This window comes from Pseudomonas sp. AC239 (assembly GCF_979258545.1).
Genome location: NZ_OZ409864.1, coordinates 3240465 through 3293124 on the forward strand (window position 1 = coordinate 3240465; position 52660 = coordinate 3293124).

Here is a 52660-nt window from a genome sequence, read left to right on the forward strand (position 1 = left end):
TCATTAAAGGTAAAGCCGGTTCGGCCCGTTATACTTGCGACACCTCATGCCGCAGTGCGGCATTCAGAATTTTCAGCCACCACAAAAGGGAGCGGCGGGTGAGTCTCACAGTCATTGCGCAGCGTATGGGTAACACGAGCTTTCAGCGCCTGGTGACTGGCCTTGTCTTGAGCACCTTGCTGGTCGGTTGCTCCAGCACCAAATCGAGCAACGTGCGGGTTGTCGATCGCAACAATGCGGTGGCACAACGTCCTACCGTAACCACCGGGCAGTATGTAGTCCGTCCTGGCGATACCTTGTTTTCGATCGCCTTTCGTTACGGCTGGGACTACAAAACCCTCGCCGCGCGGAACAACATTCCTACGCCGTATACGATCCATCCGGGTCAGACAATTCGCTTCGACGGGCGCAGCGGTTCAACGCCGACAGCGGTGGTGAGCAACGCCAGTTCTTCACCTTCTTCGTCGAGTAAAACCACGGTAATCCGGCGCCAGGCGAATGGCACCACAACCACTACAACCACCGGTTCCAAAGGGGTTGTACCGTCCGTCGCGAGCAAACCTGCGCCCGCGCCACTGCCTCCGGCAGGCCCGGCCCCGACCGGCTGGGGATGGCCATCTAATGGCGTTCTGATTGGAAAATTCTCTTCAAACGGTAGTTTGAATAAAGGAATTGATATCGCCGGAGATTTGGGACAGCCTGTTTTAGCTGCGTCTGATGGGACGGTCGTATACGCCGGGAGTGGCTTAAGGGGCTACGGCGAATTGGTCATCATCAAACACAGCGAAACCTACGTCAGTGCTTACGGACATAACCGCAGGCTGTTGGTTCGGGAGGGGCAGCAGGTCAAGGTCGGACAGACAATTGCCGAAATGGGGTCAACGGGTACAGACCGGGTGAAACTGCATTTTGAGATTCGCCGCCAAGGTAAACCTGTGGATCCGCTGCAGTTCCTGCCAAGACGTTGATTTGAAGGCCAGCCTGTTCCGTCGCGTAGAGGGGACAGGCTCCAGCGTTGCCAAGGATAAAGGCGTCGCTTGAGCTTGGGGTCGAACTCACCAAAGGACTATAACAATGGCTCTCAGTAAAGAAGTGCCGGAGTTTGACATCGACGATGAGGTTCTCCTTATGGAGACCGGCATCGATTCGGATTCGATGTTGAATGATGAAGGGGCTGCTCCACCTTCCGTTCGTTCCAAATCCAGACACTCCGCCACACTCAAACAACATAAATACATCGACTACACTCGGGCACTTGATGCCACGCAGCTGTATCTCAACGAAATCGGCTTTTCCCCTCTGCTGTCCCCGGAAGAAGAAGTTCATTTTGCGCGCTTGTCGCAAAGTGGCGATCCGGCCGGGCGCAAGCGCATGATCGAAAGTAACCTGCGGCTGGTGGTCAAGATCGCCCGGCGTTACGTCAATCGGGGGCTGTCGCTGCTGGATCTGATTGAAGAGGGCAACCTCGGCCTGATCCGCGCGGTGGAAAAGTTCGATCCCGAGCGCGGCTTCCGCTTCTCAACCTACGCCACCTGGTGGATCCGTCAGACCATCGAACGCGCGATCATGAATCAGACCCGGACCATCCGGCTGCCGATTCATGTGGTCAAGGAGCTCAACGTGTATCTGCGGGCCGCACGCGAGCTGACGCAAAAACTCGATCACGAACCTTCACCCGAAGAAATCGCCAACCTGCTGGAAAAACCGGTGGGCGAGGTCAAGCGCATGCTCGGCCTGAACGAACGGGTTTCTTCGGTCGACGTCTCGCTGGGTCCGGATTCGGATAAAACCCTGCTGGACACCCTCACTGATGATCGTCCAACGGATCCGTGCGAACTGCTGCAGGATGACGACCTGTCGCAGAGCATCGATCAATGGCTGTCGGAACTGACCGACAAGCAGCGCGAGGTGGTGATCCGCCGCTTTGGCCTGCGCGGCCACGAAAGCAGCACGCTTGAGGACGTAGGCCTGGAGATCGGTCTGACCCGCGAGCGGGTACGGCAGATCCAGGTGGAGGGCCTAAAGCGCCTTCGCGAGATCCTGGAGAAGAATGGCCTGTCGAGCGAGTCGCTGTTTCAGTAAGCGCCTGATCGACCGCCCGCAAAAATCCCCGGCTGATTTGATCAGTCGGGGCTTTTTGTTTATGCCTGTCTCGTGCATCGGGGCGGGCAGGCGAGGTGCCAGACGAGCGGTCAGCATTTTCTGAGTTTGTAGTCTCGCGCTGTAAGCCTTTGCTTACTGTGTCGTAAGTGTTCGCTATTTTTACACTTCGGCGGAAGGCGATTGCACTCGTTGCCTAACGGTAACTTTCTGATTTTGCAGAAAATTTTTCAATTGTTATGCCTTTATGTCAGCGTAGTCATGCACCTGAGCCTGATTGCTCCGCTGCGGAAACTCTCTAATATCAGGGCTGTGTCGACGGACAGACACGCCCTTCACGGAAGAGGGGAACGGACATCGCAGGACGCGATTCATCAGGACGATGAAAAAGGAATACAGGGAATAGGGAAAAAATGTGGGCGGGTCATACCGCCCCTTTTTTCGTCTGCAGAAAAGTACAACCTGCAAAAAGCAAAAAGGCCCGCAAGGGGCCTTTTCAGTCGACGCGAGGCAGATCAGCGTTCGAGTTCAGCAATTTTACCGGTCTTGCCATCCCACTCTTCAGCGCCCGGCAACGGATCTTTCTTCTCTGTAATATTCGGCCAGACATCCGCCAATTCGGCATTGAGCTCGATGAAGTTTTCCATGCCACTTGGGATCTCGTCTTCCGAGAAGATCGCCACAGCCGGGCATTCTGGTTCACACAACGCGCAGTCGATGCACTCGTCCGGGTGAATCACCAGGAAGTTCGGGCCTTCGTAAAAGCAGTCCACCGGACAGACTTCTACGCAGTCGGTGTACTTGCACTTGATGCAGTTGTCGGTGACGACGAAGGTCATTTCTAATTTTCTCCTCAGGCGGCGGCAGCGTTGCCCCTTCACGGTTGGGGTCGCCAGGTTCGGGAGCGATACCTGCTGACCAGGCTATGAGCCAGCAGCATCCCGAACCGCGCGAGATTCTAACAGCTTGAAGCGATTTGCGTTATATCCGCTTCTTCAGTGCTTATATCCGGTTCTTCAGTGCATAGAGCATTTCCAGCGCACGGCGTGGCGTCATATCGTCCAGATCCACTTTCGCCAATTCGTCGAGTACCGGATGCGGCAGCGAGGCGAACATATCGCTTTGCTGCGGTGTCGACGGTTTGCCCTTGGCCGCCGGTTTCGGCGCCTCGTGGGGCAGGGCAGTGTCTTCCAGGCGACTCAGATGCTCACGCGCGCGCAGGATCACTTCGCTCGGCACACCCGCCAGTTGCGCCACTGCCAGGCCGTAGCTCTGGCTGGCCGGCCCAGGCAGAACGTGGTGCAGAAACACGATGCGTTCGTTGTGCTCGGTAGCGTTCAGGTGCACGTTGGCTACCAGAGGTTCGGCTTCCGGCAGCACGGTCAGTTCAAAATAGTGCGTGGCGAACAAGGTGTAGGCGCGCAGGTGAGCCAAGCGCTCGGCCGCCGCCCACGCCAGCGACAGACCGTCAAAGGTGCTGGTGCCGCGCCCGACTTCGTCCATCAGCACCAGACTGCGCTCGGTAGCGTTATGCAGGATATTGGCGGTTTCGCTCATCTCGACCATGAAGGTCGAACGACCGCCGGCCAGATCATCGCTTGAACCGATACGGGTGAAGATGCGGTCAACCAGCGACAACTCACAACTGGCGGCCGGCACGAAGCTACCGATATGCGCCAGCAGCACGATCAAAGCGGTTTGCCGCATGTAGGTGGATTTACCGCCCATGTTTGGCCCGGTGATCACCAACATGCGCGTGTTATCGTCCAAGCTCAAATCGTTGGCCACGAACGGCGTGGTCAGCACTTGCTCGACCACCGGGTGACGCCCCTGAGTGATGCGCATGCACGGCTCGCTGACGAAACGCGGGCAGTTCAGGTCAAGATTCAGCGCGCGCTCGGCAAGGTTGCTCAGCACGTCCAGCTCGGCCAGTGCGCTGGCAGTGTCCTGCAGCGGTGGCAGTTGGCTGATCAAGTCTTCGAGCAGCGCTTCGTAAAGCATCTTTTCCCGAGCCAGCGCGCGACTCTTGGCCGACAGTGCTTTGTCTTCGAACTCTTTCAGCTCGGGCGTGATAAACCGCTCGGCGCCCTTCAGCGTCTGCCGGCGGATGTAGTCCGCTGGCGCCGATTCAGCCTGCTTGCTCGGCAATTCGATGAAATAGCCATGGATGCGGTTGTAGCCGACTTTCAGATTGGCCAGACCGGTACGTGCTTTTTCGCGGGCTTCGAGATCGATAAGGAACTGGCCGGCGTTTTCGCTCAGTGATTGCAGTTCGTCGAGTTGGCTGTCGTAACCGGTTTTCAAAACGCCGCCGTCACGGATCACCGCCGGCGGGTTATCGATAATGGCTTTTGCCAGCAGCGCCGCCAGTTCCGGGTAGGTGCTGGTGGTGGCCGCCAGATGCTGCAGGTGCGGCGCTTCCAGATCGGTCATCGCCACTTGCAGTTCTGGCAGCGCGCCGAGGGCGTCACGCAGACGCGCAAGGTCACGCGGTCGCGCATTGCGCAGACCGATCCGCGCCAGGATCCGTTCGATGTCGCCGATTTCCTTGAGCTGCGGTTGCAGCTTTTCGAAGCGATAACCGTCGAGCAGGCAACGGATTGAGGTCTGGCGGGCCAGCAGCACGGTGAGATCGCGCAGCGGCCGGTTCAGCCAACGAGTCAGCAATCGGCTGCCCATGGCGGTCTGGCAGCGATCGACCACCGATTGCAGGGTGTTGTCGCGGCCACCGGCCAGGTTGGTGTCCAACTCGAGATTGCGCCGGCTGGCGCCGTCGAGCACCACGGTGTCATCGAGACGTTCGTGACGCAGGCTGCGCAAGTGAGGCAGGGCGGTGCGCTGGGTTTCCTTGGCGTAGGCCAACAGGCAACCGGCAGCGCCAATGGCCAGGGTCAGGTTTTCGCAGCCGAAGCCTTTCAGGTCTTGGGTGGAAAACTGCTGGCAGAGACTTTTCAACGCAGAGTCACGCTCGAAGTCCCACGGCGCACGACGACGCACGCCACGGCGTTTTTCCGCCGGCAGGTCTTTCGGCCAGTCATCCGGGATCAGTAGCTCAACCGGATTCACGCGCTCCAGCTCGGCCAGCAGGTTTTCCCAGCCTTTGATTTCGAGCACAGTGAAGTTGCCGCTGGTGATGTCCAGCACCGCCAGACCAAAAAGACGCTCGTCGCCCAGCACTGCAGCAATAAGGTTATCGCGACGCTCATCGAGCAGCGCTTCATCGCTGACCGTCCCCGGCGTGATGATCCGCACCACTTGGCGTTCAACCGGGCCTTTGCTGGTGGCCGGGTCGCCGACCTGCTCGCAAATCACCACCGACTCGCCGAGCTTGACCAGTTTCGCCAGGTAACCTTCCGCCGCGTGGTAAGGAATCCCACACATCGGAATCGCCTGACCCGCCGACTGCCCGCGCGCGGTGAGGGTGATGTCCAGCAACTTGGCGGCTTTCTTCGCATCTTCGTAGAAGATTTCGTAGAAATCGCCCATGCGATAGAACATCAGCTGATCTGGGTGCTGATTCTTCAGGCGCCAGTATTGCTGCATCATCGGGGTGTGGCTTGAAAGGTCGGTCATACGCGGGGTTCAGCTCTACCTGTCTATTTGACAATTCACATTCGTCTAATACTACAAGGATTTGCGGACTAATTCTCGGTTGCACCCACTGTACTCTGTGCGCAAAAAGCCAGCTTGGCTTCAGTCTGTGTGAGAAAACCAGGCGCGTTTTGGCCGCGAGCTATCCGAAATAGGAGGCGGACGGAGGCCTGATATCACTCACTCGATTGACCTAGTTGTTTAGTTCTGCTATTAGCAACCAAAATGTGGCCAAGATGGTCGCTGCTACTGCGATGGAGAGTAGGCGTTGAAGAAGGCAGCATTGGATAAGGATCGATCGCGTCACCGTGCAGGAGTAGCGCGGTGGATGAATGAGCAGGATCGTAAGTTTCGTGTGTATGGTGCTGTAAGCATTTCAACCTCAGGACGTGCGCATAATAGCGGCCGACGAGCTAAGATTACCGCTCCGCCGATAATATCCATCTATGATTTTAGTGCCCAGCGTTCGGACGCATTTAAGCGTACCATGCAGTTTCTTACAGATATTAAGAAGTATTACAGAAGCAAAAACTGCTTCGTCGATTTTAGTGATACTGTAACTGTCACTGCTGCTGCGATTGTTGTGGTTTATGCGGCGATAGAGCAGGCCGGTATTGGTCGAAAGGGTAAGGCAGAGATAATTTGGTCTAAGTCGGATAGAGTAAACCGGCAGTTGCGGCTTAGTAACTTGTCCAGATTGATTCGAGGGCACAAGATATCTTATGCACTCGATAGCGTTAGTCATATGCCAATAGTTTCAAGTGTTGGCGGTGAAATGAGCGATAATGTCGTAGATTTCATACAAAACAGAATCTACACAGACATGAGTGCCAAAATCGAGCATAGATATGGTGATGCTGTTTCAGAGACAATCAATAATGTTGGGTCTCATGCTTATCCGTTAAGTAATGATGATGAGAAAAAGTGGTGGTTGATATGCCATACCATGGGGAAAAAACTCTATTTGGCGATTTATGATACCGGGGTCGGTATTCCGAAAACCGTTATAGAAAGACGATGGTTTATGGAAGCTTTCAAATTCACATATCCTCAAGCATTCAAGGAAATGCTGGCTGAAAACCCCGGAAAAGAAGCTCATCTTCTTACTAGAATCATACCTGCGCGGATCAGCGATCATGAACTGATCGGAATGTCCATGAAAGGGGATGTTTCAGGGACGAAAAAAGAAAAACGTGGCCAAGGTAGCAAGAGTATTTTAGCATTGGTTGAGGAAACGTCTGGAGGCCTCCTCTGGGTGTTTAGTAATAACGGTGTTTATAGGTTCGACCAGGCTCTAAAAAAACCGGAAATCTATTCTTTGCCTATGTCGTTTCCTGGAACGTTAGTTCAGTGGAATATTGAGTTGCCATAATTATGTTTACAATCAACGTAGTCAAAGATTTCAGCAAAAAACCTTATGGCCGTTATCCAAACGAGGGTGATTGTGGGCAGACATTTCGACGTGAAAAGCTTGTCCCTGCGTTAAGGGATCATCATAAAGTGCATGTTGTACTGGATGGGTATAATAGATATGGTCGGTCTTTTCTAGATGAGGCTTTTGGAGGTCTCATTCGTGAGGAGAATTTCAAATGGTCAGAACTCAAGGAGCGGTTAACTTATAGTCATTCGCAAGTCAAAAGTATCGAGTTGTTGATTGAGGAAAGACTTGAAGCTGCCAGGAAGGCATGTGAATGAATTTCGATAATGTACCAGCGCAGATGATTGCTCTAGTCTTTGGCTGGTCTTTTACAGTCTTTTTGCAGCATCGCTCCAATCATAGAGCAGAATCGCTAAAGCGAAAAGATAAAGTCATAGACAAGCTCGAAGCTCTAGCTGGTTGGGTGGAGTCGGAAATAAAGAAGGATAATTTCTCATCTGCGAATACAGAAATCACTTACTCTGGAATGATTTCGCAAATTGAAGTTAGAATCGCGCAGCTCAATTATCATGTTGGGAAGAATATTTTTGATGGCTCAAAGCTCGCGATATTGAGGGATATCGAAATTCACTCTAAGGCGTCTTTTAATGCTGATACGCCCTATAAGATAAGGGAGGCGGTTTCTGATATTGTTGAGAATATTGAAGTTTGCTGTGATGCTGAGTATTTTTCAAGAAAAGGCGTACGTGCAAGATTTAAGAGGGGCACACTTTTACTTAATGAGTATGTGCGAACTTTCAAAGGTGGGTTGTTAGTTTTAACTATCATTCTGCTCTGTCTCGCCATCTACCAGTTCTGGCATAAATATTTGTCCCACCCGGTGGGAACGTGTGTTTATGGCGAGCAATGTCATTTAGCTCCTGGGCTTATCGCTCCTCCCAATAATTCACCTATCAAATTTCTTGAGAAGCAGAAAAAATCTCTATCGAGTGAGTCTCCATTGTAATACCTGATCATTATGTGACAGATTTCTTCGGCATCGTAGGAGGTAGGCCGATGTTAAGTTTGCGCAGGCGGAGGTAGCGCTGCGTCATCTTGGCGTCCGTATGTCCACCGAGTTTCTGTGCGTCGTTGCCCTGGTCGTCGGTATCAGAAAGCGACTTGGCGCGCAGGTCGTGCAGACTCGCATCTTCGACGCCGGCCTTCTTGCAACTGATCGCGAAAGCATCTTTCACCGAGCTGTAGTGCACCGGCTTACCCCCGCGCGGAGAGCAGAACAGCGTGAGCCCACGAATCTTCCGAGGCAACGCTTTCACCCGGGCGATCAGATCCTCCAGATCGGGAGTCATTTGCACCAGTAGCCTGGCGTTCGTCTTCTCTTGCTTGAAGGCGATACCCTCCGGGCTGATATCAGCCAGGCGAATGGCCAAGACGTCACCAATGCGCTGACCGGTCAGGTAGCACATTTCGTAGATGACTCGCATGTTGTCGCTGGAGTTGGCGCAGATCGCTTGGAACTCACCGTGGGTGATGTAGCGATCGCGCTTGTGTTCCAGGTGGCGTCGGACGCCTATGCATGGATTAGAGTCGACGATCTGCTGCTCCAGCGCGTAGGTGAAGACGGCGCGCAACACCGAGATAACTCTGTTCGACATGTTTGGCGTATCCGCCATGTGCATCTTGAGCGCGACGACGTGCCGCTGCAGGACTTCCCGAGGTTCGAAGTCAGCGAAGGTTTCCTTAAGGCGGTCACATGCGGCCTCGTACTGCTTGAGGGTGTTGGGCTTGAGGGGCGGCTTCGTTCTTGTGCGCATATGCTCGAGAGCATCGTCGATCAGCTTGGGCATCCCACCTTGGCTGCCCTTGTCCAATAGCTTTGCGTACTCGGCCAGCGATGCTTGAAAGTCGGTGCCCAGACGCAACCACTTCCCCTTGCGTACCAGGTAATAAGCACCATGCTTTTGGTACATGCACGCCGGCAGGTGCCGGTCCTTCTTGCGCGGACGCATTGATTTTCACCTCAACCCAGCCGAAGCTCCGGCCCCTTCCTTGATTGAATACCACCCAGCCGCCCAATGACAACTTGGCGCAGCACTTTCGGGTGACCGTCACCTCCTACCGCGAATCCGTATCGTTCGGCGGTCAGCCACTTTATTTGTGCCCCTGGCTTTTTGTAGCCGGTCAGGTCGGCAACTTCCTCTGCTGTCAGAAACATACCTACCTCCTTTAATTGTGACGCTGCGTCACGTCTGAACTTCGTGTCGCGACACGTTTTCGTTATTTGTGGATTGTGTCGCGACTTCATCCCAGTCCCAGCTCAACTTCGGATCTGTTGGCGGGATAGTCTCGAGCGTTTTCAGATTCAGTAGCGTGAAGTGCCCATCCATCCAGCCGCCGGTGTCGATGTGGTAGACATTGCCGAGGATCGCGGGACGTCGAACTGGCGTGTGCCCAACAACGACCGCGCGCACGCTCTTGATGCCCTCGCGTTTTTCGCTGGTGATTCGCTGGCGTGACCATTGGCACATCGCTTCTACCTGTTGCCACCCTGCGCTTTTCACGCGATCGCGAAGTGTGGTCCAGTCGTCGAATGGAATATCGGCGTGCACAATACCGATCAGTCCGTCTGGTGTTTCCACCTCGATCAACAGCGGTAAGTCGGCCAGCAGTTCCGCATAGCAGGACAGCTCTACGCTGGATCGTGCATACAGCCACGCGCCACCGTTGATCAGGTGCATGTCCTTCATTCGACCTTCGGGATCTGTGCGGTAGGCATCCACCACCATCTGCTCATGGTTGCCGCGCACGGCGTGGAACCATGGTTTTGCCAGCCAGGTGTCGACCTCTGCAGACTCTGGCCCGCGGTCGACCAGATCGCCAACGCTGAAAAGTCGGTCGGCGGTAGGGTCGAAGTCCACAGCATCCAGCGCTTTCTGCAACCGTGTGAAGTGTCCGTGTACGTCGCCAACGGCGAAGTCTCGGCCGGTGGTGTTGATTCCAAAACTCTGCAATCCGCTCATGCGCGGCCTCCTGCAATGGCTGCCAGCTCTGCCACTAGCGCATCGGTGCGCCCGTAAAACTTGCCGGCGTCCTCGTTCACGAAGCGCTCGATCACGCTGGCCACCGCCGAAGTGTTGGAAAGCCCGCGCAGATCCGTGTCCGCTGTTGGCGCGTCTGTCGAGGGGGCGTGTACGAAGGCGCCGGCCTTGATCTGCAACGTGCGCACCGGCCGCACAGCCTTTTCTTTGCTCGTCCAGTTTGTATCCGGTGTGCACCAGGGCAGCATGTGGAGACACCATGCGCTGCCTGCGGATGACTTTTGCGTGCTCGACCAGTATTCGCGCAATGCGAATGCCTGAGCTGGCCCGCCCGCACCATCGGCAGGCCAGTGCTTGCCCCACGGCTCGAGCTGCAGCAGGTTGGCTCGCATCACCTGCAGCTCCTCGATAGCCGGGATGTGCCAGCCCCGGTGACCACGGATCGACATGGTCAGCACCTTCTGTGCGATTGTGCTCCCGGCCTCGGCCATGGCTCGGGTGTTGGCCAAGCCGTCGTGGTAGGACTTGCTGCCTCGAACATTCAATCGCGGGCCTGACCGATCCCACCACTGGGCGGGCTGCTCGAACTCCCGGCCAGCATCAATGAGAGCGTGCTCAGCGCCACCAAAGAACAGGCGTCCAGCGAAGAAGCCGCCGGCGAATGGCTGGCCGATTGCGGGCAGTGCCGCTGGGGAAATTGCCAGATGCTTGGTCATTTACCCTCTCCCGATTCACCTACCGCGCGCAGCTTGAGCGAGATCCCGCAGGCGCCAGCCAACTTGGCCAGCTCGCTGACTGTGGTGCTGGGCTCTTGAAGGGCCTGGCCGAAACGAACGAGGCGGGCGCCCAGGCTTGCAAACTCGTTGCCCCCGGTGACGCTCTCACGGTCGCGTTCCAGGAAACTGTTCGGACTGTTCATAGATTGAACCTCTCATCCTGTGGGAGCGGAGTGGCCACCGAAAGCCCTTTCTCAGTCACTGAACTGGCCTGAGACGCCCGGCCTGTCTCTCGCTCGGCAGTTCCGTTCTGTGGGAGCGAACTATCCGGCAGGCAGCTGATGCCGGTGTTGTTCAAAATCCAGCAGGTAACGCCGCGTGCGCTGTCGTGCTGGACGCTGATGACTTGCTCGCTGGCGCTAGCTTGGCCGGCAATCAGCAGCAGGGCGGCGATGATCATTGCTCGCATGGGGTGCTCTCCATCAGATTGCCGGCCGAGTACCCGAATACTTCTGCTTCGGTGCCCAGGGCTTTTTTACGGAAAGGCAAGTGTTCGAGCAGGGCTTTCGCTTCGCTCAGACTCGGCAGCTTGAACACGACCGTGAGGAAGGCCGGCTCGGCGTTGACCATCCGGACGCGATCATCGATGTGCATCAGCTGTTGATCCTTCGGGATGCCTGCCTGAATGCGTTGGTGAATTTCCTCACGGTGCACGGCGACCGACTCCGGCGCGGATATACCGATGCGCGCCTGCTGGCCTGTGATGCCCAAAACAGTGACGCTGACGTCATTGCCAATACGGATCGTCTCGCCAGATCGGCGGGTAAGAATCAACATGGTCCTGCTCCTTTGGGTTGGGAGAAGCTTTCTCAAGGCCGAGCGAATCCCGGCCGCGGTGTTGGCTTTCGCGAAAATCAGGTTGGGTTAAGCGGTGAGGGCAACCTCGATGCGGCGCACGGCCACGCGGGTCTCAATGCGGCGCTCGCCAATGCCTCGACGAACACGAAGCGCCGGGTCTTCAGCCATCGAGGCGTGTACAGCCAGGATCATGACCAGAACAGCTGCCGGTGAGATCAGCCCGCGCTTGAAAGCCTCGGCCACCAGAGCAGCACGCCGGGTTACGCCCAGCTTCGTGGTCAGCGCCAGCAAGCGTTTATCGATGGTGTCCGGAGCAACCCCAAGATCACGCGCCACTTCCTTCGAGGTGTGGCCGGCTGCAACGGCCAGTAGGCATTCCAGTTCGCGAGGTGCGGCACCACGTCCGAGAAATCCTGTGAAACCGTGAGCGGTGATGGTTTGGGTGATCATTAGGTAAGCTCCATGCAATGCTGCGATGGAGCAAATATGAGATATCCCCTATTTTAAGTCAAGGGGTATGCTCATATTATCTATGATTGGTTAGTCCGAGGGGGAAAAAAACCGGCCGAAGCCGGTCAGATTTATGACCAATTACCTAGAGGATCACGGAGTACCAGAACGCTTTGCCCAAGATAACGAGCTTGTTTTCGATGAGTTCCTCAAAGGTATATTCCTCATCTGGGTGCTCCGCCTGGTTGTAACTGCGTAGGCGAATTCCGCCCTGTCGAAGCCGATACAAGACCTTCACCCTCAAATGGCCGTCGTGATCTATGGCGTAAATCTTCCCATCAACCACATCTGTGCTAGCCATGTTGATCGCTACCGTGCTCCCGTCGGGCATAACCGGTTCCATGCTATTTCCAAGCACAGCGACACAGACAGCATCTTCGGTATGTATGCCTTGCCGCTGGAGGATCTGCCGGTCAAAGCGAAGCTTGTGATCCGTCACCATTACTATTTTGAAATGGTGTTTGTTTGTTTCTTCTGGAACCTCGCGCAAGAAGGGAAGGTAGATTTCGGATTCATGCAAGGGCGTTTCATGATCCCAGATGTTGAACGGACCTACAGCCTTGGCATTACTAGGGGTAGGGCGATCAATGATCGCAAAGTCGGCGGTCATTTCGCCGAGGCCGGCTTCGAGCCAGATAGCGCTCACACCACAAGCACGTGCAATGCTGGCCGTATGTGACGAGCCTTGCGACTTTCCTCTTTCAAGATTGGAGATCGAGGTCTGATCGATCCCAACGAGACGAGCGAGCTCTGACTGAGTGAGCCCGGCGTGCTTTCTTGCTGCTCTGATTCTTTGGCTGTAATTCATTTCCATATCTTCAAGGGATTTCCCCTACGGTTGCAAATGAGTATTCCCATGCTATACGCTAGGGGAAAGCTCATAAAAGGTATCCGTAATGGGAACAATCATAGAGGAGTTGGTGGGTTACTTCGGCACCCAGCAGAAGACCGCTACTGCCCTGAATATTGACCAAACCACAGTCTCAGGCTGGGTGAGGGGCAAACATTCGATTTCTCCGAAAATTGCAGCCCGTATTGAATCTGTCACCAAGGGGGTTTTTCGCCGTTGTTCGTTGTGCCCTGACTTTCCTTGGGAATCAGAGGTTGAGGCTGAGAATCCGCCGACCTTGAGCGCAAATGTACAGCTCATCTCGCCCGGGGTTCAGTCCACCCTTCCTGCTGGTAATTCATCCAGTAGTCCAGAGAAAGTATCGCCATGACTTCTCAAACCATCGAGCGTCGCATTCACTGGAAATTGAACGGCGAGCCCAAAGTTTTTGCATGCGCAAACAGCGATCCGCGCAATGCGCGGCCCCTCATTTTTCGTGAAATTTCATTAATTGCGACGAGTTCAATTGAAAAGGCGACAAATCCCCCTTTGCGCAGATTTTTAATCGTTAAAGCGGTCCCCTGCCTTCGCACTGTTTAGGCATGAGTTGCAATTTTTGGAGATGTGATATGCGCGCTCGAACAACTATTCCGCCCGCCCGACCCGGGTAGGTGACAGCCCTCTCAGGGGAGGGGGGTAGCATTAATTTTGCGTCGTGGATGATAGGGAAACCTAAACGCCAGGCACAAAAAAGCCCGACCTAAGTCGAGCCTTCAAGTCGGCACCCGCGCCAACGGGTGTCTCGGTATCACTTTGCTTCAGGAAAACCAAAATGAAATCAGAAAATAGCACCAACCCACCGCCGCCGCAAGATTTGCGTACAGCTCATGTCGGGTTTTGCGATACCCCGATCGACAACCGCGGCATTCAACTGCTGAACGTTTCACCTGGTGCGAACGCCGAGGACGCCTTGCAAACCGCAAAGGTCTTGTCGTCTGGCCTTGGTCAGATCTGCCGCCACATGCATGACTCCCTGAACATGGGCGAACTTGCTTACTGCGACGGCATGGCAGCGCTCGGGTTCCTCGCCGAGACGGTCAGCGCGTTGGTCTGGTCTGTCCAGAAGGGCGCGGCAACCGCAGGGGAGGCTCTTCAATGAAAGCTCAAATCCTTACGCTTGAGCATGAGCACTGCGTGAACGGAAATCATGCGGTTTTAGCAGCCGTTGGTGGGGTTCCGGTAGTTGACTCTCTCGACGCAGCGAGCAGCTATTTGGAGTCGGTTTGCGCCGGCTTGCGGTCGCTCATGAATGTCTCGGAGTGCACGCACGAAGCGACTCTCGTTTATCTGGCAGCTGACGCGGCGCTGGCGCTCGTCTATGCATCTCACGCCGGAATCGAGGCCGCGCAGGGCCAAGGCGGTGCAGCATGAACGAGCAAAAGCAGATTGCTCAGGACGCGATTTTCCAGATCGCTTGCGCTATGGAGCAAATTGACTGGCTGCGCGGGGTTCTTTACGTGCTTCGAGATCAGCTTGATCGCCGCAATGACCACCAATATTCCAAGGTGGCGGACTTGGCGCTGTACAACGCGGATGACTGGCACAACCAGCTCGACTGCGAGGTCAAGACGCTGGAAGAACGCACTGAAAAAGCGTTCGCGAAAAGCGCGCTCGCTCCACTCATTGATCACTTGGTTCCGTCCCGAGTGTCACTGGAGTCATTCGCCAAGGGCCGCCAGCGAGATGTAGCGCGTCTGCTTGGCGTCTCTCCGACGACCATCAGTAAGGCGTTAGGCCTCAAGCGAAAAGTCTTTGTCACCACGAACGCGGATGGCAGTGCGACCGCCATTGAGGAGTGCCTCTTCCCGCGCGGGCATTCCGCCGGAGGCGTTCAATGAACCTGACCCCCTTCAATTTCAGCGGCGCTGAGATCCGCGTGATCACCGATGCCCAGGGTGAGCCATGGTTTGTCGCCAAGGATGTCGCCGATCTGCTTGAGTATTCCAACCCTCATGAGGCTGTCCGCACTCATTGCAAGGGAGTGAGGGAAATCCTCATCCCTTCCGCAGGCGGCGACCAGATGACGAAAATCATGCCTGAGCGGGATGTTTACCGACTGATCATGCGTTCGAAGATGCCAGCGGCGGAGGCCTTCGAAGAGTGGGTGGTGGGCGAGGTGCTGCCGAGCGTCCGCAAGACCGGTGGCTACCAGCGAAAATTGAGCCCGGCCGAGCAACTGCTCGCCAACGCCCAGCTGCTGGTGGACATGGAGCGCCGCCAAGATCAGACCGAGCAGGCGGTGGCGGGTATTGAAAACCGTGTAGCCCAGGTCGAGCAGGTCCGTTACCTCGACTCAAGGCCTGCCGGCTTCGAATCCATGACGACCATCCGCGAGCGCATCAACTTGCGCCATGGCATCCCGCCGTGGGTGGTCAACGCCGTGATGCGCGATATCCCGGGCGCGCCGCTGCCGTTCGCCATGGTGCGCAGTGCTCACGCCGACGACGGCGCCCAGCCATACGCGATCTGGCCAACAGCCGACATCACCCGTCGCTTCGACCGGTTCGTTGCCGAGTGCACTTTCGTCACGGCCGAGCGAGCCACCCATCCAGACATTCAGCAAGGCCGGTTCAAGCTGCGCCAGAGGACTTCCGCATGAGTAAAGTTATCGATTTTCCCAAGCCCGCGCAGGCCGAAACAATCGATCAGAAGTACTTCGAAAAATTCGCCGACGCCGCTCTGCTGCTGAAATGCTTCGAAAGCGTGAAAGACGCCACTGAGTTTGTCGAGGAGGGCGGAAAGATCGAAGAAGGGGACGATGTATACGTCGGCCTGATCGAAGCTTACTGGGCGCTCAAGGTTCTCTTCGAGCGCAGGACAGGTGCCGACGCATTGGCTGTTTCGAACGAGCACTGGGAGGTCGCGAGTAAATCACTGTTGGCTGGCGCGGAAATGCCGCCAACGCTCATCCCTACGGGTAGATCGCTGACCTCGCCATTGCCGCCCGAGTACTTCGACGAACATAGCGACTTGGCATTGGCCTGCACTGCTTTCAATTCGAGCGACCAGATAAGGCTCGGGACGAGCGCCACAATTGCAGCTTCCAACGCGGCGATTTCAGCCACCGTAGCAGTGGAGGCGATCAACGCGACTACCGTGCTTCGCCTTCTGGTCCTGCGTCTGTCTGGCGGCTCAATGGAAACCATGGCAGCCCATATCGGCCGCAAGCCAGGGGAGACGCTGCAATGAACCGCCTCCCGCAAACGACAACCGCCGAGAAAGGCCCCGTATCGGTGATCGCCGGCCCTTGGCCGAGCTACAGCCAATTCAAGGGACTGCCAGAGCGCGATCGCTGGGTGATGTACGGATCGGCGAAAGCGCTCCGCCAAGCGCTGGAAGATCAGGGACTGGTGATGGCTGAGACCTACGACGCCTTCATTCGTCGCGTTACGGGGGAGTTGGATCTATGAGCATCCAATCCATGGTGTGGGCGCTGGAACAGCAGGAGATCAAAGACTCCACATGCCGGCACGTCCTGCTCTGCCTGGCCAACTACGCAGGCAGCGATGGGCGTGGAGCCTTCCCTTCCGCCCTGACCCTGGCGGTCGATACCGGTCTCTCCGAACGCACGGTGCGTTACAAGCTGGATGCATTGGAGTCTGCTGGCTTGATTCGCCGTGGCAACCAGTCAATCGCGGCCGCATACATCGACCGCCACGACCGTCGCCCGGTGGTGTATGACCTCATCGAAAAACGGGGTGCACCAGATGCACCCCGCTCCGAACGGGGTGCAGATGAAGACGCGACGGGGTGCAGCTCAGAACAGAACGGGGTGCAAATGACGACAGAACGGGGTGCAGCAGCTGCACCCAATACGTCATCTATCCGTCATCTATCCGTTAATAAACCAAAAGAAGGCGCAGACAAGTCTGCTGGGTCTCGAGGGAAGACTGGCAAGTTCGATCCGCTCACTGCCAAACCGGCGAACGCTTCCGAAAAAGCGTGGGCGGACTTCTGCGAAATGCGGAAGGCCAAACGGGCGCCTCTGACACTCCGTGCCTGCGAGCTGATCGCCAAGAAGCTGGCCAACCATCCCGAGCCGGACGCCGTGCTGGATAAGTCCACCACTAGCAGCTGGTCGGACATCTATCCCGAGTCGGTTCTGCCAGGCGCTGGCGCGAAGGGAGGGAAGCCTTCGACTTTCACCAACCTGCCGCAACACGAAGCAAACGCTTATCCGGAGGTGCCACATGGCCAAACCAATTTCTAAGTTCAGCCGCGTGCCGGATGTTCGCTTCTTCGAGGCGCAGTGCCCGGTGCATGGCACGGTCGACGGCGCCGAGGTCGAGCAGTTCGACGGGTCCTATCTGGTGCGCGCTTGCCGCCGGTGCCAGTGGGAGGCGATGAACACCGCCGACAAACGCAGCGAAGCTCACACCGAGGCGCTGGCCCGCCGTAAAGCAGCGACGCTGAACGAGCTGCTGATCGGGTCGGGCATTACGCCGCGGTTCGCGGAGTGCACGCTGGAGAACTTCACCACCGGTGCAGTGCTGGAAAAGATCCGTGCCTTGTCGACCTGCCAGTCGTACGTTGATCAATTCGAAGAGAACTACCGCGCCGGCCGCTCGCTGATCCTGGCCGGCAATGTCGGTACAGGGAAGACGCACTTGGCCAGTGGCATGGCGCAGCACGTCATCCGGAAGTTCAGCGCCACGGCGTTGATCGTCTCGGCTGCAGAGATCATCCGCATCGCCAAGGGCGCGATGGTGCGCGGTGCTGACTACACCGAGCGCGACGTGATCAACGAACTGGCGACTTTGGACCTGCTGGTGATCGACGAGATCGGCGCGCAGAAGGGGAGCGAATACGAGCTGGGCTTGCTGCACGAAATCATCGATCGCCGGTATCAGCTTGTCCTGCCCACTGTGGCGGTGTCCAACCTGCCGGCCAGCGCTCTCGGCCAGTTCATCGGCGACCGCGCACTCGATCGCCTGCGTCAGAACGGTGGTCAGGCCGTCGGCTTCAGCTGGTCTTCGATGAGGGCAACCGCATGAGTGAATATCGCGAACTGTTCAGCGATGAGGCTGAACACGCTCTGCTGGGGGCGATGCTGCTGGATGGGGAGCTGTTCGACGCCATCACCAGCCAGGTATCGGCGGCGGACTTTCACGATCCGGAGAATGCCGCCCTGTTCCAGATGATGATTGGCTGCCATGCCACTGGAAGCCCGGTTGACCCGGTAACGCTGCACGACTTCGCCGAGTACCTGCCGAGCGGCACTCGCACATTGACCTACGCCGCCGAGCTGGCGCGCAACACGCCCAGCACCGCCAACTGGAAGGCATATGCCAAGGTTGTGACCGAGCGGGCCGTGCTGCGCCGCTTGGTGGACACCGCCGACGCGGTGCGGGAGTTGGCAACCGAGAATCGGCCCGTCGCCGAAATCATCGCCAGCGCACAGCAGGCAATGGCGGATCTGCGAGACCTGCAGACCGGTGAGCCTGACTACAAGCGCTTGGATGACGTAATCCAGCGCAACATCGACGTTATCGACTCCAAATTCAATGGGCGCTTGGAGTCTGGGCTTTCAACTGGGCTGGTCGATCTCGACAAGCTGATCCGCGGCTTGCGGAAGAAAACCGTCACCATCGTGGCCGGGCTGCCGGGGAGCGGCAAAACCACGCTTGGGTTACAGATCGCCCAGCACATCGCGTGCAGCGGCGCGGGTGTAGGCATGGTGTTCTCCCTGGAAATGCCCGAGGAAGAGCTGGGGAACCGTGTGTTGGCGTCAATAGGCGGGATCGATCTCCGCAAACTTGATGACGGCCAGCTGCAGGACGACGACTGGCCGCGGCTGACCTCGGCGGTGAGCAAGATCACGGGTAAGCCGCTGTTCATCAGTGACAAGTCCGGGCTGACGGTGGCGCGCATTCGCAGCATCGCGCGCCAGGTGCAACGCACGCACGGCCTTGATGTGGTGGTGATCGATTACATCGGCCTGATCGGTTCGGACGGCAAGGCGTTCAACCGCACCTCGGAACTGGGGAAGATCTCGACCGGCATCGTGAACATCGCCAAGGAGCTGGAAGTGCCGGTGATTCTGCTGGCGCAACTCAACCGCGACTCGACCAAGCGCCCGGGCAAGAAGCCGATCGCCTCGGATCTGCGCGACTCCGGACAGATCGAGGCGGACGCCCACTGCATCATCCTCGTACATCGCGACATAGATTCGGAGGAAGGCCAGAACGGCGTCACCGAGCTGATCATGCCCAAGTGCAGGCACGCGCCGGTCGGTTCATGTCTCGTTCAGCAGCAGGGCCAGTACGCCCGCTTCGTCAACTTCGCCGGCAACCGTGAGCCGAGCAACGAGGAGGTCGAAATGGGCCGCTCGTTCGCCAGTCAGTACAGGGGGAAAAAAGCATGATTTCCGAAGTGCAAAAGCTGTTTCGCCGGTTGACCGGTGATAGATCGCTCGAACCGGGCCACGTCGCCATTCACTTGCCCAAGACCGCTGGCGCGCCAACTGACGAAACAATGAAAGTGGAGGTTGAACAACCCCCATCGCTGGAGCACGGAAGGGCATACATCCTCCCGAAAGGTGCGGTGGTGGTGAAGGCCCCCGAGTATCTGGAAGCTGAATTAATCGCAGCGTCTATCCGTGACTTTCCAGATGATTGGGCCTGGGCGCGGAAGGGGTACGACATCCTGCATGTGCCGAGCGGTTTCCGGCTCTGGGTCGCGAACGAGGACTATGGCCTTGCCGAGGTGCATGAAAACAACGGCAAGACGGACTTCTCGAAAGCAGAACAGCAAATCATTTGGCCCGCGGTCAAGGACTGGCTGGGCCACCGGAAAACTGTTTTCACTGGGCGCCCGCCAAAGGCGACCATCATCGGCCGGGATTCCACCTACTGCTGTTTTGCCAAAGGCAGGCCATGGATGGGCATTGGCAGTTCGCCGGCGGCAGCGTATCGAGCGTGGAACCTCGCGCTTTCCGCCCAAGCCCGGAAAAACATGAATACCAACGAATATCTGAAAGTCTGGAGTGCCACGCTATGAACAACGTAACGGCGGCGCTGCCGCGCAAAAGCCTGACCCCAGTCGAGTGCCAGTTCCTGAAACAGGGCAATCGCCTGCTGCTGGAAAAGACCAATGGCCGAATCGGCTCGGCGGCTTTCATGGACATCATTGCCGACTGGCACGCGTCCCGCGCCAACCTGGGCTTCGAGGACTTCGCCCGGCGCTGGATTATTGAAGGCAACGCAAAAAACAAGATCGCCAACAAGCTGCTGCGGGAGCTGTTCGGCATGGATGAGCCAAACCCGAGGAAGGCAGCATGAAAAAACGAACGTACGCAGACAAGCCATTGGGTGACACTGAATACTTACTGGAGCAGTGGGGCTGGTGGCGCATGGATGGAATGGGTGTGCCCCGGTACGTGTCACCGCTGTACGCGCTGATCCGTGACAACAACGTGACCGAGGGCGGCGTGAAGAATTATTGCGTCACGGATGACACGGCCTTGGTGGTTGATCGCGCGGTGGCGAAGTTGGCTCAGCGTGATGAACAGATGGGTAATTTCATCTGGCTGTACTTCGGCGCGAAGTGGACGATGGTCAGGGTTGGCGAGTCGGCGAGGATGTCCGAACGCTCAGCGCGGGAGGTGATCAAGGCCGGTGTTGCGTGGATTGATTGCGCGATCGAGGAAATTCGCCTCGCAGCGTAAAAAATTCTTTCCTGCCGGATAAACACCTGTTTTCATGGCACCGTGTTCAGCTTTTCAAGCGCGACACAACAGAGAAAGCCCGGCCATTGCGTCGGGCTTTTTCGTTTCAGGAAGGTGTTGTAGTCTTGTCGTGGCCACTTGGCATCAATTGCAAGGATTCGCTCATGAAAAGAAACAACGCGCTGGCCAAAGAAATACTCGAAGTTATATCCACCGAAGATAACGGAGGTGGAGGGCTTTATCGCAGCGAGATTCTCGGCGTTTTCGCTGAGAAATATGACCACCAAGGAAATGGCCTTGAACCAGCAGTGAGTTATCACCTGCACCTTCTTGAAACGGCAGGTTTCGTGAAGGTCACGCGCGTTGATCATGACGACGACAACTTTGAGATGACCTGGGCTGGCCACGATTTTATTGAAGCCAACTAGCCGGCGATTAGCACCAGCCCTCTGTACCCTTTTCAAGCCTCGGCATCCGCCGGGGCTTTTTCGTTTCTGGAGTATCGGATGGACCCTACTGACCTCGGCCCAGGCACAGCTACCTGGCTGGGCGGTACCGGAACCGTATTGCTGGGCGCCTTCCTCTGGTTGCGCAAGTTCCTCTCGAAGGATGCTGCAGACCGAGCGATGGACAACGCCGATATCGGCACCGTCCGCCGCCTCAACGAACTCCTCGACTCAGAGCGCACCGCCCGGAAGGAAGCGGAGGCCCGTGCCGATCAGTTCGCCAAAGAGCGCAACGAGCTCGCCGCTGCGGTAGGTCGGATGGAGGGCAAGATTGAAGCCCTCACCAGTCACGTCGCACAGCTCACCGCAACGGTAACCTCGCAGAGCGAAGAAATCGCCCGTCTGCGTACCAAGCTGGGAGGCATCAACTGATGGACAGATGCGCAATGGAGTTCATTGCTCGCCGCTGGTGGCGCCGGGCTGAGATCTGGGTGATCGCCGCGCTGCTGCTCGCCGGCGGCCTGATCCTCGGTTACCAGGCTGGCGTGTGGTCAGCCAGCAGTGAGCAGACGAAGCAACTCGCCGAAGTGCGCCGCGCTTATGACGCTGCATTGGGTAAGCGTGACGTCCGGCTGAATAGCCTTGCCGAGAAGACACAAGACGCCGCAGTAAAGGTGCAAGAGGCATCGAACTCAGCAGTCCAGGCAGCCGACACGGCGAGCAAGGCAGCGGAGAAGGTCAACGAAGCCGTCGAGCGGCAAACACCATAGGTCGCGACACGTTTCGCGAGGGTGCAAATTGTGTCGCTACACGTAGGAATGTGGTTAGGCAGATCCGCGGCAGTCATGAATCACAGTACATCCGGTAGAGCTTTGTTAGTTCGCGCCTGTAAGCCTTTTCGTTGTACCTACGATGCAGCTTGTTGATTACCGATAGGACATCGGCGGCGACCATTACCGGATCGCGGTCGGATCTTCCCGCCCATTCACGGGCTGCTTGCACTACTTGATGTGCATCGACTTCACCGGCCATCTGCCGCGTCCTACTGCATGAATAGACAGACACCATAGACCAAGTAGAGCGTGAGGACGACGGGCCGCTCGAGTTGATCGAGACGCATGAGGCTACTTTGGCGAACGCATCCCCTTGGCACCATCTGTACAAGACGAAGCGCTGGTATCGATTGCGCTGGCACCAGCTGCAGGCAGAGCCAACCTGTCGCATGTGCCGAGCAATGGACGTTGTCGAAGCGGCCAACACCGTCGACCATGTCAAACCTCACAAGGGTGATGAGAGTCTGTTCTTTGATGCGTCGAATCTCCAGAGCCTGTGCAAGCCCTGTCATGACAGCGCCAAGCAGAGGCAGGAGAGGACCGGCATCCTGCCAGGGCACGACGTGGCAGGCATCCCAGTCGATCCGAATCATCACTGGAACCGCGATTGAGCGAATCCATGACGGGATCGGCTGAAGCACGTCAGTGCCCCTAGGGGGAGGTCAAAATATGAGGTTTTTCGCCACATAGGACCGCCCTCGACCCTCTTCTTCATCTCTAACCCGGAAAACGCCGCCAAAACACAACGCGGCACGATTGAGAAAACCTATGACAGCCAAGCGCACCCGCTCCGATAGCGCGACATCGGCGGTTGCTGCTATGCAGGCCGCAGCCGCCGGGCCGCTGAAGCCACCCAGTTTCGTAAACATCCGCAAAGCCGACAAGCCGTTTTGGGATTCCATTGTGCGCGCGCGCACGCGAGAGAGCTGGACCGATTCCGACCTGGTCCTAGCCGGCAACCTTGCCAGATGTCTGTCTGACATCGAGCGCCTGCAGAAAGAGATCGATATCGAGGGTGATGTTCTGACCAATGATCGCGGTACTCAGGTGATCAATCCCAAGCATAACCTTCTGGAGACTTTGAGCCGTCGCGCTGTGGCGTTGAGCCGGACACTGCAAGTGCATGCCCAAGCGACCCAAGGCGAGTCGCGCGACCAAGGCAAGAAGGCGACCAAGCAACGAGCAGCCGAGAAGGTGCTGGCGAATCAGGACGACGACGATCTGATCCCGAGAGCGATGCACTGATGGCGGCCCGGCGCAGAACGCGCGGTGAGAAAGTCATCGCGTTCATCGAGAAATATTGTCGTGTCCCGGAAGGCAAGCACGTTGGACAGTCGCTGGTGCTGGATGACTTCCAAAAGGATTTCATCCTGGCCATCTATGACAACCCGGCCGGCACCAGCACGGCGTATTTAAGCATCGCCCGAAAGAACGGAAAGACCGGCCTGATCGCCGGGATTCTTCTGGCCCATTTGGTTGGCCCCGAGGCAGTGCTCAATACGCAGATCGTCTCCGGCGCAATGAGCCGAGATCAAGCTGGGGTCGTGTTCAAGCTAGCTGTAAAGATGATCCAGTTGAACCCGGATCTGAAAGAAATCATCCACATCGTCCCGAGTAGCAAACAACTGATCGGGCTTCCGCTCAATGTTGAGTTCCGTGCGCTTGCGGCGGAGGGCAAGACAGCTCACGGGCTGTCGCCAGTGCTGGCGATCCTTGATGAGGTAGGCCAGGTTCGAGGTCCCCAGAGCGATTTCATCGACGCGATAACAACCGCTCAGGGCGCTCACGATTCGCCACTGCTGATCGCAATCAGTACGCAGGCCGCGCAAGACAGCGACTTGTTCAGCATCTGGCTCGACGACGCCGAGCGCTCGCAAGATCCGCACATTGTCAGTCACGTTTATCAGGCGCCGAAGGACTGCAAGCTCACCGACAGGGAAGCGTGGCGCGCGGCCAACCCGGCTTTGGGAACGTTCCGCTCCCTGGAAGATTTGCAGAAACAGGCCGACAGGGCGAACCGAATGCCGGCGTCCGAGAACACTTTCCGCAACCTCTGCCTGAACCAGCGAGTGTCGACGGTTTCTGTTTTTGTTTCCAAAGGGGTGTGGGAGTCATGCGGAGGCGACCCGGATTCACCGGACGGCCTTGATCTCTACGGCGGCCTGGACCTGTCATTCAGGACCGACCTTACCGCGCTTGTCCTGATCGGTAAGCGCGACGGGGACTGGTGTGCGTGGGCGTTTTTCTGGACTCCGGAAGTTGGTTTGGCGGATCGCGCGAAACGCGACCGGGCGGCGTACGAGGTTTGGGCCCGAGAAGGATTGCTGATCACTACGCCGGGCGCCACGGTCGACTACGCGTTTGTTGCTGCAGACATCGCGCGAATCCTTGGCGAGCTGGGCGGCGACTTGGTGTCGCTCGCTTTCGACCGGTACCGCATCGACCTTTTCAAACGGGACGCTGAGGCGCAGGGCGTGTCGTTGCCGTTGGTCGAGTACGGCCAAGGCTTCAAGGATATGGCCCCGGCAATTGACGCGCTGGAGTCAGAGCTGCTGAACGGCCGGGTCCGGCACGGCATGCACCCAGTGCTGACGATGTGCGCGGCCAACGCGGTGATTCAGAAAGATCCGGCTGGCGGCCGCAAGTTCGCAAAGGACAAAGCTACCGGGCGCATCGACGGAATGTCAGCGCTCGCGATGGCGTTCGGCGCCACCCTGGGCGCTCCTCAAGAGAGCAAGGGCAGCATCGACGATTACCTCCAAAACGGATTTTCCGGACTTCTATAGGTTCAATATGGCGTCTCGCTGGTACAACCCAATGAGCTGGAGTTTCTTTGGCTTCAACGATCCCAAGACGGGCGAATACGTTGAGGTTCAGACAGACATCGGCGGCCAGACACGTTCTGGAGCAGTGATCACCCCCAAGAAAGCCATGGCAATCCCCATTGTCTGGTCCTGCATCAAGATCCTCAGTGAGACGGTTTCAGGGCTGCCGTTGAAGTTGTTCGAGGATCAGCCCGCCGGGCGAATTCTTGTGAAGGAAAACAAGCGTGCGTTACGGATTTTGGCCAAGCCAAACCCGTACATGACGATGCTGAACTTCATCAAGGCAGCCGTGGTGAACATGGCCCTGCGTGGCAACGGCTATGCGCTGATCGAGCGCGCTGACAATGGCGACTTCATCGGCCTGGTGCCGGTCGGCGCGGATGCCGTGGAAATCGATACCGAGGACGATCTGCTCTACTGGGTGACCCTCAACGGCAAGCGCTTCCCTGTCTCGCCTCAGAACATGCTGCATTTCAAGTTGTTCAGCGCTGACGGAATCTGCGGCCTTTCACCGGTTGAATTTCACAAGGAAGCCATGGGCCTGGCCAAGGCGGCACAGGATTGGTCAGCCCGCTTTATGCGAAAGGGCGGCTTCACCGGCGGCTACGTCATTTACGAGAACTTCCTCACATCTGAGCAGCGCGACCAGGTGCTGAACAAATTTCCGAAGATCCGCGACGGAGACGTGGAGGACATCGGGAAAATGGGGTTGCTCGAAGGCGGCCCGACCATCGTGCCTGCTGGTATGACCCAGAAGGACAGCCAGTTCATCGAGTCCCAGCAGTTCCAAGAAGAAGCGCTCGCCGGCATCTGGGGCGTTCCACTTTACCTGGCCAACCGCGCAGGCAAGACCTCAATCATGGGATCGAACCTGGAGCAACAAACCAGCGGCTTCATCACGTTCGGCTTGAGCCCCTACATCAAGGCTATCGAAGACGAGATCAACGACAAGCTGTTCGCAGGAACTGCCTTATTCGTCGAGTTCGTTGTCGAGGGGCTGCTGCGCGCAGATAGCGCGGGCCGGGCCACTTACTACAAGGGCGCCCTCGGCGGCTCCGGCGGCTCTGGCTGGATGACCATCAACGAGGTCCGCCGTAAAGAAAACCTTCCTCCGCTGGCTGGCGAAGAATACGACCGGGTCACCCGGTGGGAGATGCAGACCAATGTTCAGCAAGATTGAAGTGCCCTTTGAAGTAAAGGCCAGTGATGACGCCGGTAACTTCGAGGGATATGCAGCGGTGTTCAACAATGTTGACCTGGGTGATGACGTCATCCTCCCGGGCGCATTCACCAAGGTAAAGACCACTCGCGGCGGCCGTCTGAAGCTGGCGCTGTTTCACGACCTCACTCGACTGGTGGGTTCCGCAGACTTTACCCAAGACAGCCACGGGCTTTACATCAAAGGCAAAGTCAACTTGGCAGTGAGCTATGCCCGCGATGCTTACGAGCTGATGAAAGAGGGCACGCTCGACAGTATGTCGATCGGCTTCAACACGATCCTGGCGGCATACGAAGAGCGGGAAGGCCGGACCATCCGCATCATCAAGCAGGCAGAACTCTGGGAAGCATCTTTAGTGCCTTTCGGGATGAACCCAGAGGCGCAAGTCACCGACGTTAAGTCGGACATCAGAATTTTTGAGAAGGCCCTGCGCGATCGCATGGGCCTTTCTCAGAAGGAGGCGGCAGCAGTCGCCTCGCTCGGCTACTCCGCAGTGCACCGTGATGGTGGAACTGAGGCCACGGCGATCGTGGAAGGGCTGAAATCACTCTCCACCACTTTTGACAATTTTTTTAAGGTGTCGCCATGACCGATCCAATCCAAGAAGTAAAAGCCACGCTCGAAACTCAGTTGAAGGACGGCTTCACTGGTTTGCAGAAAAAGTACGACGCTGTTGCCGATGAACTGCAAAAGGGCAACACCGTCACCAGCGCGATGAAGGCTCAGATCGAAACCCAGAAGGGCGAAATCGAACGTGTCATCGAGCAGGTCCAGAAGCTGGAAGAAAAGGGCATCAAGCTGCGCAGCCAGCCCGGCGAGGCCAAGAGCTTCATCGACCTGGTCAAAAACGACGATGCTTATAAATCGTTGCAGGCGAAGAGCGTTTCCCTGGCCGATATCGAAGTGACCAAATCCGACATGGCCAGCATGAAGGAAATGAAGGTCACCAGCGCCGGCATCGTTGCGCCGAACTATGACCCGGTCATTCAGCCTGGAATCCGCCAGGAGCTGCGCATCCGCGATCTGTTAACCACCGTTCCGGTGTCCGGCCAGAACTACACCTACTTCAAAGAAAACCTGCACACCCGCGGCGCCGCACCAGTGGCGGAAGGTGGCCTGAAGCCAACCAGCAATGTGACCTTCACGACCCAGACCGACCGGGTCAAAAAGATCGCCGTCTGGATGCCCGTGACCGACGAGGCGCTGGACGATGTTCCTCAGCTGATGGCCTACCTGCAGGAGCTTCTGCGCTACGACCTCAAGCTCGAGGAAGAGCGTCAGATCCTGAAGGGCGACGGCACCGGCGAGAACCTGAACGGCCTGATGACCCAGGCCACCGTGTACAACGCGGAGCTGACCAAAGCTGGCGATACCGCCATCGATCTGGTACGCCGGGCGATCTACCAGGTTCGCAAGCAATCGATGCTGTCCGCAGACGGCATTGTGATGACCGAGCTCGATTGGATGAACATTGAGCTGCAGAAGGATGGCGAGAACCGCTATCTGTTCGCGAACCTGCAAGGGTTGGTCACCCCGGTTCTGTGGGGGCGCCCGGTAGTTACCTCCGACAGTGTCGATGAGGGTGATGCCGACACCGGTGGCGAGTTCCTGGTGGCGAACTTCGCTCGCTCGTCGGTGCTGTTCGATCGCATGTCGTTCCTGTTCAAGATGGGCCTGATCAACGATCAGTTCATCAAGAACGAACGCGCGCTGCTGGTTGAAGAGCGCCTCGGCCTGGGCGTGCGCCGTCGTGAAGGTTTGGTCAAAGGCCGCTTCACCGTCGCGGCCTAACACCCGCAGCGTTCGATGGCCGGCCTTTGTGCCGGCCTTTTCGTTTCAGGAGGCAAGATGAAAATCAAAGCATTGTGGGGATTCGCCGGTAACGCGACGTTGCTGGGTGCCGACTCGAGTTCGGTGAGGGCTGGCCAAGTGTTCGACGAAGTCGATGATGAATACGGCCATACCCTGATTGGCAAGGGGCTGGCGGAGGAAGTCGACGGTGATGGCAAAACGAAGACTTCCGCGCCCAAGCAATCGAAGGCAACGGCCCCGAAAGAGAACAAGTAAATGATCGATCTGGCACGCGTGAAGCTCCACCTGCGAGTAGACGGCGACGACGAGGATTCGCTCATCACCGGTTACCTCGAGGCCGCAAAGGCGCACGTGGCCATGCACTGTGATCGCGAGCTCGTCGAATCGGCGCCGACCGGTCCTGAGCAAATGGCGTTCACCCCGGACGTCGAGCAGGCGGTACTGCTGCTCGTTGGGCACTGGTACGCCAACCGCGAGGCCGTGGTGATCGGCACTATCTCATCGGCTGTTCCGCTGGCCGTTGACCGACTTCTCTGGCCAAGGAAGCGTTTCTGATGAGAGCAGGCCCGATGCGTCACCGGTGCGCCATCCATAAAGAGGTGCGCACCCCGAACGGTTCCGGCGGCTTCAAAGTCGTCTGGACTGAAGTTGGAAAAGTGTGGGCTGAGATAACCATTCCGACCGGGCGAATTGCGCCGGTGGCCGAGCAGCTGAAGGCTGTGGTCACCGCCGAGATCCGCGTCCGGCCAAGGGCCGATGCCGTCGCAGGAAATCGCATCGTGCACACGGCGAAAGGAATCACCACCACCTACCTGATCGGCGCCGCGCTGATCGACAACGAGCACAGCATGCTCCGGCTGCTCTGCTCAAACGTTCCCAATCCTTGAGGGTGAATTTATGAAAGTTATTGCACTGGGCGCCTTGTCGGGCGCCACTGGCGATCGGGAAAAAGGCGAAGAGTTCGTGGTCGACGCCAAGCTCGGCGCCGACCTCATTCAGCGCGGGCTGGTGACGCCAGTGACCGAGGCTGCTCCGGCAGATAAACCGGCCAAGGCCAAGGAGTAAACCATGGCCGCCCGACGGTCGCGCATGTCCGGCGATTTCAAGTTGCGCAAAACCTTGCGGAACATCCACGCCACGATGGATAACGAGCTGGTCGGCGTGATGCGGGAAGGTGCCGACCAGATCCTGGCAACGATGAGGCAACTCATCCCGAAGGACACCGGCGCCGCTGCCGCTGCATTGAGGGTGTTCGTCTCCAAGAGCGGCCTGAACGCCGAGATCGGCATCCGGGGCAAGCGTGACACCCAGCGCTTCTTCTACCTCCGCTTCTTGGAGTACGGGACGAAGGGGTACAGCGGCACGCTATACCGTCGAGCAGACAGTAATGCCGTGGGCGGTGAGCACACCAACAACCGCGACAAGTCCAAGCTGTCCGGCCGACGCAACGCATTGCGCGCCCGCGACACGAAGAACAAGTCCGACGGCTCCACTTTCTACGGCAAGTACCCGGACATTCCAGCCCGGCCGGCTCATCCATGGTTGCGACCAGCCAAGGACGTGAACCGCGAATTCGTGCTGGCCAACATCCGCGCCGCGGTATCCAGGACGCTGCGCAAAGCCAGCATGGGAGCGGGCAATGAGTGATCCGTCTGTTGCTCTGCAGGAAGCGGTATTCGCCAGGCTTGAAGCTGAAGTTTCATGCCCGGTCTACGACGGTGCGCCGATGGACACCGACATGCCGTATGTCTCGATCGATCGCGAGATCTCGACCAACACTTCCCCGATCGCGGGCCGCAAGCGCGAGCAACGACTGATCTACCTATCGGTCTGGTCAGACGCGCATGGCCAGGCCGAGGTGAAGCGCATCATCGGCGAGGTCGTTGCAGCACTGGACGAGCGCCGCCTGCCTTTGGCTGTTGGCCGGGCAGTATCGGTCAGGGTTGAGCAAGCAGATGCGCAGCGTGACGCCGACGGCGTTACGTACCAAGGATCAATCACGGTCCGCGTCATCACCACCCATTAAACCCAACACCGGCCGCACCGCGGCTTTATCCAATGTGCCTTTGGAGGATTCCCCATGGCCGATGACAACCTCAACACAGCCGCCGGCTGCCGATTCTCGCTGGGCACCAAGTCCGGCGCCACGACCGAAACGGATTACAAAGCTGACACCTACGTCGAAGTGGGCGAGATCGAAGACCTCGGCGAGTTCGGCGACACCTTCAGCTCGGTGACCTTCACCTCGCTGCGCGACGGTCGGGTGCGCAAGTACAAGGGCACCGCGGACGCCGGCGACATGACCCTGACCGTAGGTCTCGACAATGGCGACGCTGGCCAGGCTGCGCTGAAAGTCGCGCACAAGGACCGCAGCAAGGGCGATTACAACATCAAGATCACCCTGAACGACGGCGACCCCGATGCAACGCCAGCCGTGTTGCCAACCACCTTCTACATGCGTGGCAAGGTCATGAACAACACCGTCGCCGCTGGCGCCGCTGACAACGTGGTTCGCCGCAACGTCACGATCGGCATCAACTCCGACATCCTCGAAATCCTCCCGGCGGCCGTTGCGCCGTAACCTGAGGGGCTTCGGCCCCGCTTTCCAAGGATCTGACGCATGAGCAAAACCCTCTACGGTACCGTTGAAGTCGAGCTGGATGGTGAGACCTACACACTGAAACCCACGCTTGAGGCCGTTCGCGTGATCGAGGCGCACTTCGGCGGTCTGCGCGGCGCGTCCCAGGCAATCAACGCGCTGAGCGTCGACGGGTGCGCGGTGATCATCGCCGGCGGCGCTGGCTTGAAGGGCAAGGACGCTGAGGCTGTCGCCGAACAGGTCTGGCAGGCCGGCGTTCTGGAAGTGTCAGTCCAGCTCAACGCTTACCTGGTGGCGCTGTACAACCCGCGCGGTACCGCTCCGGGAAAGACGAAGCCGGGGGCGGCGTAAGTGCTGTCGAGGATGGCAGCTACGTCGACCGGCTGTATGCCGTAGCCACGGGCTGGCTCGGCTGGCCGCCGGATCTGGCGTGGCGCACGCCCATGCCGGAGCTGTTCCTGGCCATGGACGCCAAACTTGAATGGACGCAAATGACCAACCCCTTCGGCGGCAAGCCTGGCGGGAAGAAGGAAAAGCCGAAGCCCTCGACCGTTGCGGCGAAGTTGCGCCAGTTGCTGACGGGGCGGCAGGCTGCATGATTTGGTATCAAGAGCTTATTTGATAGGCTATCGGTTTGAATGGAGGCAAACCTGATGCAAGTTCTGATTGTCTTGTTGCTCTTGGTCATAGCCGTTGCTTTGGCGCCGGGCTTTTTCCTTGGACTTGCCGCACTGGTGTTGTCTGCTGGCAACGTAGTTCTGTTTTCGCTGACTTCGGTCGTGATCATTCTGGTGGTCGTCTACGTTTGGCAAAGGCGCTCGAGCGATCCAGCCAGACTACAGGCGAAGGAGGAACGCCGGATCCGAAAGATCACTGATGCAGCCAACAGGAAGAATTCCAATCAGCGATGACTTCCGAACTAATTACTAGATAGAACCCGCGACGGCGGGTTTTTTATTGCCTGGAGAAAAGCATGGCAGATACCGACGTACACGGGATGCTTGTTCGCATTGAGGCCACCACGGCGCAGTTGCGTCAGGAGATGGCTCGGGCGGATTCAACCGTCGGTCAGTCTGCTGGCAAAATCGACAAGAGTTTGGGGCGTATCGATACAGCATTTGATCGCGCGGGAGAGAGCGCCCAAGGCGCAGCGGGCGTGATCAAGAACGCCTTGGCAATCGCGGTAGGTGCCGCGTCGGTTGGCAAAATCATTGAAACTGCTGACTCCTTCAGCCAGATGTCCGATCGGATCGGCATGGCAACCGGCAGCGTCAATGAATACAACCTGGTACAGGATCGCCTTCTCGAAACGGCCAAGCGTACCTATCGGCCATTGGCTGAAGCCCAAGAGCTGTACATCCGAACGTCAGATAGCCTGAAGTCGATGGGTTATAGCACCAGCCAAGCGCTGGACGTGATGGACAGCTTCAGTTTCCTTTTGGTAACGAACTCTGCATCGGCGGACAAAGCCAGCTCGGCAATTGATGCATATTCGAAAGCGCTTCAGACCGGCAAGGTGGAGGCTGATGGGTGGCAAGCAATCCTCGCCGCTATGCCGACCGTGGTCGATACGATTGCTAAGTCTACCGGGAAGACAGCAGAAGAGATTCGCAGTTTGGGTGCCCAAGGTAAGCTGGCACTCGACATCCTCACCGAGGGATTGCAGAAATCGGCTCACGCCAACGGCTTGCTGGCTGACAGCATGGGCGTCGCTGTGCGCGATGCAATGCAGAACCTCAATAACGCGTTTTCGGTGTACGTGGGCCGGCTGAACGAGACCACTGATGGCACTGGAGTACTGGCCAAAGGTATCGGCGCGCTTGGGGATAATTTCGAAGTTCTCGCGGACATCGCTGGTGTTGTAGCTGTCGGTGCTCTGGCGGGTTATCTACGTCAACTCGCTGGATCTGCAGCAGCCTCAATTTCTGCGACCAAGGCTGCCGTTGCTGATGCGGTAGCGCGCAAGGCCCAAGCAGCCGCTGTTCTGCTTGCGGCCCAAGCCGACCAACAAAAAGCACAAACTTCCGTTTTTCTTGCAGAGAAAGAGGCAATTGCCGCGAGGGGCACAGCCGTGCAAGCGCAGATGTCGCTGCAGCTCGCCGAAGCAAGAATGGTGGAAACCCGGGCAACCAATGCTGTAGCCGCAGCTCAAGTTGCCGCAAGTCGTGCCTCTCTCGGTGTAATGGGAGTCCTTGGTGGACCTGCGGGTATCGCGGTGTTGGCGATTGGAGCCGCCACTGCGTTTCTCACGCTGCGCGACAACACGAGCGTACTCGAGAAGAAGCTTGGTGATCTCGGCGATCCCATTGATAAGCTGGTTGAGAGGTTCAACAAGCTCAACAGGGCAACGCAGTCTGTCACGCTCAGGGAGTTGAAAGCGTCCATCGAGGAAGCCGAGGGCGACCTGACTACGGCTGCCGGATCAATTGCTTTTGAGTTTCAGAGCAGTCTGACAAATGCCGGTCTCGCTGGCGCTTCCGGCTTCATGGGGGGGATCGCTCCGCTACCTGCCGAGTTTCAGTCGGCAATGGACATCATCAAAAAGGCATCGAGTGATCAGTCTGCTGGAATGGTTGTCGACTGGAAGGCTGTAGCTGAACAGGTCCGAGAAATTCCCGGTGTGACTGCCGAGATGGTCGACGCTTTGGAAGAAAGCGGCGGTGCAGCAGCGGAAAAGGCCGCGCTGATTGCGCAATTGAAAACCGCACTGGCTGAGCTCACCGGCGAGACAGACGCTAATACTCGAGCGGAGCGTGAAAATGCTGCGGCCCGGGCTGGCGCAAACGAGGCCGGGCAAAAGTATCTTGATCAGTTGCTTAAGCAGCTGGCGTCGGCTCAGGACAAGACCAGTCTGGAAGCGGCAAATCGGTATATCGCCGAGAACAGTCTGCTTACAAAGGAAATGGTCGTTGCAATTCGCTCAGCTGCAGCGGCGAAGGACGCCCAGAAAGCATCTGATGATGCGGCCGCCAAAGCCGCGCGGAAGAACGCTACCGAGAGCACCTCTGCCGCCAAGCAGCAGCTCAAATCGTTCGATACTGCCGAGGAAGGCTACAAGCGCCAAATTGAGCTGATTAACACCACCGGTGACAAGCAGAAGGACGCCACCGAGGTTCAGAAGCTTTCGTTCGAACTTCAGGAAGGAAAGCTGGGCAAGCTCAGCGAGGCGCAGAAGAAAAAGCTGATGGGCATGGCGGCAGAGCTGGATGCTCTGAACAAGCTGAAGAAGGCCAACGAGGACGACCTGAAGCTGACCGCGTTCAAGAACGCGCAGGGGCTGACAACTCGTACGTCAAAGGACGGCTACGAACAGGAACTCGCCGGCGCCGGCATGGGCGACAAGGCGCGTGATCGAATGCGCGCCGACCTGGCAATGCGCCAAAAGTATGCGGCTGATGTCAACGAATTGGTAAAGCAGCGCAACAGTGGGGAAATCACCCCTCAGCTGTACAAGGATGAAACGGCGGTGTTGCAGGCCGAGTACGACAAACGATTGCAGTATCAGCAGGACTTCTACGCGGCCACCGATGAGCAGCAAGCCAATTGGATGAATGGCGTCAACGAGGCATGGGCGAACTACGCTGACGCGGCCAGGGACTACTCGCAGATCGCTGCCGATGTGACCTCGACCGCACTGAACAGTGGGACCAGTGAGCTGGGCACCTTCTTCGCTGACGTGGCGAGCGGTGCGGAAGACGCCGGCGATGCGCTGGGGGATATGGTCGGCAACTTCGCGAAGTCGATGCTGAAGGCGCTGGGTGACATGGCGGCGCAGTGGCTAATCTACCAGGGCGTGCAAATGCTTGTCGGTAAAACCACGCAGGCGAGTGCCGCAGGCATGCTCGGCGCGAACGCTGCGGCCATGTCGTTGCAGGCAGGTCTGAATGCTTACGCCGCGACAGCCGCAATCCCGATCATCGGTCCGGCCGCTGCGCCGGCGGCGATGGCTACGGCTCTGACAGTAACGGGTCCGCTTGCTTCCGCCGTTGGCATGACCGCCATGGCTGGCGCTGGCTTCATGGAGGGCGGCTACACCGGTGACGGTCGTCGAGATGAGATCGCCGGCCCGGTTCACCGTGGCGAATACGTGTTCAACGCAGACGCGACAGCGCGTATTGGAGTGGGCACCCTGGAAGCGTTGAGCAACGGGAAGGCCGCTTTGGTCGGGCAATCCGGCTCGAGCGCCGGTAGTGGCTCGCCCGCGTCGGCGCCTGCGCCCATCATTTTCAACGCGCCAGTGACCGTTCAGGCTCAGCCAGGCATGAGCAATCAGGAAGCACAGGCGCAGGGCGATTCGATTGGTGCTGCGCTTGAGGCTCGGATGGGGCAGTTTCTTGATCGGGAGATGCGCCAAGGCGGGCGACTCTGGAGGCGAGGTTGATGGCCGAGGAATTTATCTACGATGTCGAGGTGGGCGCCGATGGCGACGTCTCCCAGCGGACTTGGGAAAACGAGTTTGGCGACGGTTACGTGCAGGCCGGCGGCATCGGCATCAACACGAAAAGCCAGGTCTGGAATCTCACGCACACCGGCTCAATGGAACAGGGGGAAGAGCTGCCGCTGATCTGGGCTTTCCTCGATCGGCATGAAGGCTACAAGTCGTTCCTCTGGACGCCACCTGGTGGCGTCCGTGGGCGGTACCGGTGCAACGGATACAAACCCCGCTCTGTTGGCCCCGGACTATTCACTCTCACTTTCGCCTTCAAGCAGGTCTACACCCCCTGACTGAAAGCAATGACTGACCCCGCCCCGTGCGGGGTTTGTTGTTTCTGGAGTCCCATGAATTACAACGCCGATATTCAAAAGCTCGAACCGGGCAACCAGATCCGGCTGTTCGAGCTCGACGCTACACGCCTGGGCGCCAATCTCTGGCGGTTCCACGGCCATGCACAGGAAGGCGACATTGTCTGGCAGGGGCAGCTTTACTCGCCGCTCCAAATCACGGCCAAAGGTTTCGACATTCGCGGCGACGGGCGCCCCGCGGCGCCGACGTTGCAAATCGCCAACGAGCTTGGCGGCGTGCGCGGCGCGATCACTGCCCTGTGCTTGCAATTCCGCGACCTCGCCGGCGCGAAGTTCACGGTCATCGAAACCTTCCGCCATTACCTGGACGCGGCCAACTTCCCCGACGGCAACCCCACCGCAAGCAATCAGAGCCGGAAAAACATCTGGTACATCGAGCAGAAGACCGAGGAGACGTTCGACTCTCTGACTTTCTCGATGTCCAGTCCTACCGACATGGAAGGGCAGATGTTGCCGTCCCAGCAGATCACCAAGCTTTGCCGGTGGGCGTGCCGTGGTGGTTACCGCGGTGAGGCCTGCGCGTACATGGGGGCTGCGATGTTCACCAAGAAAAACGAACCCACCGACAACCCCGCGCTCGACCAGTGCGGCGGGTGGTGGAGCAGCTGCAAGCTGCGTGGCAACACGCGTCGCTTCGGCGGTTCCATGGGTGCAAGCCTTATCGCAAGTTCGAGGTAACCAATGCGCATCAATCAAAAGCTGCAGGAAGAAATCCGCGCCCATGCGGAGCGCGCTTACCCGGGCGAAGCGTGCGGGCTGCTGGTGAAGACCGCGACCGGCCGCCAGTACGTGCCGTGCACGAATCGCGCGAAGTCGGAGCGAGAAAACTTTCAGATCGACGAGCGCGACCAGGCCGCCGCCGAGGACCTGGGCGAGGTGTTGGCGATCATCCATAGCCACCCTGACAAGGCACCCACGCCGAGCATGGCGGACCGGGTCAGTTGCGAGCTTCACGAACTGCCGTGGGGCATCGTCGGCTGGCCGGGCGGCGAGTTCGAATGGTTCAAGCCGTCGGGCTTCGAAGCGCCGTTGCTGGGCCGCGATTTCTCTCATGGCGTGCTGGATTGCTGGGGCGCCTGCCGCGACTGGTACGCGCGCGAGGGCGGGCTGCAGCTTCCGAATTTCGAACGCCACGACCATTGGTGGGAAGACGAGAACGGGCCGAGCCTGTACGAGGACAACTTCAAGTCCGCGGGCTTTTACGAAGTTGAAGAGGCGCGGCGCGGCGACATGCTGGTGCTACAGGTGCCGACGATCGGGCGACCGTGCTTCCACCCGAATCATGCCGCCATTTACCTCGGCGACAACCCGCACTTTGCCAGCGAGCGAGCACCGGCGCTCGGCGGGTCAGGCCCATTCATTTACCATCACATGCCTGGCCGGCTCGCCAGCCGAGAGGTTTACGGCTGGTCGATGGCCAACCGGGTAAAACTGATCCTGCGACACAGAGACTACCGACCATGACCATGACGACCATCAAACTTGGCGGCGTTCTGGGCAAGCGCTTCGGTCGCGAGTACCGGCTGGATCTCTTCGGGTTCCGGGACGCGATGAGCGCGCTCTGCCAGATGAAGCCGGGCTTCGAGAAGTTCCTGCGCACCGCCGAGGAGCGGGGGCTGGTGTTCGCCGTGTTCCTCGATGAGCGGAACATCGGTGAAGAGGAGTTGGACTTGCGCGGCGCTGGCGCCAAAGTGATCCGCATCATGCCGATCATTCAAGGCAGCAAGTCGGCCGGGGTGTTCCAGACCATCCTCGGTGTGGCGCTGATCGTGGCCGGCCTGTTCACCGGCGGCACTACTTCGGCACTTGGCATGGGGCTGCTAGCCACCGGTGCTGCGGTTGGCCTGGGTGGAGTGGTGCAGATGCTTTCGCCGACCACCAAAGCCAACACCGCCGACAAGAACGAAGACGGCAACAATCCAAGCTATGGCTTCGGCTCGGCGGTGACCACGATCGCCCAGGGGAATCCTTATCCGCTGCTCTACGGCGAGCGTGAAATCGGCGGCGCCGTAGAGTCCGGGGGGATCTACACCCAGGACAACGTCTGAATCATCAGGAACAACCAACCCGCTTCGGCGGGTTTTTGCATTTTTGGAGAAGCGCATGAGCGCAGTTGCGAAGAAGCGGAGAGCCGTCAGCGGGGCAAAGGGCGGTCAGTCCAAGCCAAAGCAGCCAAGCATTGCGTCCAATAGCGTTCCGTCGCTTGCCACCGCCCGGCTGGTCTACATCTGGAGCTGGGGCCCGATTGTTGGGCCGGTCGACGGCCTGCGCTCTGTGCGGCTGGACGGGACGCCTATCCAGGCGCAAGACGGCACGAACAACTATCCGGGTGTGAAGTGGCAGTTCCGCTCAGGCGAGCTTCACCAAGAGCGCTTGGCCGGTGTGACCGAATCCAGCAATGAAATCGCCGTAGGTCAGGAACTGCGCACCTCGACGCCTTGGTTGTACACCATCAACAACTCCATGATCGATGCTGCGCGCGTGCGCCTGAGCTGGCCAACGCTTCAATCTCAGGACGCCAGCGGCAACATCAATGGTGTGCGAATCGACTATGCCGTCGATGTATCTACCGACAACGGTCCGTACGTGACGGTGCTCACCTCGTTTGTCGATCGCAAAAACGTCACCAAGTACGAGCGCTCCCACCGGATCGAGCTGCCGGCCGGCAACCGGTGGACGCTCCGGGCTCGCCGCCTGACTCCAGAGGCCAACAGTTCTCTGGTGCAGGACAGCATGTTCATCGAGGCGGTTGCCGAGCTGGTGGACAGCGACCAGGAATACCCGCTCACGTCCGTCGGCTGCATTGAGTACGACGCCCAGCAGTTCGGCGGCGATATCGCAAAAATCGCCGTACTGATGCGCGGCCGCATCGTGCGTGTGCCTGCGAACTATGATCCGGTCACGCGTACTTACGCCACCGCCGGCACTGGCACAAGTGGCGGTATCTGGGACGGGACCTTCAAAGAGGCCTACACCAACAACCCGGCCTGGGTTTTCTACGACCTGGTGCTGCATCCGTATTACGGGCTCGGCGAGCGCATTGACGCGACGATGGTAGATCGCTGGTCGCTGTACCGGATCGCCCAGTACTGCGATCAGATGGTGCCGGACGGGAAGGGTGGGCAGGAGCCGCGTTTCACCTGCAACCTGTATTTCCAAAAGCAGGCCGAAGCGTACGCAGTGCTGCAGGACTTGGCTTCGATCTTCCACGGCATGGCGTACTGGGACGGCAGTCAGATCGTCGTCAATGCGGATATGCCGGGCGACCCCGTTTTCAGCTACAGCCCGTCGCAGATCCTCAATAACGGTGCCATCAAGTACGACGGCACCCGCTGGCGCGATCGGCACACAACCGCGATGGTGTCGTGGGACAACCCGGCGCAGGGCTTCGAGACTGACAAGGAGCCGGTATTCGATAACGAAGCGATGAGCGAGCTTGGCTCAGTTCGCGAACTCAGCGTGGACGCGTTCGGGTGCACGTCTCTTGGACAGGCGCAACGCGCGGGCCAATGGGCGCTGGTGACTGAGCAGCTGCAGACTCGCGGCGGGACGTTCCGCGTGGGTCTTGATGGTGGTATTCCCAAGCCCGGCCAAATCATTTCCGTTGGCGATCCGATGCTGGCGGGGCGGGCAAATGGCGGCCGGGTATCTTCGGCGGCCGGCCGCGTCATCACCCTCGATCGCGATGTGACGATCCCGACCGGCGCCAGACTCTTCGTCAACTTGCCCAGCGGCAAGTCCGAGGCCAGGGTGATCAGCTCTGTTAATGGCCGGGCCGTCACCGTGGCCGCCAATTACAGCGAAGTGCCAGAGCCTGAGTGTGGCTGGGTGATCGACTTCGACGACCTCAAGGTCATGCAGTTTTACGTCCGCAACGTCACTCGCCCTGAGTGGCACCAGTACCAGCTTGAGGTCATCCAGCATGAGCCGAGCAAATTCCCGTTCATCGACAACGGCGCTGTCGTGGACACCCGCCCAATCAGCGGCATTCCGATCGGGACGCAAGAGGCGCCGGCGCGAGTGCTGATCAGTCAAAACGTGGTGGTGGAGCAGGGCATTGCTGTTACCAGCATGAGCATCGCATGGGATGCTGCTCCAGGCGCAGTCGCCTATGACGTCGAGTGGCGCTGGGGCGCACGTGAGTGGATCAAGATCCCGCGCACCGGCGAGCTGATGGTCGACGTTCGCGGGATCTATTCCGGCCAATACCTGGCGCGTGTTCGTGCCGTCAGTGCCATGAATGTCTCGTCGGTGCCGACCAACTCGGTGCTGACGGACCTGCTGGGCAAAACCGGCTTGCCGCCGGCAGTTGCGTTCCTGCGTACCGTCAGCAAGGTCTACGGTATCGGCCTTGAGTGGGGGTTTCCACCTGGTGCGGAAGATACTCAGCGCACCGAGATTTGGAACAGCAAGACCAACGACCTCGCCGCTGCTGTGAAGTTGGCAGACTTTGCCTACCCACAGGCAAACCACGAAATGCAGAACGTCGTCCCCGGTACCAGCCTGTTTTTCTGGGCGCGTCTGGTCGACCGAACCGGCAACGTTGGTCCGTGGTTTCCAGCGGTGAACGGGGTCAATGGGCAGGTGAGTATTGACCAGGCCGAGTACGAGCAGTACTTCCTCGGCAAGATCCAGGAGTCCGCGCTCGGCCAGAAATTGCTGGAGGAAATCGGGAAGATCTCGGGTGATGGGGAGGGCTCGGTCAACGACCGGATCGAACAGGCCAAGCAGGAACTGGAAGAGCTGATCGGTGAAATTACCGATGCCATGGTTTATGACCCGGCGAGGCCGTATGGCAAAGGTGAAGTGGTTAGGCTTGATGGTCGCCTGTTTTCGGCGATCAAGGCTGTACCGGCCGGCACGGCACCACCGAACCCAGAGTTCTGGTATGACATGGGGACGATTGCTGAGACCACCAATGCTTTGGCCTTGCAGGTTCAGCAACACAGCACACAGATCGAAACCCTCGATGGCAAGGTCTCGGCGCAGGCATCGACGATGCAAGCGCTGCAGGCTGCCTGGCGTGAAGATGATGGAACCGGTGCAATGGCCGATGCGCTTCACGGCTGGAAAAACACAGCCAGTATCGTGACCAATGACAAGGTGAGGGCGGAGGAAAACCGAGCGTCTGCTACCAGAATCACGACGCTTGATGCGGCCGTGGAAACCAACGCTGCCAATGTCACTTCTCTGGCGACGGCTGTAGCGACCGACAAGGAAGCGACAGCCCAGAAAATCGACACCTTGACCGCCAAAACCAGCGATGCCACAGCGAAAGCCGAGACTGCCAGCACCGTTGTTGCTGGCTTGAACGGTAAGGTTTCGGCGCTGACAACGATCAAGACATCCACCACGGTGGGCGGAAGAACCGTCATGGCTGGCTTGGCCATTGGCGTAGATGGTGAGCAGCAGGAGTCGCAGATCCTCGCGTTCGCGCAGCGCTTTGCGATTCTGGATGAGGTCAGCGGGCAGATGATCGCGCCGTTCGTGGTTCAGGGCGGCCAGGTATTCATGAATACGGCAATCATCAGCCAGGCCTTCATCAAGGAGTTGGTGCTCGGCATGACGCTGCGGTCAGCAGCGCTGAACAATCAGGGCCTGCCGCTTCTGGAGATCAACATTCCGGCAGGGACGTTCACGCTACGTGGTCAGTCCGACAGCGGCTATACGCTGCTCAACAACAACGGTATCTACGTCTACGACCTCAACTACATCGAGCGCGCAGCGCTCGGGAAGATGACGTAATGGATTACTACGGCGCGAGGACGAAGGACGCCATGGGAAGGGTGACGCTGGAGTCATCGACGATGACCGTTCGATCAGTCGTGACAAAACAGGTCACCGTTCCTCCGATCACCAGCGACTTCACCAGCTTTATCAGCATGCCGGAGATCACCGCGAAGTCGTTCGTCTGCGTAACTTTGCCCAATCCGACCAATGAATTCGCGGCCTTGCCTGCCGTTTTCTGGTCGACGGGGCAGTTAAGGGTGCGGCGTGGGCCGGGGGTGGTACTCAACGTTTTCATCCTGACATACCAATAGGAGCGAGCATGGACTACGGGTTCCGGTCGCGAAACGGGTCGAACTTTTTTCAGATCGATAGCGAAAACAAGGTTTTGAACGTCGCGGCATCAGGTAACTACGCAATAGGTAAAACACCCGCTTCGCCGACAACGATCACTACTGCCGTCATCACGTATTCGTCGCCGATCACCACCGCCGAAGCGCCACATGTTTTCCTCAACCCGACCAATCACGGCATGTACCACACGCTGATTCACTCGGGTGGCCCGGGGAACTGGACGGGGTTTGCCTTCAAGCTTCACTTGATGGCGCCGTTCAACAGCACGGACTGCAGCGGTAAGTGGCTGGTTGCGACTTTCCGCTCGACCTCGCCCCCGAATGAATATGATTTGCGGCTGCGCAACGCAGCCAATGAGCAAATCTTCGTGGGAGCGGACAACCTTCTGGTCCTGACAGGATTCCCGATCAACGAGGGCTGGTCGCTGGACAACAGGGGAGGCGAAGTGTCGGGCATCTACTGGAGTGGGTGCCAGATGCCGTGGACCGGGTCCTACGAGGATTATTTTCTCGCCTCCACTTTGCTGGGCGGGAAGATCAATAACGGCAACACAATCCTCGAGACTCCCTGCGGCTTTCATGCGGGTGTGCGCTCAACACTCAACGGTTATGTGGGGGCGATGGTCAGTTCCGAGGGTGGCACTGCCAAGAACGGCAGGACCACGTTTGCCGCCAGGCCGATGCGCGCGCTTTAAACCAACACACAGCCCGCCGATGAGCGGGTTTTTTTTCGACCAAAAAAGGACACACCATGCCTTGGCTCCGAGGGGGAACAGTCGCCGTCACCAGCGGATCAACGACTGTCGTAGGGACGAACGCCGATTTTGTGGCCAATGCTCGGGTGGGCGACGCGTTCGTCGGGCCTGATGGACTCAATTATGAGATCGGCAACATCGCCAGTCCGACCCAGCTATCGATCATCCCCGCATATAAAGGCGCTACCGTAAGCGGATCTGCGTACGCGATCATGCCGGTGCAGGGCTATCCGAAACTACTGGCCGACGCTTTCAACGGTTTGAAGAATCAGTTCGGAGGTGTGTTGGCTGTCTTGGGCGAAGACCCAACCCTTGCTGGTGTCCGCGCCTCATTGGGGCTGACAAATACGGATGGCCTGGCGGAGGGGGCGACCAACAAGTATTTCACCGATGCCCGTGTTCGCTTGGCTGCCTTGACCGGGCTTTCCATTCCCGGCACCCCGGCTGCGATTGCGGCTGCTGACACAGTCCTTACTGCGTTGGGCAAGCTGCAGTCTCAGGCAACATCGAAGGCGGCGAAGGGCGCGAACAGCGACATCACTTCTATCACTGGCCTGACCACCCCTCTCGCGCGCGAGCAGGGCGGGATAGGTGGCGCGTTCGGTTTCATCGAAGGCCTGACGCTCGTCTGGTCTTCAGGCACAAGCATCGCTATCCGCGCGGGCAGTGCATACGTCCCGTCCGTAGGAAAGGTGGTCACCTACCCCGGCGCCAATATCACTCCGAGAGGGGTGGTAGAAGTGAATTCCTTTGTGCATCTTTATCTGACGGATGCTGGAACCATTGACCAATCGCTAGACGCCCCAGTGCGCTATTACAACCAGGCCTTTCAAAAGACCGGTGATAACACTCGCAGATACATCGGCTCCATTCTGATAAATACAAATGCCCTGGGGGCTTACCAGTTTGTACACCGTCCGCTGGATGGTTCGATGATGTACACAGTGGCAAACCCGCAGGGAGCCCCCTTCCGACTGCTGAGTGCTGGAACCTCAATTGCCGCATTCACCATTCGGCCGATAGCGCCAGTCACTGCTCATACGCTGGAAGGCGCCTGGCAGAACGTTGGCACTGCTGCGGTTCAGTTCACGCCCTCGGATGCAGGAACGAACATCAACACGGGCTGGATGGTATTCGTTGGGCCAAACACGATTTTCAACGGCCGATGCCCAATCGCTAGCGACGGCACGATTACCTACAAGGGAACCGGTGGCGGGAACGCCAATTGTTATGGCCTTGGTTACTACTTTGACAGGTGAAATATGCCCTACGCGATTACTGCAACAGGCTGGCGGGCCATCAATCCCGATATGGATTTGATGGTTGGCGAGACTTACGTCGACGAGATTCCGCAGGAGCTGATTGACGCGATCGTTGCGCAAGATTTTTTGCGTGAAACATCCGCCATGCTCAACTCACGCACCCGTCTGGCAACCGCGCAAATATCCGCACTGCAAAGCCGGATCGATGCGATCAACGATGCCATCGAGGGCGATTACGCGCTCCCGGAAGAAGTCGAAGAAAAACCGGTGCGGGTATCAGCGCTCGCCGAATGGAAGAAGTACCGAGTTCTGCTCGGGCGCGTGACCGGTCTTCCGGTCTGGCCAACGCAGCCGGCATGGCCTGAACAGCCGGAGCCATACAACGAAGAGACAACTGTGGCGCGCGCCGCGCCTTCAATCTGACATCGTCACGGAATCCCGCCCGCCATCTAGCGGGTATTTTTTTGCTTGGAGAAAGCCATGCCGATCACCCAGCAGCAGCTGCTGCAGATCCTCCCGAACGCCCGCACCCAAGCGGGCGTTTTTGTTTCCGCGCTGAACACTGCCATGCAGCATTACCAGATCGTCGGCCCGAAGCGCGCCGCCGCGTTCCTCGCACAAATAGGGCACGAGTCGGGTCAGTTGCGCTACGTCCGTGAGATCTGGGGGCCGACCGCTGCCCAGCGCGGTTACGAGGGGCGCGAAGACCTGGGCAACACCGTGGCGGGCGACGGCCGGAAGTATTGCGGACGCGGCTTGGTCCAGATCACCGGCCGGGCGAACTACGCCAAGTGCGGCGCGGCGCTGGGCCTTGACCTGATCAATCACCCCGAGCTGCTCGAGCTGCCTCAGCATGCCGCGATGTCGGCGGCTTGGTTCTGGAAACAGAAGGGCCTGAACGATTTGGCCGACCGGGACGAGTTCAACACTATCACTCGGCGGATAAACGGCGGCCTGAACGGCTTGGCGGATCGGCTGGTGCTGTGGGAGAAGGCGCGGGCGGTGCTGGCGTGACCGTGCCGTGGCGGTTGATCGGCGTGGTGCTGCTGGTGCTGGCCGGCTTCGGCAGCGCCTGGCAGTTCCAGGACTGGCGCTACGGCCGGCAGCTCGCGGAGCAAGCCAGGTTGCATGCCGAGACGCTGAACCAGCTCGCAACCGCCGGCGCCGAGGCGCAGAAGGTGGAGCAAGACAAGAGTCTGGCGCTCGAGCAGAAGCTGGCAGCCAGTGAGCAAACCCATTACAGGAAAATGACCGATGCCCATCGTGACCAAGATCGCCTGCGCGATCGCCTTGCCACTGCTGATCTGCGGTTGTCAGTCCTCATCGATGCGGATTCAGCCGGTGGCTGTGACATGCCAAAAGCCACCGGCCCCCGCGGCGTGGATCATGCAGCCGTACGCGCCCGACTTGACCCAGCGCATGCTCAAAGAATTATCGCCATCACCGACACCGGCGACCGCGGATTGATCGCGCTGCAAGCGTGCCAGGCGTACATCAAGGAGTTGAGCCAGAACTAGCCAACTATCATGTTCTTAAACGACTCAGTCAAAAGCAGTGGCACCACTGGAGTTGCCACCGTGACTGCGTCGGAAATTCCGCCTAAAACATTGAGTATTTTTGAGCCGATAGTGGTTTCGCTGATGGCTGACCTATATTCGCTATCAAAAGCACTATGACCAAGCAGCGCGTCAATAGATGAAGTTATCGGTATTTCCCCACCGAGACGGTACTCTTCCAGTGCGATGATGACTTTTCTGAGGGATCTAGCGAGGTACTCCCTTACTTTTTGTTCCAGCTCCCCAGATAAAACTTCCGCTATCAACTCATTAAGAGTCTTGATGAAGTCTTGAATCTGTGTGTCGGCTAACTTGTTCGGAGTTTTGAATTCAAGGAGGTCCGCAGCCGACGTCAAATGATCGATTGCCGTAGGGCTGACATGCGCAATGAAGGTCTCAAATTGTCCGTTCATTTCCTGATGGAGGAAGCCTGTATCAAGAGCCGTCTTCCACGTCTGCGATGCTCTCGCTTGCCTAGGGAAGAGCTCATTAACCAGCAGGAATGCCTCTTCGGACAAGTTCATCACCTTTGCTAGCCGCTCATGCATCAAGGCCATGCTGGTCCCGGAATCAAGTATTTTGCTCCAAGCTTGCCGAGCGGTGATCGTCCTACTGAGACCTTGAGCCTCGATTAAAACATCAAGGAGGCGCGCTGCCGGGTTTCCATTTTCCATAAAATTTCCGAGATGGATTGAGTGGCTTAAGCTGTCTAAAACTAGCTCACTCCATCCCGATTTTACTAGGGGAAAATCAACCCAAATGACAGAAGAGTTTTAGACAAAGAAATGCCGAAAGCCACGGAGTACGTGGCCTATGCACTACTCCAGCCCATACTGCTGCATCATCGGAGTGTGGGAGGACAGGTCAGAAATTGCTTTATTCATCAGTGACTTGGTTTTACCGAAAAAAAATGACGAGGCCAAAACGGGGTGTATGGCATCAAAAAATGGCCGAGTGGCTTGCCAGTGATGCCGCCCATCGTGGTATCAGTGGAGCGAGTATGAAGTCTTTTTGAGGTGCATGCAGCAACACGCCGCTGTCTCACGCGGCATTTCATCTAATGGTTGATCTCTAATCAAGAAATGAGCGGTTTGAGGCGGGCGAGAGGATCAATAGCTGCGCGATGCTCTAAGATCAAGTCTGAGCTGACAGCTGCGGTGGGGGGCTGCAATGGAAGACAACCAGGCCCGACATGGGACGAGCCTGGTTTTTATCGGCAGTGACTGGGTCTGGCCTTGGGGCTGGCAGGAACAATCGGTTTTCCGAACTCAAGCCGTTGCTTTGACGCTCGTGTTCAACTGCCGTGAACGGTGCCATTGCAAAACTTTGCGGCCCATTTTCAATCCGTAATCTTCGACGGTTTTGTTGACGCCATAGCAGAAGAGGAAGAGAACGGTCACGGTCGCCATTTTCAGGTAATTTTCCTGCATGCCCATGCTCTTCAAGGCCATTTCAATATATGTCCAGAACCAGTTATGGAACAGATATACCGAATAGGTCAATGTGGAAAGCAGCCGAATGAACGGGCCGTCAGTCAGATGACGGCGCAGTAGCCAGAAAAGCGAAAATGCCATCACGGCGAACAACCCGTAGTTCAGCTCTTTCCAGTCAGGTACGATCGTGACGGCTTTAAGAAAGAATGAATACATGATGATGGCAATAGTAAGAAGGCAAACGTTGTTGTTTGCTCGACGATGTTCAATCAAGTAGATACATACGCCAATGAAAAGAAAAGGCGCGTAAACGGTGAAATATCCATACGCCAATCCCGGTGCACTTGGGAAAGCCGGCAAGAAGTGCAACGCCAGAGTAATAAGAATGAACACGGCCGGCAGGTAGTTCTGGTGGCGCATCAAGCCGCAGGCCTTGAGTACAACCATCAGCGCATAAAAAGTCACTTCTATTCTCAATGTCCACTCTACGCTACCAATGACCGGCCGAGTGCCGAAATAGTCACCCAGCAAGAGTAGCCGAGGAATCCAGTCGGAAATATCGGCAAAGGGCAGACCCAGAACATATCTGTTCAATACAGCTTCCAATACAACCGCGAACATGAACAGCGGGTATATACGGAATATCCGTTTGATGATGAACTCGGTACTGGTTTCCGACTGCAGCACATGGGAAATGATATAGCCGGAAGTCAAAAAGAATATGATGATTCCCGCAGCGCCTCCATAGCAAATCTGGTACGCGATATTGGCGAGCAGTCTGATAGAAGCATGTTGGGAGGTGTCTCCCATGGTAATAATGAGCGGCACGATAAATTTGTGGCCCACCAAAACACTGATAAATGCCAGAATCCTTGTGTAGTCTAGGAAAACGATCCGATCCATCTTGGTTTTATACATAACTGATCCAGTAAGCGCTGCGAGGGTCACGCCTGATGTCATGGCTAGGGAGCGCTCTGACGTTGGCATTGAGCCGTTATATTTGCGGTCGCACACGATATCACGTGCCGCTAGGTCGCTCTACAAATCCTCGCCAAGAATGACGTGGGATATGCGGATAATATGCAAATCAGCATTTGTCTTTGAGTAAAACTTCAAGCACTATGCGCGTTATGCAAAAACGCAACGTTTCCTCCGTCTTAAGAGCACTGCTCGACCAGCACGGGATCTCCCCCACGGAGCTCCACCGTCGCACCGGCGTGCCTCAATCAACGCTCTCGCGGATTCTCAGCGGGAAGATTGTCGATCCTTCGGATAAACACATCTCGAAGATCGCCGATTACTTCAATGTCAGTACCGATCAGTTGCGCGGGCGTGTGGATGTCGTATCGACCGCGAGCGGCGCCCGCGCAGATGTGCACGCGGAACTCAAGGACATCATGCTGTGGGACGACGACACCCCCGTCGAGGATGACGAAGTGTCCGTGCCTTTTCTACGCGAGGTCGAATTGGCAGCTGGATCAGGAAGATTCGTCATCGAAGAGAGCGAACGCTCCAGCCTGCGCTTCGGCAAGCGCAGCCTGCGCCACAACGGCGTGCAGTTCGACCAGGCCAAATGCGTAACGGTGCGCGGCAACAGCATGTTACCGGTCCTGCGCGATGGTGCGACTGTCGGCGTCAACGCCGGCAAGTGCGGTATCGGCGACATCATCGATGGCGACCTGTATGCGATCAATCACAACGGCCAGTTGCGCGTGAAACAACTTTATCGCCTGCCCACCGGCATTCGCCTGCGCAGCTTCAATCGCGACGAGCATCCGGACGAGGACTACAGCTTCCAGGAAATCCAGGAAGAGCAGATCGTCATCCTCGGTCACGTCTTCTGGTGGGGCATGTACGCCCGCTAACTCTCGTTCATCCAACTGAAACCTGCCCCTCGGCAGGTTTTTTTTCGCCTGCAGAAATCTCCCCACCCCTTGGCCCGCTTGGGTTTCATGCGCAAGCGCAAATTTAATGCATAAATAAATGCATTTACGCATTGACTGTATATGCATCCATGCATATTCTTGCTACCAAGCCGCTCGATAAAGCGGCTGGCAAGACAAGCTCTTTAGTTTCACAAGAACAGGCAGCGATGAACCGGCCTCAACGGTTCAGAGGGTTGGCAACTGACCCGGGTGTGCAGCGTAAAGCACCAGAAGCAGTTATCCGGCGGGCAGGGACCGCGGTCGGAAAAACAATCTGAATGGACTCGTACCGCGCCAGTAGCGCCGAAAAGTCAGCTCCCTTCTCGAATACAGGATTGGAAGGAAGGCGAAGGAGCGCATTACTGAAAAGCCCGGCGTGCAAGCGCCGGGCTTTTTGGAATGCCTACCGGGCAGAAACTGAAACGCCGGGATGCCGGCACTCAATAAGGATGATGAGCATGAAGAAATACGCACGTGTTGTCGCTGGCAAAGTAGACAACATTTTTGAAACCGCGAACCCGATCACCGATGAGTTTCCGGCGGATCAAGTCTGGGTGGATGTCAGCGCATTGCCCAAGATCGATTATTCCTGGAACGCGGTGAACACCGACGGCGTCTGGACATTTACTGATAGCGATATGTGGGGGCAACCGTCCATGTTGGCTATTCAAATGCGTAACGAAAGAATGACTCGTTTCGACAAAGTCAACTTCACCCTGGCATCGTCGGCACTGGTGCAAAAAGTCGAGCTGGGGCTGGCAACACCTGCTGAAGAGGCCGCACTGCTGGCCTACAAGCAGTTCTTCATCGCGATGAGCCAAGTCAACAAACAGCCGGGCTATCCACTGAGCGTCATTTGGCCTGAAGTGCCATAAGCGACATTTGACGCATCCGCAATATTGAAATGCGCAGTGCATTACCGAAAAGCCTGGCCTTGTTGCCGGGCTTTTAAATACCTGCCAGTTGCACGGCGATATTCCTGCCAAAGAGTAAATGAGGAAGACCCAATGAGTCTTTATGCATTGGTTGAATACAACCGAGTTGTCCAGTTGAAAGAAAGTGAAGTGATTCTTGAACCACCCGCTTCGCCAACCTCGGTTTGGGTTGATGTAACCGGCAGTACGGATATTCGGGTGGGTTGGAGCGCAACCTTCAATGGGGTCTGGACCTTCTCTGCACCGACCGAAGAAGAGCTGCGAAACGAAGCCGAACAGCAGAAGTGGCAATTGCTGAATGGGGCCGCCAACTGGTTACTGATGAACTCGCTGCAGTTCAAAGCCGACGTCGGCGTCGCCACCAGCGACGACCAGGCTCGGCTGTTGGCCCACAAGCAATACTGCATCGCCCTCAGCGACATCGATCAGCAGTCTGGTTATCCGGCGAACATCGCGTGGCCAGTCGCACCTTACTGATTCCAACTCGAGTAATCGATCGGCGGGACCGCATTGCTGAAAAGCCTGGCGCAAGGCCGGGCTTTTTGGAATGCCTGCCTGAAGAGACATTATTTGAACTCGATTCCCATCTATCACCCACTGCCCACGGAGGCGTGACATGACAAACGAGCAACAAGCGTTGGCGGACATGCCGATCTGGCTGGTCATCCTCCTCGCCGTCGTCGGCGGGGTGTCCGGCGAAATGTGGCGCGCCGACAAGGAGGGCGCCCGCGGCTGGTCACTGGTACGCCGTCTGGCCCTGCGCTCCGGTGCCTGCATGATCTGCGGCGTGTCGGCAATCATGCTGCTGTATGCCGCCGGCATGTCGATCTGGGCCGCTGGTGCGTTTGGCTGCCTGACCGCCATGGCCGGCGCCGACGTCGCCATCGGCCTTTACGAACGCTGGGCGGCCAAGCGCATCGGCGTCTGCGAAGTACCGCCGCGCGACCAGCCTTAACCCTGAATATTTTCCGTGCCGCCATGTTGGCGGCAGGGCTGCGCGTGGACGAATGAAAAGGAGGTCATGTATGCCCACACCGATCCAGCAGCCGTCGCAACTGTTTACAGCCATCGCGACGACACTGCGCAACACCGCCGGTCTCAACCTCAATGTCGGCGGTCCCGATGACTTCACAGCGGCGGGCGATCAGGCCTGGATACTGATCGACTTTGACCGAAACGCGTCCGGCGTGCGCGCCGCAGATGGGCGTATCGCTCATGTAATGACGTTGTCACTGCAAGTCGTGCCGGCGCTTTCTGCGACCGCATTTACGGCATGCGACCTGATCGCTGTGCTGAAAAACCTGATCACCGACAACCGCTGGGGATTGCCCGGCGATCAATGCGATCTGCCCACGAATATCGATGGATTGCCCTCGTTGCTCATTCGCGGCGATCAGCCATACAAAGCCTGGACCCTGACCTTCGAGCAGACCCTCTACCTCGGTCCGACCCTGCTCGATGATCCGCTGGGCGTGCCCAAATTTGCCCGCACCTGGGAGGTCAGCAATATCGACGATCCCGAGCAATACACCGCGCTGGAGGGTTGACCGATGTTCGACGCATTACTGCGTATGCAGCTCGGCCCGATCATTGAGCGTCTGGCGGAAATGGAAGCGGAAATCGAAGACCTGCATCGCCGTGCCGAGAGTTTCTGTCGTATTGGTATCTGTCAATCGGTCGATGCGGCTAGCAACACTTGCCAGGTCAGCCATGGCGGATTGCTCACGCCGGCGATCAAGTTTTTCAACCCCAGCGCCGGTGCGCAAAGCGAATCGCGAATCCCGACGGTGGGCGAGCAGTGCCTGCTGTTCAACTATGGCAGCGGTGAAAGCGGTGCGCAGAGTGTGGCGTTGTTCGGTTTGAACAGTGACCGTTTCCCAGCGGCCTCGACCGTACCGACGCTGACCCGTCGGGTGCATGTCGACGGCAGCGAAAGCGGTTACGACGATGCCACTCACACCTTGCACTGGCAAAACGGCCCGGCCGCGTTCAACGGTTCTCGCGAGTCGCTCCAGTTCAGCATCGGCCCGGCGCGACTGGCCATGACTCCGCAGTTGATCACCCTGCAACTGGGCGCCGTCGGCCTGAGCATCGACGCCTCGGGCGTGCATTTCAGCGGCCCTTTGGTCGACCACCAGGGCCGCGTCATCAGCCCCTGAATCGAGAGTTTTCCATGATCGGAATCGATAGAGACAGCGGGGCCACGGTCGACGACTGGCTGCAGTTTGTGCAGCGCGCGACCCGGGCCCTGACCACGCCGCTGGGCACCCGGCAAAAACGCCCTTTGTATGGATCGCTGATCCCCACGCTGCTCGGGCAGAACCTCGGTGACGACGTTCTGCTTCTGGCGCAGAGCCACGCCGCGCAAGCGTTCTACAACCCGCAAAACGGTATGGATGATTTTCAGCCGCAAGTGATTGTTGCCAGTCGCCACGGCGACGGCCTGCTGCTGCGATTTGCCGGCACCTGGAAAAACCGCCAACAAACTTTCGAGGTGGCGACATGAGCATGCTTATCCCGGGCCAGAATCAGCTGGCCGAACCCGCGCTGATCACAGTCGAAGCGTTTGAAGATCTGCTCGCCGAGTTCAAGACTTTCGTCATCGAATACGTGGGTGCTCGTTCGCCGACCAGCGCCGAAAAACTCAAGACCAGTCTGGAAAACGAAAGCGAATTGCTCACCCTCGCGCTGGAAGCGTTCTGCGTGCGCCTGCAAACCCATGAGCGTAAATACAATGCGCGCATCAAGCAGATGCTGGCGTGGTGGGCGACCGGCAGCAATCTGGATGCGCGGCTGGCGGACATGGGCTTGGAGCGGCAATTGCTCGATCCCGGCGACCCGGCGGCATTTCCGCCGGTGCCGGCGATTTATGAAAGTGATGACGACGCTCGGCTGCGTTATTACCTGGCACCTCATGCACCGGCGGCGGGTTCGCGGATGCAGTATCGCCGTGAGGTATTCACCCTCGGCGAGCGGCCCACGGTGCAGGTCGAGTCCACTGATTCCGGCGTGGTAAACGTCACCTACACCTTCGATCCCGACGGCCTCGCCGCGCAGGTCAAGGATGGCAATGGGCGGCGCACTGCGCCGGGCGAGGTGCAGGTCACCGTGCTTTCGCGAGAAGGCGATGGCACACCTTCCGAAGCATTGCTCGACGGCGTCCGTCAGCATTTCGCCCGACCGGATGTGCGCCCGGAAACCGACCTCGTCACCGTCAAGGCTGCCGAGATCCAGCGCTACAAAATCCGCGTCGTCGCCAAGATCAATTCCGGTCCCGATTCGGGCCTGACCAAGGTCGCCGCGCAAGCGCAATTGCAGGCTTACGCCGACAGTTGTCATCGCCTGGAAGGTCGGGTCGATCCGAGCTGGATCGACTACACGTTGCACAGCGCCGGCGCCGTGCAACTGCAGATTCTCGAACCGCTGGCGCC

General features: G+C 57.9%; 70 protein-coding genes and 1 pseudogene (1 of these 71 running past the window's edge). 56 read left to right on the top strand and 15 right to left on the bottom strand.

All coding sequences use genetic code 11. The features are described 5' to 3' along the window. Window positions 1-98 precede the first annotated feature (98 nt). Window positions 99-968: a peptidoglycan DD-metalloendopeptidase family protein gene (locus ACZ0AZ_RS14555; RefSeq protein WP_039762497.1), complete on the top strand. Its 870-nt coding sequence runs from the start codon at window positions 99-101 to the stop codon at window positions 966-968. A 106-nt stretch (window positions 969-1074) separates the two neighbouring features. Continuing rightward, window positions 1075-2082, top strand: a complete 1008-nt coding sequence (gene rpoS, locus ACZ0AZ_RS14560) for an RNA polymerase sigma factor RpoS (protein ID WP_016771451.1) — start codon at window positions 1075-1077, stop codon at window positions 2080-2082. A gap of 533 nt (window positions 2083-2615) precedes the next feature. Here rpoS and fdxA read toward each other — a convergent pair. Together fdxA and mutS are read right to left on the bottom strand one after the other, a co-directional pair. Beyond that, window positions 2616-2939: a ferredoxin FdxA gene (fdxA, locus tag ACZ0AZ_RS14565; protein ID WP_129998779.1), complete on the bottom strand. Its 324-nt coding sequence runs from the start codon at window positions 2937-2939 to the stop codon at window positions 2616-2618. Between the two features lie 163 nt (window positions 2940-3102). Continuing rightward, the gene (mutS, locus tag ACZ0AZ_RS14570) at window positions 3103-5673 is read right to left on the bottom strand and encodes a DNA mismatch repair protein MutS (protein WP_463537606.1); all 2571 of its coding nucleotides are present in this window, start codon (window positions 5671-5673) and stop codon (window positions 3103-3105) included. A 346-nt stretch (window positions 5674-6019) separates the two neighbouring features. Here mutS and ACZ0AZ_RS14575 point away from each other — a divergent pair, with 346 nt between their 5' ends. The 3 genes from ACZ0AZ_RS14575 to ACZ0AZ_RS14585 are packed head-to-tail and all read left to right on the top strand — an operon-like array spanning window position 6020 to window position 8075. Then, a complete protein-coding gene (locus ACZ0AZ_RS14575) occupies window positions 6020-7063 on the top strand; it encodes a hypothetical protein (protein WP_463537607.1) in 1044 nt (347 codons plus the stop codon). Window positions 7064-7065: 2 nt separating this feature from the next. Next, window positions 7066-7386 carry an STAS-like domain-containing protein gene (locus ACZ0AZ_RS14580; RefSeq protein WP_258450350.1) on the top strand — a complete coding sequence of 107 codons (321 nt, stop codon included), beginning with the start codon at window positions 7066-7068 and terminating at the stop codon, window positions 7384-7386. Next, on the top strand, window positions 7383-8075 hold the full coding sequence (locus ACZ0AZ_RS14585; protein ID WP_463537608.1) for a hypothetical protein: 693 nt from the start codon (window positions 7383-7385) through the stop codon (window positions 8073-8075). Before ACZ0AZ_RS14580 ends, ACZ0AZ_RS14585 begins: the two co-directional genes overlap by 4 nt. A 10-nt stretch (window positions 8076-8085) precedes the next feature. Here the strand turns inward: ACZ0AZ_RS14585 and ACZ0AZ_RS14590 are convergent, their stop codons facing one another. The 9 genes and pseudogenes from ACZ0AZ_RS14590 to ACZ0AZ_RS14630 all read right to left on the bottom strand — a co-directional run bounded on the left by ACZ0AZ_RS14590 (window position 8086) and on the right by ACZ0AZ_RS14630 (window position 12999). Continuing rightward, entirely contained in the window at window positions 8086-9078 is a 993-nt protein-coding gene (locus ACZ0AZ_RS14590) for a tyrosine-type recombinase/integrase (protein WP_463537609.1), read from the bottom strand. A gap of 11 nt (window positions 9079-9089) precedes the next feature. Further along, window positions 9090-9284, bottom strand: coding sequence for a DUF4224 domain-containing protein (locus ACZ0AZ_RS14595; RefSeq protein ID WP_010564156.1), 195 nt, complete (start codon window positions 9282-9284; stop codon window positions 9090-9092). 28 nt (window positions 9285-9312) lie between these two features. Beyond that, complete coding sequence (locus ACZ0AZ_RS14600; protein ID WP_463537610.1) at window positions 9313-10089, bottom strand: metallophosphoesterase; 777 nt, start codon at window positions 10087-10089, stop codon at window positions 9313-9315. Further along, window positions 10086-10823: an Lcl C-terminal domain-containing protein gene (locus ACZ0AZ_RS14605; RefSeq protein WP_463537611.1), complete on the bottom strand. Its 738-nt coding sequence runs from the start codon at window positions 10821-10823 to the stop codon at window positions 10086-10088. Before ACZ0AZ_RS14605 ends, ACZ0AZ_RS14600 begins: the two co-directional genes overlap by 4 nt. Next, the gene (locus ACZ0AZ_RS14610) at window positions 10820-11026 is read right to left on the bottom strand and encodes a hypothetical protein (RefSeq protein WP_463537612.1); all 207 of its coding nucleotides are present in this window, start codon (window positions 11024-11026) and stop codon (window positions 10820-10822) included. The genes ACZ0AZ_RS14605 and ACZ0AZ_RS14610 overlap by 4 nt, the downstream gene beginning before the upstream one ends. Next, the gene (locus ACZ0AZ_RS14615; RefSeq protein ID WP_463537613.1) at window positions 11023-11292 is read right to left on the bottom strand and encodes a hypothetical protein; all 270 of its coding nucleotides are present in this window, start codon (window positions 11290-11292) and stop codon (window positions 11023-11025) included. The genes ACZ0AZ_RS14610 and ACZ0AZ_RS14615 overlap by 4 nt, the downstream gene beginning before the upstream one ends. Window positions 11293-11495: 203 nt before the next feature. Then, window positions 11496-11660: pseudogene (csrA, locus tag ACZ0AZ_RS14620) on the bottom strand (carbon storage regulator CsrA); the annotation flags it as partial. A gap of 87 nt (window positions 11661-11747) precedes the next feature. After that, the gene (locus tag ACZ0AZ_RS14625; protein WP_463537614.1) at window positions 11748-12131 is read right to left on the bottom strand and encodes a LuxR C-terminal-related transcriptional regulator; all 384 of its coding nucleotides are present in this window, start codon (window positions 12129-12131) and stop codon (window positions 11748-11750) included. 145 nt (window positions 12132-12276) lie between these two features. Beyond that, entirely contained in the window at window positions 12277-12999 is a 723-nt protein-coding gene (locus ACZ0AZ_RS14630; protein ID WP_463537615.1) for an XRE family transcriptional regulator, read from the bottom strand. 88 nt (window positions 13000-13087) lie between these two features. Between ACZ0AZ_RS14630 and ACZ0AZ_RS14635 the strand changes: the two genes are divergently transcribed. The 16 genes from ACZ0AZ_RS14635 (at window position 13088) to ACZ0AZ_RS14710 (ending at window position 21962) form a co-directional block, all read left to right on the top strand. Further along, on the top strand, window positions 13088-13411 hold the full coding sequence (locus ACZ0AZ_RS14635; protein WP_463570809.1) for a Cro/CI family transcriptional regulator: 324 nt from the start codon (window positions 13088-13090) through the stop codon (window positions 13409-13411). Between the two features lie 441 nt (window positions 13412-13852). Then, on the top strand, window positions 13853-14179 hold the full coding sequence (locus ACZ0AZ_RS14640) for a hypothetical protein (RefSeq protein WP_463537617.1): 327 nt from the start codon (window positions 13853-13855) through the stop codon (window positions 14177-14179). Then, entirely contained in the window at window positions 14176-14451 is a 276-nt protein-coding gene (locus ACZ0AZ_RS14645) for a hypothetical protein (protein WP_463537618.1), read from the top strand. Before ACZ0AZ_RS14640 ends, ACZ0AZ_RS14645 begins: the two co-directional genes overlap by 4 nt. Further along, complete coding sequence (locus ACZ0AZ_RS14650; RefSeq protein WP_463537619.1) at window positions 14448-14918, top strand: Cro/CI family transcriptional regulator; 471 nt, start codon at window positions 14448-14450, stop codon at window positions 14916-14918. The genes ACZ0AZ_RS14645 and ACZ0AZ_RS14650 overlap by 4 nt, the downstream gene beginning before the upstream one ends. Continuing rightward, complete coding sequence (locus tag ACZ0AZ_RS14655) at window positions 14915-15679, top strand: BRO-N domain-containing protein (RefSeq protein WP_463570807.1); 765 nt, start codon at window positions 14915-14917, stop codon at window positions 15677-15679. Before ACZ0AZ_RS14650 ends, ACZ0AZ_RS14655 begins: the two co-directional genes overlap by 4 nt. Next, window positions 15676-16269 carry a hypothetical protein gene (locus ACZ0AZ_RS14660; protein ID WP_463537622.1) on the top strand — a complete coding sequence of 198 codons (594 nt, stop codon included), beginning with the start codon at window positions 15676-15678 and terminating at the stop codon, window positions 16267-16269. Before ACZ0AZ_RS14655 ends, ACZ0AZ_RS14660 begins: the two co-directional genes overlap by 4 nt. Continuing rightward, a complete protein-coding gene (locus ACZ0AZ_RS14665; RefSeq protein ID WP_463537623.1) occupies window positions 16266-16490 on the top strand; it encodes a hypothetical protein in 225 nt (74 codons plus the stop codon). Before ACZ0AZ_RS14660 ends, ACZ0AZ_RS14665 begins: the two co-directional genes overlap by 4 nt. Then, window positions 16487-17290, top strand: coding sequence for a helix-turn-helix domain-containing protein (locus ACZ0AZ_RS14670; RefSeq protein WP_463537624.1), 804 nt, complete (start codon window positions 16487-16489; stop codon window positions 17288-17290). Before ACZ0AZ_RS14665 ends, ACZ0AZ_RS14670 begins: the two co-directional genes overlap by 4 nt. Beyond that, window positions 17271-18074 carry an ATP-binding protein gene (locus ACZ0AZ_RS14675; protein ID WP_463537625.1) on the top strand — a complete coding sequence of 268 codons (804 nt, stop codon included), beginning with the start codon at window positions 17271-17273 and terminating at the stop codon, window positions 18072-18074. The genes ACZ0AZ_RS14670 and ACZ0AZ_RS14675 overlap by 20 nt, the downstream gene beginning before the upstream one ends. Continuing rightward, a complete protein-coding gene (locus tag ACZ0AZ_RS14680) occupies window positions 18071-19444 on the top strand; it encodes a replicative DNA helicase (RefSeq protein ID WP_463570805.1) in 1374 nt (457 codons plus the stop codon). Before ACZ0AZ_RS14675 ends, ACZ0AZ_RS14680 begins: the two co-directional genes overlap by 4 nt. Then, complete coding sequence (locus tag ACZ0AZ_RS14685; RefSeq protein WP_463537627.1) at window positions 19441-20079, top strand: hypothetical protein; 639 nt, start codon at window positions 19441-19443, stop codon at window positions 20077-20079. The genes ACZ0AZ_RS14680 and ACZ0AZ_RS14685 overlap by 4 nt, the downstream gene beginning before the upstream one ends. Continuing rightward, window positions 20076-20360 (top strand): hypothetical protein, encoded by a 285-nt coding sequence (locus ACZ0AZ_RS14690; RefSeq protein ID WP_258450331.1) that lies wholly within the window; start codon window positions 20076-20078, stop codon window positions 20358-20360. The genes ACZ0AZ_RS14685 and ACZ0AZ_RS14690 overlap by 4 nt, the downstream gene beginning before the upstream one ends. Further along, a complete protein-coding gene (locus tag ACZ0AZ_RS14695; protein ID WP_258450330.1) occupies window positions 20357-20746 on the top strand; it encodes an antiterminator Q family protein in 390 nt (129 codons plus the stop codon). Before ACZ0AZ_RS14690 ends, ACZ0AZ_RS14695 begins: the two co-directional genes overlap by 4 nt. A gap of 164 nt (window positions 20747-20910) precedes the next feature. After that, window positions 20911-21174 carry a DUF2513 domain-containing protein gene (locus ACZ0AZ_RS14700; protein WP_258450329.1) on the top strand — a complete coding sequence of 88 codons (264 nt, stop codon included), beginning with the start codon at window positions 20911-20913 and terminating at the stop codon, window positions 21172-21174. A gap of 78 nt (window positions 21175-21252) precedes the next feature. Beyond that, window positions 21253-21624 carry a DUF3450 domain-containing protein gene (locus tag ACZ0AZ_RS14705; RefSeq protein WP_258450328.1) on the top strand — a complete coding sequence of 124 codons (372 nt, stop codon included), beginning with the start codon at window positions 21253-21255 and terminating at the stop codon, window positions 21622-21624. Further along, complete coding sequence (locus ACZ0AZ_RS14710; protein WP_252885320.1) at window positions 21624-21962, top strand: hypothetical protein; 339 nt, start codon at window positions 21624-21626, stop codon at window positions 21960-21962. Before ACZ0AZ_RS14705 ends, ACZ0AZ_RS14710 begins: the two co-directional genes overlap by 1 nt. Window positions 21963-22035: 73 nt before the next feature. Here the strand turns inward: ACZ0AZ_RS14710 and ACZ0AZ_RS14715 are convergent, their stop codons facing one another. Then, a complete protein-coding gene (locus ACZ0AZ_RS14715) occupies window positions 22036-22224 on the bottom strand; it encodes a hypothetical protein (protein ID WP_258452009.1) in 189 nt (62 codons plus the stop codon). Between the two features lie 190 nt (window positions 22225-22414). Between ACZ0AZ_RS14715 and ACZ0AZ_RS14720 the strand changes: the two genes are divergently transcribed. From ACZ0AZ_RS14720 to ACZ0AZ_RS14825, 22 genes are all read left to right on the top strand, one after another. After that, window positions 22415-22636, top strand: coding sequence for an HNH endonuclease (locus ACZ0AZ_RS14720; RefSeq protein WP_342454968.1), 222 nt, complete (start codon window positions 22415-22417; stop codon window positions 22634-22636). Between the two features lie 157 nt (window positions 22637-22793). Next, complete coding sequence (locus ACZ0AZ_RS14725) at window positions 22794-23270, top strand: TerS protein (RefSeq protein ID WP_127648860.1); 477 nt, start codon at window positions 22794-22796, stop codon at window positions 23268-23270. Further along, window positions 23270-24811, top strand: coding sequence for a terminase large subunit (locus ACZ0AZ_RS14730; protein WP_463537628.1), 1542 nt, complete (start codon window positions 23270-23272; stop codon window positions 24809-24811). Before ACZ0AZ_RS14725 ends, ACZ0AZ_RS14730 begins: the two co-directional genes overlap by 1 nt. A 7-nt stretch (window positions 24812-24818) precedes the next feature. Further along, window positions 24819-26030, top strand: coding sequence for a phage portal protein (locus ACZ0AZ_RS14735; protein ID WP_258450326.1), 1212 nt, complete (start codon window positions 24819-24821; stop codon window positions 26028-26030). Beyond that, window positions 26014-26658 (top strand): HK97 family phage prohead protease, encoded by a 645-nt coding sequence (locus ACZ0AZ_RS14740; RefSeq protein ID WP_258450325.1) that lies wholly within the window; start codon window positions 26014-26016, stop codon window positions 26656-26658. The genes ACZ0AZ_RS14735 and ACZ0AZ_RS14740 overlap by 17 nt, the downstream gene beginning before the upstream one ends. Continuing rightward, entirely contained in the window at window positions 26655-27860 is a 1206-nt protein-coding gene (locus ACZ0AZ_RS14745) for a phage major capsid protein (RefSeq protein ID WP_258450324.1), read from the top strand. The genes ACZ0AZ_RS14740 and ACZ0AZ_RS14745 overlap by 4 nt, the downstream gene beginning before the upstream one ends. A gap of 57 nt (window positions 27861-27917) precedes the next feature. Beyond that, on the top strand, window positions 27918-28136 hold the full coding sequence (locus ACZ0AZ_RS14750; RefSeq protein WP_160055715.1) for a DUF7302 family protein: 219 nt from the start codon (window positions 27918-27920) through the stop codon (window positions 28134-28136). After that, a complete protein-coding gene (locus ACZ0AZ_RS14755) occupies window positions 28137-28436 on the top strand; it encodes a head-tail connector protein (RefSeq protein WP_160055717.1) in 300 nt (99 codons plus the stop codon). Beyond that, window positions 28436-28768, top strand: a complete 333-nt coding sequence (locus ACZ0AZ_RS14760) for a head-tail adaptor protein (protein WP_463537629.1) — start codon at window positions 28436-28438, stop codon at window positions 28766-28768. The genes ACZ0AZ_RS14755 and ACZ0AZ_RS14760 overlap by 1 nt, the downstream gene beginning before the upstream one ends. A gap of 10 nt (window positions 28769-28778) precedes the next feature. Further along, complete coding sequence (locus ACZ0AZ_RS14765; RefSeq protein ID WP_463537630.1) at window positions 28779-28946, top strand: hypothetical protein; 168 nt, start codon at window positions 28779-28781, stop codon at window positions 28944-28946. 3 nt (window positions 28947-28949) lie between these two features. Then, entirely contained in the window at window positions 28950-29528 is a 579-nt protein-coding gene (locus tag ACZ0AZ_RS14770; RefSeq protein WP_353188543.1) for an HK97-gp10 family putative phage morphogenesis protein, read from the top strand. After that, window positions 29521-29907 carry a DUF3168 domain-containing protein gene (locus ACZ0AZ_RS14775; protein WP_463570803.1) on the top strand — a complete coding sequence of 129 codons (387 nt, stop codon included), beginning with the start codon at window positions 29521-29523 and terminating at the stop codon, window positions 29905-29907. The genes ACZ0AZ_RS14770 and ACZ0AZ_RS14775 overlap by 8 nt, the downstream gene beginning before the upstream one ends. A gap of 54 nt (window positions 29908-29961) precedes the next feature. After that, window positions 29962-30462 (top strand): phage tail protein, encoded by a 501-nt coding sequence (locus tag ACZ0AZ_RS14780; protein WP_258450320.1) that lies wholly within the window; start codon window positions 29962-29964, stop codon window positions 30460-30462. 39 nt (window positions 30463-30501) lie between these two features. Then, window positions 30502-30831, top strand: a complete 330-nt coding sequence (locus ACZ0AZ_RS14785; RefSeq protein WP_463537631.1) for a hypothetical protein — start codon at window positions 30502-30504, stop codon at window positions 30829-30831. A gap of 92 nt (window positions 30832-30923) precedes the next feature. Beyond that, window positions 30924-31079 (top strand): hypothetical protein, encoded by a 156-nt coding sequence (locus tag ACZ0AZ_RS14790; RefSeq protein ID WP_463537632.1) that lies wholly within the window; start codon window positions 30924-30926, stop codon window positions 31077-31079. Between the two features lie 54 nt (window positions 31080-31133). Beyond that, window positions 31134-31391 carry a hypothetical protein gene (locus ACZ0AZ_RS14795; RefSeq protein WP_463537633.1) on the top strand — a complete coding sequence of 86 codons (258 nt, stop codon included), beginning with the start codon at window positions 31134-31136 and terminating at the stop codon, window positions 31389-31391. 62 nt (window positions 31392-31453) lie between these two features. After that, window positions 31454-34861 carry a phage tail tape measure protein gene (locus ACZ0AZ_RS14800; RefSeq protein WP_463572215.1) on the top strand — a complete coding sequence of 1136 codons (3408 nt, stop codon included), beginning with the start codon at window positions 31454-31456 and terminating at the stop codon, window positions 34859-34861. Further along, window positions 34861-35205 carry a phage tail protein gene (locus ACZ0AZ_RS14805; protein ID WP_159245089.1) on the top strand — a complete coding sequence of 115 codons (345 nt, stop codon included), beginning with the start codon at window positions 34861-34863 and terminating at the stop codon, window positions 35203-35205. The genes ACZ0AZ_RS14800 and ACZ0AZ_RS14805 overlap by 1 nt, the downstream gene beginning before the upstream one ends. 54 nt (window positions 35206-35259) lie before the next feature. Next, window positions 35260-35961, top strand: coding sequence for a phage minor tail protein L (locus ACZ0AZ_RS14810; RefSeq protein WP_463537635.1), 702 nt, complete (start codon window positions 35260-35262; stop codon window positions 35959-35961). Between the two features lie 3 nt (window positions 35962-35964). Beyond that, window positions 35965-36747, top strand: coding sequence for a C40 family peptidase (locus ACZ0AZ_RS14815; RefSeq protein WP_463537636.1), 783 nt, complete (start codon window positions 35965-35967; stop codon window positions 36745-36747). Beyond that, window positions 36744-37331: a tail assembly protein gene (locus ACZ0AZ_RS14820; RefSeq protein WP_076565759.1), complete on the top strand. Its 588-nt coding sequence runs from the start codon at window positions 36744-36746 to the stop codon at window positions 37329-37331. The genes ACZ0AZ_RS14815 and ACZ0AZ_RS14820 overlap by 4 nt, the downstream gene beginning before the upstream one ends. 55 nt (window positions 37332-37386) lie before the next feature. After that, window positions 37387-41028, top strand: a complete 3642-nt coding sequence (locus ACZ0AZ_RS14825; RefSeq protein ID WP_463537637.1) for a TipJ family phage tail tip protein — start codon at window positions 37387-37389, stop codon at window positions 41026-41028. 7 nt (window positions 41029-41035) lie between these two features. On the opposite strand, the gene ACZ0AZ_RS14830 is transcribed toward ACZ0AZ_RS14825, so the two are convergent. Then, window positions 41036-41299: a hypothetical protein gene (locus ACZ0AZ_RS14830; RefSeq protein WP_463570801.1), complete on the bottom strand. Its 264-nt coding sequence runs from the start codon at window positions 41297-41299 to the stop codon at window positions 41036-41038. A 33-nt stretch (window positions 41300-41332) separates the two neighbouring features. On the opposite strand from ACZ0AZ_RS14830, the gene ACZ0AZ_RS14835 reads away from it, so the two are divergent. Genes ACZ0AZ_RS14835 through ACZ0AZ_RS14855 form a run of 5 tightly spaced genes read left to right on the top strand, consistent with a single transcriptional unit; the run spans window position 41333 to window position 44897 of the window. Further along, window positions 41333-42058, top strand: coding sequence for a hypothetical protein (locus tag ACZ0AZ_RS14835; RefSeq protein ID WP_463570799.1), 726 nt, complete (start codon window positions 41333-41335; stop codon window positions 42056-42058). Between the two features lie 56 nt (window positions 42059-42114). After that, entirely contained in the window at window positions 42115-43377 is a 1263-nt protein-coding gene (locus ACZ0AZ_RS14840; RefSeq protein ID WP_463570797.1) for a hypothetical protein, read from the top strand. Between the two features lie 3 nt (window positions 43378-43380). Continuing rightward, entirely contained in the window at window positions 43381-43803 is a 423-nt protein-coding gene (locus ACZ0AZ_RS14845) for a tail fiber assembly protein (RefSeq protein ID WP_463537641.1), read from the top strand. A gap of 57 nt (window positions 43804-43860) precedes the next feature. Further along, on the top strand, window positions 43861-44394 hold the full coding sequence (locus ACZ0AZ_RS14850) for a glycoside hydrolase family 19 protein (RefSeq protein WP_463537642.1): 534 nt from the start codon (window positions 43861-43863) through the stop codon (window positions 44392-44394). After that, complete coding sequence (locus tag ACZ0AZ_RS14855) at window positions 44391-44897, top strand: lysis system i-spanin subunit Rz (RefSeq protein ID WP_463537643.1); 507 nt, start codon at window positions 44391-44393, stop codon at window positions 44895-44897. The genes ACZ0AZ_RS14850 and ACZ0AZ_RS14855 overlap by 4 nt, the downstream gene beginning before the upstream one ends. Here ACZ0AZ_RS14855 and ACZ0AZ_RS14860 read toward each other — a convergent pair. Together ACZ0AZ_RS14860 and ACZ0AZ_RS14865 are read right to left on the bottom strand one after the other, a co-directional pair. Further along, window positions 44894-45610 (bottom strand): hypothetical protein, encoded by a 717-nt coding sequence (locus tag ACZ0AZ_RS14860; RefSeq protein ID WP_463537644.1) that lies wholly within the window; start codon window positions 45608-45610, stop codon window positions 44894-44896. The genes ACZ0AZ_RS14855 and ACZ0AZ_RS14860 overlap by 4 nt on opposite strands. A 594-nt stretch (window positions 45611-46204) precedes the next feature. After that, complete coding sequence (locus ACZ0AZ_RS14865; protein ID WP_165368407.1) at window positions 46205-47287, bottom strand: acyltransferase family protein; 1083 nt, start codon at window positions 47285-47287, stop codon at window positions 46205-46207. Between the two features lie 203 nt (window positions 47288-47490). Here ACZ0AZ_RS14865 and ACZ0AZ_RS14870 point away from each other — a divergent pair, with 203 nt between their 5' ends. The 8 genes from ACZ0AZ_RS14870 to ACZ0AZ_RS14905 all read left to right on the top strand — a co-directional run. Then, the gene (locus ACZ0AZ_RS14870) at window positions 47491-48234 is read left to right on the top strand and encodes a LexA family transcriptional regulator (protein ID WP_129998782.1); all 744 of its coding nucleotides are present in this window, start codon (window positions 47491-47493) and stop codon (window positions 48232-48234) included. A gap of 518 nt (window positions 48235-48752) precedes the next feature. Continuing rightward, window positions 48753-49169, top strand: a complete 417-nt coding sequence (locus ACZ0AZ_RS14875; RefSeq protein WP_039762506.1) for a tail fiber assembly protein — start codon at window positions 48753-48755, stop codon at window positions 49167-49169. Between the two features lie 132 nt (window positions 49170-49301). Further along, window positions 49302-49706, top strand: coding sequence for a tail fiber assembly protein (locus tag ACZ0AZ_RS14880; protein WP_039762508.1), 405 nt, complete (start codon window positions 49302-49304; stop codon window positions 49704-49706). A 139-nt stretch (window positions 49707-49845) separates the two neighbouring features. After that, window positions 49846-50184: a phage holin family protein gene (locus ACZ0AZ_RS14885; RefSeq protein ID WP_024011844.1), complete on the top strand. Its 339-nt coding sequence runs from the start codon at window positions 49846-49848 to the stop codon at window positions 50182-50184. Window positions 50185-50254: 70 nt separating this feature from the next. Next, window positions 50255-50776, top strand: coding sequence for a hypothetical protein (locus ACZ0AZ_RS14890; protein ID WP_129998784.1), 522 nt, complete (start codon window positions 50255-50257; stop codon window positions 50774-50776). Between the two features lie 3 nt (window positions 50777-50779). Beyond that, window positions 50780-51388: a phage baseplate assembly protein V gene (locus ACZ0AZ_RS14895; protein ID WP_039762513.1), complete on the top strand. Its 609-nt coding sequence runs from the start codon at window positions 50780-50782 to the stop codon at window positions 51386-51388. Between the two features lie 14 nt (window positions 51389-51402). After that, window positions 51403-51735: a phage baseplate protein gene (locus tag ACZ0AZ_RS14900; protein ID WP_039762516.1), complete on the top strand. Its 333-nt coding sequence runs from the start codon at window positions 51403-51405 to the stop codon at window positions 51733-51735. Further along, window positions 51732-52660, top strand: partial view of a baseplate J/gp47 family protein gene (locus ACZ0AZ_RS14905; RefSeq protein WP_463537645.1) — the 5' portion only. The gene runs 67 nt beyond the window's last position; the window shows 929 of its 996 coding nt (coding positions 1-929); the start codon lies at window positions 51732-51734; its stop codon lies off the right edge, out of view. Before ACZ0AZ_RS14900 ends, ACZ0AZ_RS14905 begins: the two co-directional genes overlap by 4 nt.

Bases quoted from the DNA above. Each gene is read 5' to 3' on its own strand.
- ACZ0AZ_RS14740 (WP_258450325.1), top strand. From the start codon at position 26,014: ATGTTCAGCAAGATTGAAGTGCCCTTTGAAGTAAAGGCCAGTGATGAC.
- ACZ0AZ_RS14825 (WP_463537637.1), top strand. From the start codon at position 37,387: ATGAGCGCAGTTGCGAAGAAGCGGAGAGCCGTCAGCGGGGCAAAGGGC.
- ACZ0AZ_RS14660 (WP_463537622.1), top strand. From the start codon at position 15,676: ATGAGTAAAGTTATCGATTTTCCCAAGCCCGCGCAGGCCGAAACAATC.
- ACZ0AZ_RS14610 (WP_463537612.1), bottom strand. From the start codon at position 11,026: ATGAACAGTCCGAACAGTTTCCTGGAACGCGACCGTGAGAGCGTCACC.
- ACZ0AZ_RS14695 (WP_258450330.1), top strand. From the start codon at position 20,357: ATGAAAAAACGAACGTACGCAGACAAGCCATTGGGTGACACTGAATAC.
- ACZ0AZ_RS14795 (WP_463537633.1), top strand. From the start codon at position 31,134: ATGCAAGTTCTGATTGTCTTGTTGCTCTTGGTCATAGCCGTTGCTTTG.
- ACZ0AZ_RS14850 (WP_463537642.1), top strand. From the start codon at position 43,861: ATGCCGATCACCCAGCAGCAGCTGCTGCAGATCCTCCCGAACGCCCGC.
- ACZ0AZ_RS14640 (WP_463537617.1), top strand. From the start codon at position 13,853: ATGAAATCAGAAAATAGCACCAACCCACCGCCGCCGCAAGATTTGCGT.
- ACZ0AZ_RS14755 (WP_160055717.1), top strand. From the start codon at position 28,137: ATGATCGATCTGGCACGCGTGAAGCTCCACCTGCGAGTAGACGGCGAC.
- ACZ0AZ_RS14895 (WP_039762513.1), top strand. From the start codon at position 50,780: ATGTTCGACGCATTACTGCGTATGCAGCTCGGCCCGATCATTGAGCGT.
- ACZ0AZ_RS14890 (WP_129998784.1), top strand. From the start codon at position 50,255: ATGCCCACACCGATCCAGCAGCCGTCGCAACTGTTTACAGCCATCGCG.
- ACZ0AZ_RS14575 (WP_463537607.1), top strand. From the start codon at position 6,020: ATGAATGAGCAGGATCGTAAGTTTCGTGTGTATGGTGCTGTAAGCATT.
- ACZ0AZ_RS14845 (WP_463537641.1), top strand. From the start codon at position 43,381: ATGCCCTACGCGATTACTGCAACAGGCTGGCGGGCCATCAATCCCGAT.
- fdxA (WP_129998779.1), bottom strand. From the start codon at position 2,939: ATGACCTTCGTCGTCACCGACAACTGCATCAAGTGCAAGTACACCGAC.
- ACZ0AZ_RS14805 (WP_159245089.1), top strand. From the start codon at position 34,861: ATGGCCGAGGAATTTATCTACGATGTCGAGGTGGGCGCCGATGGCGAC.
- ACZ0AZ_RS14790 (WP_463537632.1), top strand. From the start codon at position 30,924: ATGCCGGAGCTGTTCCTGGCCATGGACGCCAAACTTGAATGGACGCAA.
- ACZ0AZ_RS14715 (WP_258452009.1), bottom strand. From the start codon at position 22,224: ATGGCCGGTGAAGTCGATGCACATCAAGTAGTGCAAGCAGCCCGTGAA.
- ACZ0AZ_RS14650 (WP_463537619.1), top strand. From the start codon at position 14,448: ATGAACGAGCAAAAGCAGATTGCTCAGGACGCGATTTTCCAGATCGCT.
- ACZ0AZ_RS14900 (WP_039762516.1), top strand. From the start codon at position 51,403: ATGATCGGAATCGATAGAGACAGCGGGGCCACGGTCGACGACTGGCTG.
- ACZ0AZ_RS14810 (WP_463537635.1), top strand. From the start codon at position 35,260: ATGAATTACAACGCCGATATTCAAAAGCTCGAACCGGGCAACCAGATC.
- ACZ0AZ_RS14770 (WP_353188543.1), top strand. From the start codon at position 28,950: ATGGCCGCCCGACGGTCGCGCATGTCCGGCGATTTCAAGTTGCGCAAA.
- ACZ0AZ_RS14745 (WP_258450324.1), top strand. From the start codon at position 26,655: ATGACCGATCCAATCCAAGAAGTAAAAGCCACGCTCGAAACTCAGTTG.
- ACZ0AZ_RS14630 (WP_463537615.1), bottom strand. From the start codon at position 12,999: ATGAATTACAGCCAAAGAATCAGAGCAGCAAGAAAGCACGCCGGGCTC.
- ACZ0AZ_RS14675 (WP_463537625.1), top strand. From the start codon at position 17,271: ATGGCCAAACCAATTTCTAAGTTCAGCCGCGTGCCGGATGTTCGCTTC.
- ACZ0AZ_RS14765 (WP_463537630.1), top strand. From the start codon at position 28,779: ATGAAAGTTATTGCACTGGGCGCCTTGTCGGGCGCCACTGGCGATCGG.
- ACZ0AZ_RS14625 (WP_463537614.1), bottom strand. From the start codon at position 12,131: ATGATCACCCAAACCATCACCGCTCACGGTTTCACAGGATTTCTCGGA.
- ACZ0AZ_RS14655 (WP_463570807.1), top strand. From the start codon at position 14,915: ATGAACCTGACCCCCTTCAATTTCAGCGGCGCTGAGATCCGCGTGATC.
- mutS (WP_463537606.1), bottom strand. From the start codon at position 5,673: ATGACCGACCTTTCAAGCCACACCCCGATGATGCAGCAATACTGGCGC.
- ACZ0AZ_RS14800 (WP_463572215.1), top strand. From the start codon at position 31,454: ATGGCAGATACCGACGTACACGGGATGCTTGTTCGCATTGAGGCCACC.
- ACZ0AZ_RS14585 (WP_463537608.1), top strand. From the start codon at position 7,383: ATGAATTTCGATAATGTACCAGCGCAGATGATTGCTCTAGTCTTTGGC.
- ACZ0AZ_RS14885 (WP_024011844.1), top strand. From the start codon at position 49,846: ATGACAAACGAGCAACAAGCGTTGGCGGACATGCCGATCTGGCTGGTC.
- ACZ0AZ_RS14750 (WP_160055715.1), top strand. From the start codon at position 27,918: ATGAAAATCAAAGCATTGTGGGGATTCGCCGGTAACGCGACGTTGCTG.
- ACZ0AZ_RS14580 (WP_258450350.1), top strand. From the start codon at position 7,066: ATGTTTACAATCAACGTAGTCAAAGATTTCAGCAAAAAACCTTATGGC.
- ACZ0AZ_RS14730 (WP_463537628.1), top strand. From the start codon at position 23,270: ATGGCGGCCCGGCGCAGAACGCGCGGTGAGAAAGTCATCGCGTTCATC.
- ACZ0AZ_RS14690 (WP_258450331.1), top strand. From the start codon at position 20,076: ATGAACAACGTAACGGCGGCGCTGCCGCGCAAAAGCCTGACCCCAGTC.
- ACZ0AZ_RS14680 (WP_463570805.1), top strand. From the start codon at position 18,071: ATGAGTGAATATCGCGAACTGTTCAGCGATGAGGCTGAACACGCTCTG.
- ACZ0AZ_RS14600 (WP_463537610.1), bottom strand. From the start codon at position 10,089: ATGAGCGGATTGCAGAGTTTTGGAATCAACACCACCGGCCGAGACTTC.
- ACZ0AZ_RS14615 (WP_463537613.1), bottom strand. From the start codon at position 11,292: ATGCGAGCAATGATCATCGCCGCCCTGCTGCTGATTGCCGGCCAAGCT.
- ACZ0AZ_RS14605 (WP_463537611.1), bottom strand. From the start codon at position 10,823: ATGACCAAGCATCTGGCAATTTCCCCAGCGGCACTGCCCGCAATCGGC.
- ACZ0AZ_RS14725 (WP_127648860.1), top strand. From the start codon at position 22,794: ATGACAGCCAAGCGCACCCGCTCCGATAGCGCGACATCGGCGGTTGCT.
- ACZ0AZ_RS14880 (WP_039762508.1), top strand. From the start codon at position 49,302: ATGAGTCTTTATGCATTGGTTGAATACAACCGAGTTGTCCAGTTGAAA.
- ACZ0AZ_RS14705 (WP_258450328.1), top strand. From the start codon at position 21,253: ATGGACCCTACTGACCTCGGCCCAGGCACAGCTACCTGGCTGGGCGGT.
- ACZ0AZ_RS14860 (WP_463537644.1), bottom strand. From the start codon at position 45,610: ATGGAAAATGGAAACCCGGCAGCGCGCCTCCTTGATGTTTTAATCGAG.
- ACZ0AZ_RS14720 (WP_342454968.1), top strand. From the start codon at position 22,415: ATGTGCCGAGCAATGGACGTTGTCGAAGCGGCCAACACCGTCGACCAT.
- ACZ0AZ_RS14595 (WP_010564156.1), bottom strand. From the start codon at position 9,284: ATGTTTCTGACAGCAGAGGAAGTTGCCGACCTGACCGGCTACAAAAAG.
- ACZ0AZ_RS14840 (WP_463570797.1), top strand. From the start codon at position 42,115: ATGCCTTGGCTCCGAGGGGGAACAGTCGCCGTCACCAGCGGATCAACG.
- ACZ0AZ_RS14665 (WP_463537623.1), top strand. From the start codon at position 16,266: ATGAACCGCCTCCCGCAAACGACAACCGCCGAGAAAGGCCCCGTATCG.
- ACZ0AZ_RS14775 (WP_463570803.1), top strand. From the start codon at position 29,521: ATGAGTGATCCGTCTGTTGCTCTGCAGGAAGCGGTATTCGCCAGGCTT.
- ACZ0AZ_RS14760 (WP_463537629.1), top strand. From the start codon at position 28,436: ATGAGAGCAGGCCCGATGCGTCACCGGTGCGCCATCCATAAAGAGGTG.
- ACZ0AZ_RS14835 (WP_463570799.1), top strand. From the start codon at position 41,333: ATGGACTACGGGTTCCGGTCGCGAAACGGGTCGAACTTTTTTCAGATC.
- ACZ0AZ_RS14865 (WP_165368407.1), bottom strand. From the start codon at position 47,287: ATGTATAAAACCAAGATGGATCGGATCGTTTTCCTAGACTACACAAGG.
- ACZ0AZ_RS14820 (WP_076565759.1), top strand. From the start codon at position 36,744: ATGACCATGACGACCATCAAACTTGGCGGCGTTCTGGGCAAGCGCTTC.
- ACZ0AZ_RS14870 (WP_129998782.1), top strand. From the start codon at position 47,491: ATGCGCGTTATGCAAAAACGCAACGTTTCCTCCGTCTTAAGAGCACTG.
- ACZ0AZ_RS14685 (WP_463537627.1), top strand. From the start codon at position 19,441: ATGATTTCCGAAGTGCAAAAGCTGTTTCGCCGGTTGACCGGTGATAGA.
- ACZ0AZ_RS14875 (WP_039762506.1), top strand. From the start codon at position 48,753: ATGAAGAAATACGCACGTGTTGTCGCTGGCAAAGTAGACAACATTTTT.
- rpoS (WP_016771451.1), top strand. From the start codon at position 1,075: ATGGCTCTCAGTAAAGAAGTGCCGGAGTTTGACATCGACGATGAGGTT.
- ACZ0AZ_RS14635 (WP_463570809.1), top strand. From the start codon at position 13,088: ATGGGAACAATCATAGAGGAGTTGGTGGGTTACTTCGGCACCCAGCAG.
- ACZ0AZ_RS14785 (WP_463537631.1), top strand. From the start codon at position 30,502: ATGAGCAAAACCCTCTACGGTACCGTTGAAGTCGAGCTGGATGGTGAG.
- ACZ0AZ_RS14700 (WP_258450329.1), top strand. From the start codon at position 20,911: ATGAAAAGAAACAACGCGCTGGCCAAAGAAATACTCGAAGTTATATCC.
- ACZ0AZ_RS14780 (WP_258450320.1), top strand. From the start codon at position 29,962: ATGGCCGATGACAACCTCAACACAGCCGCCGGCTGCCGATTCTCGCTG.
- ACZ0AZ_RS14815 (WP_463537636.1), top strand. From the start codon at position 35,965: ATGCGCATCAATCAAAAGCTGCAGGAAGAAATCCGCGCCCATGCGGAG.
- ACZ0AZ_RS14710 (WP_252885320.1), top strand. From the start codon at position 21,624: ATGGACAGATGCGCAATGGAGTTCATTGCTCGCCGCTGGTGGCGCCGG.
- ACZ0AZ_RS14735 (WP_258450326.1), top strand. From the start codon at position 24,819: ATGGCGTCTCGCTGGTACAACCCAATGAGCTGGAGTTTCTTTGGCTTC.
- ACZ0AZ_RS14645 (WP_463537618.1), top strand. From the start codon at position 14,176: ATGAAAGCTCAAATCCTTACGCTTGAGCATGAGCACTGCGTGAACGGA.
- ACZ0AZ_RS14590 (WP_463537609.1), bottom strand. From the start codon at position 9,078: ATGCGTCCGCGCAAGAAGGACCGGCACCTGCCGGCGTGCATGTACCAA.
- ACZ0AZ_RS14670 (WP_463537624.1), top strand. From the start codon at position 16,487: ATGAGCATCCAATCCATGGTGTGGGCGCTGGAACAGCAGGAGATCAAA.